The following is a 57,148-nucleotide window of genomic DNA, read 5'->3' on the forward strand; positions in this document are numbered from 1 at the left end:
GGTTGGGCCTGGCCGGGGGGTGGTGGGGGCGGGTGTGGGGGGTGAATTGGGGGGTGTCTGGTTTTCGTCGTTGGCGTGGGGTGTTTTTCGCCGTGTATTGACGAACTGGGCTGCCTGTTTTTTTATCGGAGGCTGCAGTAGAGCAACGGTTCCCGGCGATGCCGTGCTCGTGGGCTTCAGTCCGGTCTGACGCCTAACTCATGGGGGAAATAATATGGATATCGAAGTGCTTGGTGCGCTTGCCGTACGGGAGAACGGGGTCTCGATCGTGCCGACGGCGCCCAAGCCGCGGCATGTCCTGGCGTTGTTGGCGTTGCACGCTGATCAGGTGGTTCCGGTTGGCGCGTTGGTGGAGGAGTTGTGGGGCGCGAAGGTTCCGCGTAGTGCGCGTACGACGTTGCAGACCTACATCCTGCAGTTGCGGGAGTTGATCGAGCAGGCGTTGGCGGCAGGTGGTGCGGCCGGGTGTGGGTCGCGGGCGCCTGGTGGCGGCGGGGCCAAGGAAGTGCTGGCGACGGTGCCGGGCGGGTACCGGTTGAACACCACGGGCGGGACGGTGGACTACCGGCGGTTCGAGGTGCTGGCGGCGGCCGGGTACCGGGCGATGGACGGCGAGGACTTCAGCGAGGCGGCCGGGGCGCTGGCGCAGGCGCTGGCGTTGTGGAGCGGTCCGGCCCTGACCGACATCCAGGTGGGCCTGCGCATCGGGATGGAGGCCCGGCGGCTGGAGGAGGCGCGGTTGTGCGCGCTGGACCAGCGGATCGAGGCGGACCTGCGGCTGGGCCGGCACCGGGAGTTGCTGCCGGAGTTGACGGTGCTGGTCAACCAGCACCGGATGCACGAGTCGCTGCACGGGCAGTTCATGCTGGCCCTGCACCGCTCGGGGCGGCGTGGCGAGGCACTGGACGTCTACCAGCGGCTGCGCTCCACACTGGTCGCGGAGCTGGGCCTGGAGCCGTCGCCGGCGCTGGCCCGGTTGCAGCGCTCGATCCTGATGGCCCGCCCCGAGCCGCCGCTGGGCGGTTCCGCCGCGCGCCGCCTGGTCGCCCGCACCGGCTGACCACCCAGCCCGCCCCCCGCACCCTGTCACCCGATGCCGCCGGCCCCCTGACCCCGGGGCGCCGGCGGCACCAGCACACCGGCGGCACCAGCACACCCCCGTCACAAGCCCCTCACGGCCCCGCCACGGCCCTGCCCGGCCCGCGCCCTGCCCCCGCCTCCCACGCCCCCCTGCGCGTCCGCCCTGTGCCCGCGCACGCATCCGCCCCCGCACCGCCATCCCGGCCCCCTTCCGCAACCCCCCGGCTCGCCTGCGCACCTGATGCCGGGGACGGCCCCGCGCCCGCCCGGGCCTGACACCGGCGGCCCTCTTGGGTCCGATGCCGTGGCTGATGCCCGGGGGTGACGGCTTGTCGGCCCCGGCGTTCCCGTTGCCTGCCGCGTTCGTCGCCGTCTCCGCTCGTGCCCGCCGGCAGCTGGGGCGGGTGCGGTAGCGCGCCCCCGGGCGTGTTCCGGCCCGTGCGGGCGGGGGTGCCCGTGACAGCGCGACACCCCCGGACGGCCCCTGCCCCCTGGTGCCTGCACCGTGTGCTGGTGACCGCGGCGCGCCCCGACTGCCCGGCCTGCCTCTGCGGTGACTGCGGCGCGGCGCCGACTGCCCGGCCGGCCTCTGCGGCGTCTGCGGTGTCTTCGGCGTCCGCGAGGTGCGTGACCGTGTCCTGCCCCCCTGCCCCCCTGCCGTCGGGCCCTTGCTCGGGGGATCGACCGGTGGGGTTCGGCGTCCGCCACCGGGGCGGTGGCCGCGGTGGCGCAAGGGTCTGTGACCGCGGGCGTCGGCCCTGGCGTTTTGCGTCCCGCGAGTTCGGCGACTGCGCTCGGGGGCTGGTGGCCGTGCCGGCGGGACATCCCTGGCGCCGGGGGTCCCGGCACGGGGCCGGGGCCGGGGCTGGTGGCGGTGTGCCGCTGGTGGGTGTCTGTTCGGCGCTGCCCCTGCGGTGTCTGCCGGGACCCGGTGACCGCGGGTGGGGGCGGTGCCCGCCCGGACGCCCGCGCCTGCGTCTGACGTCCGCGTCTGACGTCCGCGTCTGACGTCCGCGCCTGACGTCCGCGCCTGACGTCGCGCCCGCGCCTGGGTCTGTGCCCGTCTGCGGTTGCGCCTGTGGGGAGGGGGAGTTGACGGCCCTGGACGCGGGTGGCGGGTGTCCGCGTGCGGGGTGTCGGGCCCGGGCTCGTCGCTGCCCGGCCTGCGTCCCGGGCTGTGTTCAGCTCCCGGCGATGAGGGCGGTGATCGTCGGCGGTGGTGACTTCGCGGTGTCGGCCCTGGGGGCCTGCGCCCTGCGCCCTGCGCCCTGTGCCCTGTGCGGGGTGCGCGCGGGTGCCGGCGCGTGGCCGAGGTTCGTGGCCTGTGGCGGTTCGGCGTCCGTGCGGGGCCGGGGTGCGGCCTGCGGCGGTTCGGCGTCCGTGCGGGGCCGGGGTGCGGCCTGCGGCGGTTCGGCGTCCGTGCGGGGCCGGGGTCGGTGACCCGGTGACCCGGTGGCCCGGTGCTCCCGAGGTCGGTGCTCGCGGTGTCGGGTGTCTGTGGTGGGTGGGTTTGTGTCGGGGTGGGGGGTGTGGGCCGGCCGCCCCTGCGCCGGCCGGCCCTGTTGCCCCTCCCTGGGGGGTGGTTTCCACTGCGTGAACCGCACGCCGGGTTGTGTGCCCGTGGTTTGCGGGTGGGGTCCGGAGTGCCCCGAGTCGGTGGTTCGGCGGTGGTGGCTCGTCCCCGTGGTGTGGTGGTGCGTTCCCGCGGTGCCGGTGGTGTGCCGGTTCCGGGCCGGTCCCGTTGCGGCCGGTGGCGGGAGGGTGGGGTGGGGGGTTAGGCGGCGTAGAGGTCGAAGGTGGAGGTGCGGCGTGGGCCGGCGGTGATGTCGAGTCGTGGGTCGACGGCGAGCATGGCTTGGTGCATGCGCTGGAGTTGGGGTGAGGGTTCGACGCCGAGCTCGTCGATGAGGCGTTGTCGCATGCGGCGGTAGACGTCGAGGGCGGCGGCCTGCCGGCCGGAGCGGTAGAGGGCGACCATGGCTTGGGAGTGGAGGCCTTCGTGTTGGGGGTGGCGGGCGATCAGGTCGGTGAGTTCGGCGATCATTTCGACGTGGCGGCCCAGGCGCAGTTCGGCGTCGATGCGGCGTTCCTGGGCGACCAGGCGGCTTTGGGCCAGGCGCAGGACTTCGATCTCCAGGACGGGGCCGGTGCGCACGTCGACCAGTGCGGGGCCCTGCCACAGGTTCAGTGCCTGGCGCAGGAGGTGGGCGGCGGTGGTGTCCTTGCCGTCCTCGAAGGCCTGCTGGCCTTCGGAGATCAGGCGTTCGTAGACGTAGACGTCGACGGCTTCGGCGGGTATTTGCAGCAGGTACCCGCCGTGCCGGGTGGCCAGGACGTCCTTGGCGGTGGCGGCGACCTTGGGGCCCATGGCAGCGCCGAGCATCCGGCGCAGTTGCAGGATGTAGGTCTGCAGGGTGGTCAGGGAGCTTTGGGGCAGTTCGGTGCCCCAGGCCTCTTCCATCAGGGTGGGCACGGGCACGACCCGGCCAGGGTGCAGGGCGAGCAGGGCGAGGATCTGACGTGGCTTGCCCGCGCTCGGGACGATCGAGATTCCGTTGACTTCGGCATCCAGTGAACCCAGCAGCTTGATGTTCATACTTCCTCCCGTTCATTTCCGTGGCCGTTGGGATGCGCAGCGTAGCGAGGCTTCAGATGGTGTCCCGGGTGTGACGCGGACGGTGCGGGCCGCAAGCAGCCTGAGACCAGACATGCAGCGGTCATGGACAGCGGCACCAGCGCTCCTCAAGCGTTCCTGGAGCGCGGCCGTCCCGAAGCGGGCGGTGGCACCGGCCGGTGCGGGGGCCCGCGGGGCGTGTGACCTGGTGGGGTGTGCGGGACGCGTGGTGCCGGGCGCCCGGGTGCGCCCTGATCGCCCGCCTGCCGCCGCCGTCCACGCGAGGTCCCTGCCCCGGGCCGCCGCCCACAACCCCTCGCCCCCGCCCGCCGCCCCCTCGCCGCCGCCGGTTGTTGCCCGCGGCCGTCCCCGGGCGCCGGCCCCTTCACGATCCCTGCCCCAGGGCCCGGCGCAGGCGCACGCGACCGCGCCGCGGGCCGTCCCGGACACGTGGACCGGCGTGGCGCCGCGGGGCGTTGAGAGGACTACGAGGCGAGGTCCAGCCTCCCCTGACCGCCCCTGGCATCGATCCCGGCCGCGGCGTCGAACCACCCGCCCGCCCCCACCATCCCCACCGCGCCCACAGTCCACACCGGCCCCACCCGCAATCGCCCCCGCGAACGGCCCACCCGCACGCGGCGACCCCACCGCCCCCCCGCGAACGGCCGTCCCGCGCGCACCCGTTCGCCCCGCCTTCCGCGAACGGCCGTCCCGCGCGCACCCGTTCGCCCCACCGCCCCGCCGGCCCGCGGCCGGCCCGCGCGCGCCGCGGTGGCGCCGTGTGCCGCGCGAGGGCCCGCGCCCGCGGGCCTTGCCGGGGTCGGCGTCGGGTCAGGGCCTGGCGCCCGCGGGCGTGTTGCCGTCCGCGTCCCGCCAAGCCCCGCCATCCTCGGTTGCGTTGACCCGGTGCTCGCGCGAAGGCCGGCCGCCTGAACCGGCCTCCGGCCCCCGGCTCCGGGCCGTCCCGTGTGCGGGCCGGCCCGGGGCCCGGCTGTCCGTGGCTGCCCGACGGCCCGGCTGTCCGTGGCTGCGCGGGTGTTGGCCGGGGCCGGGGCCGGGGCCGGGGCCGGGGCCGGGGCCGGGAGTGGGGCCGGGGCCGGGAGGGCGGGGCCGGGTGGGGGCTGGGGGGTGTGGGTGGGGTGTGGGCTGGTGAACGGTTGTGTGACCTACGTCACTTAGTGGTGGTCTTGGCGTGGGAGTGCTGTCAGTGTCACGATTTCCGCACGCCTTCCCTGCCCGAAAACATGTGCGGTGGCAGTGGGTTGACGCGGCGGAGGGTTCGCCGGTCGGTCGCAGGCGTGAACGCGAGGGCGCTCCCCTCGGTCGACTGATCCCGTTGATCATCCCGTTCGGGGCGCCATCCCGCTGGGTTTTGATGGTTGTTGCCGGTGCGGTTGATGGTGCCGTCCGGTGTGGTTGCGGTTGCGGCCGTGGTTGCGGGGGTCTTTGTCCGTCGGCCTGATCCGCCGTTCCTGGTGCCTGTCACCGCCCGTCGTCTTCCCTTCCTTTCTTCCTTCCTTTCTTTCCTGTGGTGTCTTCGGTTTTCCCGGTTGGTTGTCCGTGTGCCCGTGTTCCGGGTGCCCTGCTGTCGCCTGCTTGTCTGTCGGGCGGGGTGGTGGGGTCCTGGGCGGGCGGGCGGGCGGGCGGGATGCCGGGGTGCCGGGGTGCCCGGGGGTGCCGGGGGGTGGGTGGGGGTGGGGGTGTGCGGGGGGTGGGGGTGGCTGGTTGGTGGTTCCACTGCCCGTGCTGTCGAGAAGAAGTGGATTCCGGATAATGGCGAGGCTATGCAAGCCGGCTATGCATGCGCCGGAACATGTCATCACGGTGGAAGAGACGCTGGAGTTTGCCGAGAAGGCGCATGCCGGCAAGCCGCAGCTTCCGCTGGCGCTTCGGCTGATTCGAAACACGGGGGTGAAGAAGCGGCATCTTGTGCAGCCGATCGAGGAGACGCTGCGGCATCCGGGTTTCGAGGAGCGCAACCGGATCTACGAGGTGGAGTCGAAGAAGCGCACTCCCGCGGTGATCGAGGAGGCGTTGGCGAACGCGGAGCTGACGGCACGTGACATCGATGTGATCATCTATGTGTCGTGCACGGGGTTCATGATGCCGTCGCTGACGGCGTGGCTGATCAACAAGATGGGTTTCCGGTCCGACACGCGGCAGATCCCGATCGCGCAGCTGGGTTGCGCGGCCGGTGGTGCGGCGATCAACCGGGCGCACGACTTCTGCATGGCGCATCCGGGCAGCAATGTGCTGATCGTCAGCTGCGAGTTGTGCTCGCTGTGCTACCAGCCGACCGCTGACGACATCGGTTCGCTGCTGTCGGACGGGCTGTTCGGCGACGCGGTCGCGGCCGCGTGCGTGCGGGGCAGCGGTGGTACGGGGATCGAGTTGGAACGCAATGCCTCGTACCTGATCCCGGACACCGAGGACTGGATCTCCTACGCGGTGCGGGACACCGGTTTCCACTTCCAGCTGGACCGGCGGGTGCCGGGCACGATGGAGCCGCTGGCGCCGGTGCTGCGGGAGCTGGCCAAGGACCACAGCTGGGAGGCCGGCAACCTCGACTTCTACATCGTGCACGCCGGCGGGCCGCGGATCCTGGACGACCTGGCGAAGTTCCTGGAGGTCGACCGGAGCGTGTTCCGGCACTCGTGGGCGACGCTGACGTCCTACGGCAACATCGCCTCGGCGGTGGTGCTGGAGGCCGCGCGGCGGTTGTTCGAGGAGGACACCCCGCAGGCGGGTGCCACGGGTCTGATCGCCGGGTTCGGTCCGGGTATCACCGCCGAGATGGCGTTGGGCACCTGGGCCTGACCTGCCCTGCCGCCCCCAACCCCCCCTTTTTTTCGGCCCCGCGCGGTGTTGAGCCGGCGCGGTACGGCCCCCCCGGGGGGTGGGGGGCTGTGTTGTCGGCGGTGTCGGTTGATGAAGGGGTGAGGTGGGTGACGGGTCTGGTGCTGCCCGCGGGTGCGGGGCGCAGGTTGGTGACGCCGGCGCAGGAGGTGACGTTCAAGGCGACGGGGGAGCAGGGCTCGTCGGTGTCGGTGTTCGAGGTGGTGGTGCCGGCGGGTTTCGATGTGGGTGCGCATGTGCATGCGCGGTCGCAGGAGTTCTTCTACGTCCTCGAGGGTGAGCTGGAGTTGCTGGCGTTCGAGCCGGCGCAGCGCACGGACAGCGACTGGCACCGGTGGCGTGCCGCGGACGCCGATGAGGGTGTGGTGCGGGCGGGGGCGGGGGCGTGCATGTTCGTGCCGTCGCACACGCCGCACGCGTTCCGTAATGCCGGGGATGTGCCGGCGCGGATGTTGTTCACGTGTTTTCCCTCGCCTGATCACGAGCGGTACTTCGAGGAGATCGCGGAGATCTGGGGGCGGGGCGGGGCGGTGGATCCGGAGGCGGTGGCCGCGATGCGGCGCCGTTATGACGTGGAGCAGATCACGCCGTTGCGGTTCGCGCCGCCGACGCCGGCGGCCGCCGGCGCGGGGGCGGCGGGCACCGGCGGGACGGGAGGGATGTGACCGATGGAATCGATTCCCCTGGTGCATGCGAGTTTGGGTGAGCGGGAGCTGGCGGCGGTCGCGGAGGTGTTCGCCGGTGGCTGGCCGGCCGGGCAGGGTCCGGCGGGCAAGGCGCTGGAGGCGCAGCTGGCGGCGCGTTACCGGGTCTCGGACGCGGTGGCGGTCTCCAACTGCGGTGCCGCGCTGCATCTGGCGTTGATGGCGCTGGGTGTCACGCCCGGTGACGAGGTGATCGTCGCGGACTACACCTTCCCCGCGCCGGCGCAGGCGGTGCGGTATCTGGACGCGGTGCCGGTGTTCGCCGATGTGCGGCCCGAGACCGGCACGATCGATCCGCAGGCGGTCGCGGACCTGGTCACCGACAAGACCGTCGGGGTGATCGCGGTCGACACCCTGGGGCTGCCCGCGGACTACGCGCCGCTGCAGGAGATCGCCGACCGGCACGGCCTGTTCGTCGTGGAGGACGCCGCGTGCGCGGTGGGCGCGACGTATCAGGGCGCGGACGCGGGCGCGCTGGCCGAGGTGGGCTGCCTGTCCTTCCACGGCCGCAAGGGCGCCACGTGCGGTGAGGGCGGTGCGCTGCTGGCCGCCGACGCGCGGATCGGCCAGGACGCGCGGCTGCGGTCCTCGTTCGGGATCGGCAGCATCTTCGAGATGGGCAAGGTCGTGGGCCTGCCGGTGCCGCAGTTCACCGAGATCGGCTACAACTTCAAGCTCTCCGACATCGCCGCGGCGATCTTGTCGGTGCAGCTGGACCGGATCGGTGAGCTGCTGGAGCGCCGCAACAAGGTCGCGGCCGCCTACGGGCGGCTGCTGGGCGGGCAGGACCTGCTGTCGCTGCCGCACGTGCCCGGCGACCGCACGCACGCCTGGCAGTCCTACCTGGTCACGCTGGACCCGGCGGTCGACCGTGCGGCGGTCGCCGCGGAACTGCGGGGCAAGGGCATCGGCTGCGGGCACGGCGCGTGGGCCAGCCATCTGCAGCCGGTCTTCGACGCGAAGCAGTCCTGCCCGGTCTCGGCGGACCTGTTCGCCCGCAACCTGGCCATCCCCATGCACGCCGAGCTGACCGACGAGCAGGTCGAGCAGGTCGCCGGCGCCCTGATCAGCGCCGTGCACGCACACGCCGGCACCACCACCCACGCCCTGGGAGGGGCAGCATGACCACCCACCCCGCCACCACCCACCCCGCCTCCGCCCACCAGACCGCCGTCACCGATGAGGGCACGGCTGTGCCGGCCGGCGGCGCTTTGTTCGACGCGGCGCCGGGCGGGGGTGTGCCGGACCCGGACCGGGTGCTGCGGCTGATCAACGGCTACTGGGCGACCGGGGTCTTGGGGGCGGCCGCCAGCCACCGGGTGTTCACGCATCTTGCGCAAGGCGCGCGGGACGCGGCGCAGGTCGCCGGCCGTGCGGGGATCTCCGAGCGTGGTGCGCAGACCCTGCTGGACGGGCTGGTCAGTGTGGGCCTGGTGAGGGTCGAGGCGGGCGTGTACCGCAACACCGCGGAGGCGGCGACCTATCTGGTGGAGGACAGCGCGGTCAGCCTGAGCGCGTTCGCGAAGCTGAAGCTGGCGCACATGGGTGCGCTGACCGATCTGCCGCAGGTGGTCGCGGCCGGCGGCCCGATCACCGACGCGGTGGTGGAGGTCGCGGACAATCCGCACTGGCAGGAACTGGTCAAGGCGATCGCCCCGCAGTCGGTGCCGGCCGCACGGCTGGCCACCACGGTGCTGGGCATCGAGCAGGCCGGGCCGATCACGATCCTGGACGTCGGCGGCGGCTCGGGCATCTACTCCGCGGTGTGGCTGGCGGCCAACGCGCAGGCCCGGGCGGTGCAGCTGGACTGGCAGCCGATCAACGCGATCGCGCGGCGGCTGATGGACGAACGCGGCCTGGGCGACCGGTTCACCTGCATCGACGGCGACTTCCACACCACCGACTTCGGCAGCGGCGGCTACGACCTGGCGGTCTACTCCCACATCGCGCACCAGGAGGGCCCGCAGGCCAACACCGAGGTCTTCACCCGCCTGCGCCGCGCCCTCAAGCCCGGCGGCGCGCTGCTGGTGTGCGACTACGTCGTCGACGACGACCGCACCGGCCCCGGCTTCCCGCTGATCTTCGCCTCCGAGATGCTCCTGAAGAGCCATCAGGGCAGCACCTGGCGCGCCCAGGACTACCGCGACTGGCTGACCAAGGCCGGCTTCACGGACATCACCTTGCACAGCGCACCGCCCGCGACCCTCGTCGTCGCCCGCTGACCCACCCACCCCGCCCGCCCCGCCGCCCCGCCCGCCCCGCCGGCCTGCTGCCGGCCCGCGCCCGCCGGCCCACGCAGCCCACGCAGCCCACGGGCCTGTTCGCCGGTGGGTGGTCGGTGCCGGCCGGGGGTGTGCCGGCGCAGGCCGGGCGGGGCGGGCCTGCCCGTGTGTTTCGTTGGCTTGTTACCCATGAAAGGGATGTCGCTGATGACTGCCGTGAACGTCGCGATTGTCTACTACAGCTCCACCGGGACGGTCCACACGCTGGCCCAGGCCGCCGCCGAGGGTGCGGAGAAGGCCGGTGCGGTGGTGCGGTTGCGCAAGGTGCGGGAGCTGGCGCCGCCGGAGGCGGTCAACTCCAACCCGGCCTGGGCGCAGCACCTGAAGGACACCGCCGGGGTCCAGGAGGCGTCGCTGGACGACCTGAGCTGGGCGGACGCGGTGCTGTTCGGGACGCCGACGCGGTTCGGGAACGTCGCCAGCCAGCTGAAGGCGTTCATGGACACCGCCGGCGGCCTGTGGCAGCAAGGCGGCCTGGCCGGGCGGGTGTTCTCGGCGTTCTGCGCCTCCGGGACCGCGCACGGCGGCCAGGAGTCGACGATCCTGGCGCTGAGCAACACCTTCTACCACTGGGGCGGGATCATCGTGCCGCCCGGCTACACCGACCCGATCCAGTTCCAGACCGGCAACCCCTACGGCACCTCGCACATCGCGGGGACCGGTGCGCCCACCGAGGAGATCCTGACCGCGGCCCGCCACCAGGCCCGCCGCGTGGTGGACACCGCCGCCGCGCTGAAGGCCGGCCGCCAGGCCTGAACCCCTTCCCGGCCCGCCACCGGGCGGTGCACACCCCCCCGCCCGGTGGCCGCGGCCACCAGCTGGTGACCGCTGTGAGTGACCTGGCGCGTGACCTGGTGCGTGACCTTGTGCCCCCCCTTTTTTCGGCCCGGCCGTGTGTCACCGGGCCGAAAAAAAGGGGGGGTTGTTCGTCGAGTCGTAAAGGAGACTGTGCGATGAAGAGCGCCACGGCTTACCGATCGATACAGCAGCGCGGTCTTCATATCGGCCTGCTGCCGGCGATGGCGGCGGCGGTCGATCCGTCGACGCCGATCACGCTGGACCATGATCTGGACGTGTTGCCGGACGCGGGCCGGGAGTTGACGGCGGCCGCGCTGGCGAAGATCGTCGAGGACCTGTCGGCGCGGCTGGCGGCGGCCGGGGTACGGGCCGACGACCATGTGGTGGTCCACAAGCGGGCGAACGCCGACATGTGGGTGCTGGCGTGCGCGCTGTCGCGGATCGGCGCGGTGCCGGTGATGCTCTCGCCGGGGCTGAACGCGGCCACGGTCGCGGCGCTGATGCGGCGGCTGGGACAGCCGAACCTGCTGACCGACGAGCACAAGCTGCACGGCGGCCTGGCCGAGGCCGGCGCGCCGGGCCTGGCCCGGCGGGTGATCGTGGTGGCCGGGTCGTATCCGGGCGCGGTCTCGCTGGCGGACCTGGCCGGCTCCGCGCCGGTGGCGCCGGTGCAGCGGCCCATCGACGAGGCGGCGGTGATCACCCACACCTCCGGCACGACCGGCATCCCCAAGCTGGTCGTGCACACCCCCCGCACGCAGGGCCTGCGCCTGAAGCCGCAGTGGCGGCTGCTGGGCCTGATCCGCAAGCGGGAGACCGTCGCGATCCACATCTCCTTCGTCCACTCGCGGATGGTCGCGGCGATGGCGCTGGCGCTGGTCAAGGGCTGGCCGGTGCTGCTGATGAACGACGGTGAACCGGCCGCGGCCGCCGACTTCTTCCTCGCGCACCGGCCGGGCCTGATCGAGGCGCTGCCGAACTCGCTGATGGACTGGCAGCACCTGGCCGACGACCCGCGGCGCCCGTTCGCGTCGGTGAAGTACTTCTCCTCGACGTTCGACGCGATCCACCCGGGCACGATGAGCCGGCTGCTGAAGTCCTCCCAGCGGCGCGGCGCCCTGTTCTTCCAGATCTACGGGCAGAGCGAGGTCGGCCCCGCGGTCGGCCGCGCCTACTTCCGCTCCTCCGCGCACAAGGCCAACGGCCGCTGCGTGGGCTGGCGGATGCCGCTGGGCGCGGCCAAGGTGCGGGTGGTGGCCCGCGACGGCAAGCGCCCCTCACCGGCCAACCCCGGCTTCATCGAGGTGGCCTGGCCGGCCCTGGCCAAGACCTACTACGCCGAGCAGGACCGCTACGACGCCAACCGCGACGGCGCGTGGTGGCGCACCGGCGACGTCGGCTACTTCACCCGCGTGGGCTGCCTGCACATGCTCGACCGGGAGGTCGACATGATCCCCGGGGTGCGCAGCTCCCTGGAGATCGAGGACCTGGTCCTGGCGCGGCTGCCCGAACTCAGCGAACTGGCCGTGGTCCAGGGCCCCGACGGCCAGGCCATCCCGGTGATCTGCACCCGCGACGACGCACCCCTGGACGTGGAGCGCTGGCGCGCCGCGGTCACCGCGTTCCCGCAACTGGCCGACCCCGTGCAGATCCCGCAGGCCGAACTGCCCCGCACCGCCACCCTCAAGGTCCAGCGCCTGGCCCTGGCCGACCGCCTCAAGCAGCAACTCACCGGCGACGACGCCTGACCCCCGCAACCCCCCCTGCATCCTGCTGCACCCCACTGCATCGCCCCGGCCCCCTGGTGGCGCCCCGCCCGCCGATGCGCGGGCCGGACCCCACACGGGGGGCGGGGGCGATGCAGTCCCACGCACGTGCCGTTCCGTCCGTTTCGTGTTTCGGTTTGGAGAGGGCCATGTCCCGCAGCCTGTTCACTTCGGAGTCCGTGACCGAGGGCCACCCCGACAAGATCGCCGATCAGATCAGCGATGCCATCGTGGACGCGCTGCTGGCCGCCGACCCGGCCTCGCGGGTGGCGGTGGAGACGCTGATCACCACCGGGCAGGTCCACATCGCCGGCGAGGTGACCACCACCGCCTACGCCGACATCGCCTCGCTGGTGCGCCAGACCATCCTGGGGATCGGCTACGACTCCTCGGCCAAGGGCTTCGACGGCGCCTCGTGCGGGGTGTCGGTCTCGATCGGGTCGCAGTCCCCGGACATCGCGCAGGGCGTGGACGCCGCCTACGAGACGCGGGTGGGCGGCGCCGGCGACGAGCTGGACCGCCAGGGCGCCGGCGACCAGGGCCTGATGTTCGGGTACGCCTGCGACGAGACGCCCGCGCTGATGCCGCTGCCGATCGAGCTGGCACACCGCCTCTCACGCCGCCTGACGCAGGTCCGCAAGGACGGCACCGTGCCCTACCTGCGCCCCGACGGCAAGACGCAGGTGACCATCGAGTACCACCAGGGCCGGCCGGTGCGCCTGGAGACCGTGGTGGTCTCCTCCCAGCACGCCGCCGACATCGACCTGGACGCCCTGCTGGTGCCCGACGTGCGCGAGCACGTCGTGGAACACGTCCTGCACCAGCTGGCCGAGGACGGCATCAAGCTGGACACCGACGGCTACACGCTGCTGGTCAACCCCACCGGCCGGTTCGAGATCGGCGGCCCGATGGGCGACGCGGGCCTGACCGGCCGCAAGATCATCATCGACACCTACGGCGGCATGGCCCGCCACGGCGGCGGCGCGTTCTCCGGCAAGGACCCCTCCAAGGTCGACCGCTCGGCCGCCTACGCGATGCGCTGGGTCGCCAAGAACGTCGTCGCCGCGGGCCTGGCGGCGCGCTGCGAGGTCCAGGTCGCCTACGCGATCGGCAAGGCCGAACCGGTCGGCCTGTTCGTGGAGACCTTCGGCACCGCGACCGTGCCGGTGGAGCGCATCGAGCACGCCATCGGCGAGGTCTTCGACCTGCGGCCGGCCGCGATCATCCGCGACCTGGACCTGCTGCGCCCCATCTACGCCGCGACCGCCGCCTACGGCCACTTCGGCCGGGACCTGCCGGACTTCACCTGGGAGCGCACCGACCGCGTGGACGCGCTCAAGGCCGCCGCCGGCGCCGCATGACCCCCGGCCGGCCCGCCGGCCCGCCCGTGCGGTGTGCGGCGCACGTGTGCGCCCTGTCCTGTCCTGTCGTGTTGTGTGGTGCGGTCGAGGGAGTTGCTGGCGTTGCGTATCGCGGTGACCGGATCGATCGCCTCGGACCATCTGATGGTCTTCCCGGGGCGGTTCTCCGAGCAGCTGATCGAGGGGCAGTTGGAGCGGGTGTCGTTGTCGTTCCTGGCCGACGACCTGGTGGTGCGGCGCGGCGGGGTGGGGGCGAACATCGCGTTCGCGCTGGCCCGTCTCGGGGTGGACGCGCCGCTGCTGGTGGGCGCGGCCGGGGTCGACTTCGGCGAGTACGGGCAGTGGCTGGCCGCGGCGGGGGTGGACACCTGCGCGGTACGGGTCAGCGCGAGCCTGCACACGGCGCGGTTCGTGTGCACCACCGACCGCGACCAGAACCAGATCGCCACGTTCTACGCCGGGGCGATGGCCGAGGCCTCCCGCATCGACCTGGAACAGGTCGCGGCCGGCGCCGGGGGAGTGGACGTGGTGCTGGTCGGCGCGGACGACCCGCAGGCGATGCTCGCGCACACCGCGGCCGCCCGCCGGCTGGGTGCGCAGCTGGCCGCCGATCCCTCGCAGCAACTGGCCCGCCTGGACCGCGGCCAGGTCCGTGACCTGGTCGACGGCGCGCGGTGGCTGTTCACCAACGCCTACGAGGCGGCGCTGCTGGTCGAGCGCAGCGGCTGGAGCGCCGGCGAGATCCTCCAGCGGGTCGGGACGTGGATCACCACGCTCGGCCCGGACGGGGTGCGCCTGGCCGCCCACGGCGAGCCCGACACCCACCTGCCGGCCGTGCCGTGCGCGGCGGTCGCCGACCCCACCGGCGCCGGCGACGCCTTCCGCGCCGGGTTCCTGGCCGCTGTCGCGGCCGGCCTGCGGCAGCCGCACGCGGCGATGCTGGGCTGCGCGATGGCCACCACGGTCCTGGAGTCGGTGGGCACCCAGGAGTACAAGCTGGCGGCCGGGGACCTGAGCCAGAAGCTGGCCGCCGCCTACGGGCCGGCGGCCGCGCGGGCGATCGAGCCGGCGCTGGGCGGCGCGCCGTGAGGCCCACGTTCTCCTTCGAGTTCTTCCCGCCCAAGACCGACGCCGGCACCGCCCGGCTGTGGGAGACGATCCGCCGGATCGAGTGCCTGCGCCCGGACTTCGTGTCCGTCACCTACGGCGCGGGCGGCTCCTCACGGGTGCGGACCCTGGCACTGACCGAGGCGATCGCCGCGCACACCACGCTGCGGCCGGTCGCGCACCTGACCGCCGTCGGCCACTCGGTCGCCGAACTGCGGCACATCGCCGGGCAGTTGGCCGCCGGCGGCATCCGCGACGTGCTGGCCCTGCGCGGTGATCCGCCCGGCGATCCCGCCGGGCCCTGGCATCCCCACCCGCAGGGCCTGACCTACGCCTACCAGCTGGTGGAACTGCTGCGGGACCTGGGCGACTTCCGCATCGGGGTCGCCGCCTTCCCCGAGAAGCACCCGCGTTCGCCGTCCTTCGAGCAGGACGTGGCGCACTTCGTGGCCAAGTGCCGGGCCGGCGCCGACTACGCGATCACGCAGATGTTCTTCCGCGTCGAGGACTACCTGCGGCTGCGGGACGCGGTGACCGCGGCCGGCTGCCACACCCCGATCATCCCGGAGATCATGCCGGCCACCGACTACCGGCAGATCGCCCGCTTCGCCCAGCTGTCCAGCGCCGTCTTCCCGCCCGGCCTGGCCGCGCAACTGCACGCGGCGGCCGGCGACCCGGCCGCCGGCCGGGCCGTCGGCGTGCGCCACGCCACCGCGATGGCCACCCGCCTGCTCGACGAAGGCGTGCCGGGCCTGCACTACATCACCTTGAACACCGCCCCCACCGCGGTGGACATCCACCGCAACGTCCTTTCCGCCCGCCCCGCCCTTGCCGCACTGCCCGCCGCCTGACCCCCCTTCCCCTGACGGGTCCGGCCGGGTCCGGCCGGCGCGGTGCGGGGGCGGATGTTCCCGTTCGCTTCGCGACCCGATGGAGGAGAAGGTGCACGACGGTGACGACGACCAGCCCAGGCGCAACCCCGACAGCACCGACCTCGCCCCGCCCCTGCACCTGGCCGGGATCGACGACGACGAGCTGGCCGAACCCCACCTGGTGCGCGGCATCGACTGACCCCCCCACCCCCGTGCGGGGCGGTCGTGGGGGGCGGCGGTGAGGCGGGCCGGGCACCGGCGGTGCCCGTGGCCGGTGGCGGTGCTGCGGGCGGTGGGCCGGGCGCTGCAGGCGTTCGGGGCGATGCACCTGGGCCTGCCCGACCCGACCGCGCCCGGCACCGTGGTGACCGCCTCGCCGGCCGATCCGTCGGCCGCCCTGGGCGCGGGATCGGAGTTCAGCGGGCCGCCGCCGGCGCATCCGGAGCAGCTGCTGGAGCCGGGCGTGCTCAGCGAGACCGAACTGCGGCTGGCCCGCGAACTGTGGCCCTCCCGCTACCGCTAGAGGCCCCACCCCCGGCGCCACCCCCAAGCGTGCCGCCGCCCCACCCGCCCGGGCCCGCCCGCCACTGCGCGCGCCGGTTGCGCCCGCCACCGCGCGTGTCGGTTGCGCGTGCTGTCGGGTGTGCCGGCTGTGCCGGCCGGTTCCTGCCTGCTGCCTTTTTTGCCTGTTGGTCCTGCCTGTTGGTCACGGTGTTGTCGAGTACAAGGAGAGGGCTCATGACGCCTGATGCCGCGCTGCAGCGGTTGCGCGAGTACCTGGTCGGCCCGTCGCGGTTCATGACGCTGCTCAGCTGCGTGGAGTTGGGCGTCATCGACGCGCTGCGGGAGCAGCCGGGGCTGTCCGCGGGGCAGTTGGCGAAGGTCACCGGTGCCCGGCCGGCGGCGGTGGAGCAGTTGCTGCTGCTGCCGGTCAAGGAGGGCTTCGTCGCGCAGGACGCGGACGGCGGGTACCGCCTGGCGGGTCTGGCGCAGGTGCCCGGTGAGCAGTGGGACAGCGTCCTGGCGGACTTCGGGATGATCAAGGCGGTCACGCTGCGGCAGCTGTACTACCTGACGGAGTCGGTGCGTTCGAGTTCGGTGGTCGGGCTCAAGGAGCTCTTCGGTGTGGACGGCGACCTGTATCAGGCGCTGGCCGGGCTGCCGCAGCTGCGTGAGCCGTGGGCGAAGCTGATGGACACCGTCACCGGGCACGTCGATCCGTGGTTCCTGTCGACGTTCGAGATCCCCGACGGGGCGCGGGTGCTGGACCTGGCCGGGAACACCGGCATGGGAGCGATCCACACCTACAAGGCGCACGCGGGCAAGGGCCTTCACGTCACCACGTTCGACCTGCCCGACAAGGAGCAGCAGACGCTGGCCAACTTCCGGGCCCACGACGTGGGCGAGCACTGCTCGTTCATCGGCGGTGACGTGTTCGCGCACGTGCCCACCGGATACGACGTGGTGCTGATCAAGCACTTCCTGCCGATGTTCGACCGGCAGGACGTGCTGCGGATCCTGACCGGGGTGTACGACGCGCTGGAGCCCGGCGCGCAGGTCCACGCGCTGGTGCCGGTCTTCCCCGAGGACGTCGGCGACCGCGAGAACTACACCGTCGACTTCTATCCGAGTTTCTTCATCGGCTGCGCGATGGGCCAAGGCGGCCCGCAGAAGCTGTCGACGTGGGCGTCGTGGTTCACCGAGTGCGGCTTCACCGTCACCCAGGCCGCCACCGACGACCCGGCCGACCTGCCGCCGCACGCCCTGACCGTCGAGGCGGTCGTCTCGGCGGTCAAGCCCGCCTGAACCCCCGCCCGCCGCGGCTGCCGCGGGCCGCCGCGTCACCTCGCACCTGTCGCGCCGCGCCGCGCCCTCTGGTGCCGCCCGCGACGGCACCACTGATCGTTCGACCACCCTGGGACCTTGGAGGATCAATGCCTGGAGCATCGAAAACGGAAGCGGTCTACGCGGCCATCGAGGAGGCGTCCGGGCTGCTGGGGGTCCCCTGTTCGCGGGAGAAGGTCCAGCAGGTGCTGGGCGCGTTCGGCGAGGGGGTCTCGGAGGAGTCGGTGGTGGTGCTGGCGATGGCCGGCGGTGAGCGCTACCGCGGCGACATCGACTACAACTTCACCGTGCCGACCGAGATCGGCGACCCGTACAAGATCGCGGTGGCCAACGGGCTGCTGGAGGCCGACGACCACCCGGCGGGCCGGCTGGGCGCCGACATCGCCGAGCACTGCCGGGTCAGCTTCTTCGGTGTCGAGGCCGGCGTGGTCGGCGGGTTCAAGAAGACGTACGTGTTCTTCCCGCTGGACGAGCTGGGGTCGCTGTCCAAGCTCGCCGAGATCGACTCGATGCCGCCGTCGGTGGCCGAGCACGCCGCCGCGTTCGCCCGCAACGGCATGGACGACCGGATCTCGATCGTGGGGATCGACTACCTGAGCCAGACGATGAACGTGTACTTCATGGCCGCGCCGGTCGACCAGAAGCTGGCGCTGGACCTGCTGGAGGACCTGGAACTGCCGGCGCCCAGCCCGGATCTGCTGGAGTTCATCCCCAACTCGTTCTCGATCTACCCCACCTACAGCTGGGACTCCAGCCAGATCAAGCGGATCTGCTTCTCGGCGGTCTCCCCGGACCAGAGCGCCTACCCGACCACGCTGCACCCCGAGATCGCCACGTTCGCGCGCAACGCGCCCTACGAGTACGGCGGCGCGCGGGTCCTGGTCTACGGCGCGACGATCACCCGCGGTGAGGAGTACCACAAGCTCGGGGCGTACTTCCGCCGGCCGGCGGCGTTCTGGAACTCCCTGCCGCTGGCCGCCACGTTCGAGCGGCTGGCGGCCGAGCAGGCGGCCGCGGGCAAGTGACCACGGCGTCGCGGCCCGCCCCCTGACCGGGCGGGCCGCGGCGACCGGGGTGTTGGTGTCGGTGACATATGTGTGTGTTGTGTGTTCGAGGAGGAGACATGTCAGAAGCCGTCGACGCCCAGCAGCGCTCGCAGGCGCTGGACCACCTGGGCGGGGTGCTGGGAGAGGCCGCCGAGGCGGCGCTGGCCGGGCCGCGTGAGCAGCTGGCCGAGGGCCTGCTGCGGGCGGCGTTCACGCTGTGGGAGAACCCCGAGGTCCGGCCGAAGCTGCTGGGCATCCTGCACCAGGCCGTCAACAGCCCCGAAGGCGCCGAGCAGATGCGGCTGTTCCTGGCCAACCAGCTGTTCGCCGAGGCCGGCAAGGCCATCGGCCTGGCGGGGATGGACATCTACCAGGCCGCCGAGACGCTGAAGGTTCCCGCGATCAACGTCAACGCCGCGGCCGGGCAGGTGTGGGGCGTGGTGCTGCTGCGCTACATCGTGCGCCTGGAGCCGATCGCGTCGGCCGGCGCCGAGGAGGTCATCGACCTGCTCAACCCGACGATCCAGCGCTACCTGGCCGGCTGAGGCGCCCGCACGGCCGCCCCCGCCCCGCCCCCGGCAAAGGGGGGCGGGGCAGGGGGTGTGTCACAGGACGGGGGGCTGTCTCGTCCCCAGTACCGAGACGGAATGCACCCGCGCGCCCCGGTCCGCGGATGACTCGGAGGATCTGGTTTAGGTATGAGTAAGCTGGACAACGAAGCGTACGGCGACCGGGCGGCGGAACCCGCGCCCGATCCGCAGCGGTGGATGGCTCTGGGCGTCCTGACGGCGATGCAGTTCATGCTGATGATGGACGTCACCGTGGTGAACATCGCCCTTCCCCACATCCAGGACAACCTGCACTTCTCCGTCGAGGGCCTGGCCTGGGTCGTCAACGGCTATGTGCTGACCGCCGGCGGCTTCCTGCTGCTGGGCGGGCGGCTGGCCGACCTGTACGGGCGGCGGCTGGGATTCGTCGCCGGTGTGCTGGTCTTCGGCGCGGCCTCCGCGGTGTGCGGGGCGGCCGCCAACTCCTCGATGCTGGTCAGCGGCCGGTTCGTGCAGGGCCTGGGTGAGGCGCTGGCCGGTCCCGCGGCGCTGGGCCTGATCCCGGTGCTGTTCCGCGACGCGAAGGAGCGCACCAAGGCGCTGGGTATCTGGGGCGGCATGGCCGCGCTGGGCAGCGCGGTCGGCTCGGTGGTCGGCGGGTCGCTGACCGACCTGGTCAGCTGGCGGTGGATCTTCTTCATCAACATCCCCGTGGCCCTGTTCGCGCTGATCATGGTGCCGCGGGTGATCCCGGAGAGCCGCATGGCCCGCAAGGGCCAGAGCATCGACGTGGTCGGCGCGGTCGCGGCCACCGGTTCGCTGGTCGCGATCGTCTACGGGCTGCTGAAGGCCGCCGACGACCCGTGGGGTTCGGGCAAGGTCTTGACCCCGCTGCTGGGCGGCGTGGTCCTGCTGGCGTTCACGGCCGTGTGGGAGTCGCGGGTGTCCGACCCGATGATCCCGATGCGGTTCTTCAACAACCGCACCCGCGTGACGTCCAACGGTGTGAGCATCCTGTCGCTAGCCGCGTTCTACACCTACGCGTTCCTGCTGACGCTGTACCTGCAGAACGTGCTGCACTACTCGCCGCTCAAGACGGGCCTGTCCTACATTCCCTTCACGCTGGCCATCGGTGTGGGCATGGGCGTGTCGACCGCGCTGATGCCCCGTATCGGGGTGAAGGCGACGCTGGCGATCGCGTTCCTGGGCAGTGCCGGCGGGCTGGTGCTGGCCGCCGGCGGTCTTGCCACCCATGCCTCGTTCGTCGGCGGGATCATGCCCGGGCTGCTGGTCTACGGGTTCTTCAACGCCGTGGGCTACCCGGCGTTGACCAACGGCGCCCTGCACCAGGTCACCGGGCAGGACGCGGGACTGGGCTCGGGCGTGCAGACCGCGATGCAGCAGGTCGGCGCGTCGCTGGGCCTGGCGACGCTGGTGCCGCTGGCGCTGCGCTACGTCAAGCACCACGTCGCCGGCGGCACCGTGCCGGCCCTGGCCGAGACCCACGGCTACGCGCTGGCGCTGCGGGCGGCGGCCGGTGTGCTGGTGGTCGCCGCGATCCTGGCGCTGCTGCTGCTGGAGAAGGTCGAGGCCAAGCCGCGTGACGCGGTCGCCGAGGCGACCGCCGGGGCCGACAGCCAGAGCGCCTCGCCGACCACCCCCACCAGCCCCGCCGCCGCCTGACACCACCGGGTGCCGGGGGCCGGCCACCGGCCCCCGCACCCCCCGGTGGTTGTCGTCCCTCCTGCCTTCGGCTTCCTGTTCCTGCCACGACACACCCCAAGGCCGCCCCCCTGAGCCGGGAGCCGGCGGCCTGACACCTTCCCCCGCGGCCCCCGCCGGCGATGTCCTCGCCGGCGGGGGCCGCCGCGTTGCGCGCTTGACGTCGACCGCGAGGAGATGAGTTGCGTTGACTCGACCGAGCCCGGCCGAAGAGGCGGGGCCGGCCCGCCGCGTGCGCGCGGTGGGTGTCGGCCGCGCGCACGCCAAGGCGATCGTGCTCGGAGAGCACGCGGTGGTCTACGGGGCGCCCGCGCTGGCGGTCCCGGTGCCGCAACTGGCGGTGACCGCCAGCGCCGGCTGGTCGGCCGGCGAGCCGGGCGACAGCGACGGGGACCAGGTCACGTTCACCATGACCGGCTCCCCGTCCCGGCCGATCGTCACCCAGGCCTTCGCCGGACTGGGCCTGCTGACCGGCCACTTCACCCGGGCGTTCGGCGCCGGGGCGCTGCGGCACCTGGACGTGATCATCGACGGCGGGATCCCGCACGGCCGCGGCCTGGGATCCTCGGCCGCCTACGCGCGGGCGGTGGTGCTGGCCCTGGCCGACCTGTACGACCGTCAGCTCAGCGACCGCGAGGTCTTCGCACTGGTGCAGCGCGCCGAGGACGTGGCGCACGGCCGCTCCAGCGGCGTGGACGCCACCGCGGTCGGCGCCCGCGGCCCGATCTGGTTCCAGGCCGGCACCGCGCAGCCGGTGCGGGTGGGCTGCGAGGCACTGTTCGTGATCGCCGACAGCGGCACCGCGGGCCGCACCAAGGACGCCGTCCAGCAGCTGCGGGAACGCCTGGCCGCCCGGCCCGGCGCCGAGCACGACTTCGTCACCGCCGCCACCGACCTCACCCACGCCGGCCGTGACGCGCTGGCCCGGGGCGAGACCGACCGCCTGGGCGGCTACCTGACGCACTACCACCGGCTGCTGAGCGGCGCGGGACTGAGCACCACCGGCATCGACGCGCTGGTGGCCGCGGCCCTGGACGCCGGCAGCCTCGGCGCGAAGATCACCGGCGGCGGCCTGGGCGGCTGCATGCTCGCCCTGGTCCCCCCGGTCAAGGCCGGACAGGTCACCCGGCGCCTGCACCAGGCCGGCGCCGTGCAGACATGGGTCGTTCCGCTGAGGGAGATCGCCGACCATGGCCACTGACCACACCACCGCACCCCCCACCGCGACCGTCCCCCAACCCACCCCCACCCCCACCCCCACCCCCATCCCGACCGCGGCTGCGGCTGCGGCTGCTGCGGGGGCTGCCGGGTCGGCGACGGCGGTGGCGCATCCGAACATCGCGCTGGTGAAGTACTGGGGCAAACGCGACGAGGCGCTGGTGCTGCCGCGGGTGGGCAGCTTGTCGATGACGCTGGACGTGTTCGCCACCACCACCCGGGTCACGCTGGCGCCCGGGGCCGGCCGTGACGAGGTGCTGCTGGACGGGGCGTCGGCCGCCGGCTCGCAGCGGCAGCGGGTGGTGGCGTTCCTGGACCTGGTGCGGGCCGGCGCCGGCAGCACGCTCAAGGCGGTGGTCGACTCCCGCAACACCGTGCCCACCGGCGCGGGACTGGCCTCCTCGGCCAGCGGGTTCGCGGCGCTGGCGGTGGCGGCCGCGGCCGCCTACGGACTGGACCTGGACGTGCGGGGCCTGTCGCGGCTGGCGCGCCGCGGTTCGGGCTCGGCGTGCCGGTCGCTGATCGCCGCCTTCGCGCAGTGGCACGCCGGCACCGGCGACCTGCGCCAGGCCGACCTGACCTCCTACGCCGAGCCGGTGCCGGCGGGCGCGGGCCTGGATCCGGCGCTGGTCGTGGCGGTCCTGAACGCCGGGCCCAAGGCGGTCTCCAGCCGTGAGGCGATGCGCCGCACGGTGGCCACCTCCCCGCTGTACGGGCCGTGGGCCGACTCCAGCGCCGAGGATTTGGACCAGATGCGTGCCGCGCTGGCCGCCGGCGACCTGGAGGAGGTCGGGCGGATCGCCGAACGCAACGCGCTGGGCATGCACGCCACGATGCTGGCCGCGCGGCCGGCCGTGCGCTACCTGGCACCGGACTCCCTGACCGTCCTGGACACCGTCCAGGGCCTGCGCGCGCGAGGTGTGTGCGCCTACGCCACGATGGACGCCGGCCCGAACGTGAAGGTGCTGTGCCCGCGCGGGCAGGCCCCGCAGGTGGCCGCCGCGATCGTGGGCGCCGTGCCGGGCGCCCGCGTGATCACCGCCGGTCCCGGTCCCGCCGCGTACCTGAGCGCGCCGGCCTCGGCGGTCCGGTGACCGCCGCCGATCCGGCCACCGCCGTGGCGCGCGGCGCGGGCGCGGGCGCGGGTGTGGGTGTGGGTGTTCCTGACGCGGGTGCGGCGCCGTCGCCGGCGCTGCTGGCGTCGGCGGGCACGGCGAGCGCGGGCGAGGGCGGGCTGGTGGTGGCGCGGGCGCCGGGCAAGCTGTTCGTGGCCGGGGAGTACGCGGTCCTCGACGCCGGGCGCCCGGCGGTGCTGGTGGCCGTGGACCGGTACGTCAGCGTCGCGGTGACGCCCGCGCCGTCCGGGGTGGAGATCGTCTCGGACCTGGGCGCGCGGGCGCGGTTGGCGCTGTCCGCGGGTGTGCTGGGCCCCTACGCGCCGGCGCAGGTGGCGTCGCTGACGCATGTGGCCGCCGCGGTCGGGCAGGTCGCGGCGCTGGCGCTGGAGCACGGGCGGCGGCTGCCGCCGTGCCGGGTGCGGGTGGCAAGCGGCCTGCACGAGGAGGGCCGCAAGTACGGGCTGGGTTCCAGCGGTGCGGTGACGGTCGCGGCGGTGCAGGCGCTCGCGGCGTTCGCGGGCCTGGACCTGGGCGCGTGGCAGCGGTTGAAGCTGGCGCTGGTGGTCACCGCGGGCCTGGACCGGCGGGCCTCGGGCGGGGACGTGGCGGCCGCCACGTTCGGCGGGTGGATCGGGTACCGGTCCCCGGACCGGGCGTGGCTGGCCGAGCGGACGGCGGGCGGATCGCCGGCGCGGGTGCTGGGCCAGCGGTGGCCGCACCTTGCGGTGGGCCGGCTGCCGGCGCCGCGGCAGGCGCTGTTGAAGGTGGGCTGGACCGGGTCGCCGGCGGCCAGTTCGGCGATGGTGGCCGGCCTGGACGCCAGCGGCTGGCGCGACAGCGCGGAGTACCGGCTGTTCGTGGCGCGGACCGGCGAGTGTGTGAGCGCGCTGGCGGCCGCGCTGGCCGGCGGGGACGGCGCGGCCGCGGTGGAGCAGGTCGCCGAGGCCGGGCGGGCCCTGGAACGGCTGGATCGCCGGGTGGGCCTGGGAGTGTTCACGCCGCGTCTGCGGGCCCTGGTGCGTGCCGCGCGCCGGGCCGGCGGCGCGGGCAAGCCGTCGGGTGCCGGCGGCGGGGACTGCGGGATCGCGCTGCTTCCGGCGGCGTTCAAGGACCGTGCGGAGCAACTGGCCGAGCAGTGGACGGCCGCCGGCGTGCTGCCGTTGCCGCTGGGTACTGCCGCGGAAGGGAACCGGGAATGCCAGAGTTGATCGCACAACGCAAGGACGACCACGTCCGGCTCGCGGTGGAACAGCAGCGGGCGGCCGCGGGCGTCAACCAGTTCGACGAGGTGGCCTTCGTCCACCAGGCGCTGGCCGGCCTGGACCGCTCCCAGGTCTCGCTGGCGACGCGGTTCGCCGGCATCGCCTGGCCGGTCCCGCTGTACATCAACGCGATGACCGGCGGCAGCCCGAACACCGGCCGGATCAACGCCGATCTGGCGCTGGCCGCGGCCGCCACCGGGGTGCCGATCGCCTCGGGGTCGATGAGCGCCTACTTCAAGGACCCCGGGTGCGCGGGCACGTTCGCGGTGCTGCGGGAGAACAACCCCGACGGGTTCGTGATGGCGAACGTGAACGCGACCGCGTCGGTGGCCAACGCCCGCAAGGCGGTGGAGCTGCTGGCCGCGGACGCGCTGCAGATCCACGTCAACACCGTGCAGGAGACGGTGATGCCCGAAGGGGACCGGTCGTTCGCCTCGTGGGTGCCGCAGATCGCGGCGATCGCGCGGGGCGTGCCGGTCCCGGTGATCGTCAAGGAGGTCGGGTTCGGGCTCAGCCGCGCCAGCGTGGACGTGCTGGCCGGCCTCGGGGTGGCGGTCGCCGACCTCGGCGGCCGCGGCGGCACCGACTTCGCGGCGATCGAGAACGGCCGCCGCCGGCTGGGCGACTACGCCTACCTGCACGGGTTCGGGCTGTCCACGGCCGCGTGCCTGCTGGACGCGGCCGGCGCGCGGCTGCCGGTGCTGGCCTCGGGCGGGGTGCGGCACCCGCTGGACGTGGCGCGGGCGCTGGCGCTGGGCGCCGGCGCGGTCGGCGCCTCGGGGGTGTTCCTGAAGACGGTGCTGGACGGCGGGGTGCCCGCCTTGGTGGAGCAGATCTCCGCGTGGCTGGAGCAGCTGGCGGCCCTGCAGACGATGCTGGGCGCCCCCACACCGGCCGCGCTGCAGGACTGCGACCTGCTCATCGGCGGGTCCCTGCGGGAGTTCTGCGCCGACCGGGGCATCGACACCGCCGCCTACGCCCGCCGCTCGCGCACCACGGCAACCAGCCCTCGGCAGACGGGAAGCACACGATGAGCCAGACGTCCGCGATCAGCCAACCGCCCGCCGGCCGCCCGCCGGCCGACGGCCCGTCCGGCAGCGGGCACGCCGTCGCCTCGGTCCCGATGCGGTGGGTGGGCCCGGTGAAGATCTCCGGGAACGTGGCGACGACGTGCACGCAGGTGCCGCTGGCCACCTACGAGTCGCCGCTGTGGCCGTCGGTGGGCCGCGGCGCGAAGGTCTCCATGCTCACCGCCGACGGCATCGTGGCGACGCTCGTCGACGAGCGGATGACCCGCTCGGTGCTGGTGGAGGCCACCGACGCGGCCACCGCGCTGGCCGCCGCCCGCCGCATCCAGGACTCGCTGCCGCAACTGCGGGACCTGGTGCGCTCCCACAGCCGCTTCACCGAACTGGTCGCCGTCCGCCACGAGATCAACGCGAACCTGCTGTTCGTGCGGTTCGAGTTCACCACCGGCGACGCCTCGGGCCACAACATGGCCACGCTGGCCGCCGACACGCTGCTGGCGCACCTGTTGCAGACCGTGCCCGGCATCGGCTACGGGTCGATCTCGGCGAACTACTGCACCGACAAGAAGGCCACCGCGATCAACGGGATCCTGGGCCGCGGCAAGAACGTGGTCACCGAACTGCTGGTGCCCCGCCAGGTCGTCGAGCAGGTCCTGCACACCACCGCCGCCAAGGTCGCCACGCTGAACCTGCGCAAGAACATGCTGGGCACCCTGCTGGCCGGCGGCATCCGCTCGGCCAACGCGCACTTCGCGAACATGCTGCTGGGCTTCTACCTGGCCACCGGGCAGGACGCGGCGAACATCGTCGAGGGCTCGCAGGGCGTGGTCGTGGCCGAGGACCGCGACGGCGACCTGTACTTCGCGTGCACCCTGCCCAACCTGATCGTGGGAACCGTCGGCAACGGCAAGGGCCTGGGCTTCGTCGACACCAACCTGGCCCGCCTGGGCTGCCGCGAGCAGCGCCCGCCCGGCGACAACGCCCGGCGCCTGGCCGTGATCGCGGCCGCGACCGTGCTGTGCGGCGAACTGTCGCTGCTGGCCGCCCAGACCAACCCCGGCGAGCTGATGCGCGCCCACGTGCAGTTCGAACGAAGCGACGACGCCGCGAAGGCCGGTGCCCGATGACGACCCTGCCCACACCCCCCGCCCCCGGCCCGACGCCCGCCATCGGCATCCACGACCTGTCGCTGGCCACCGGCCACTTCGTGCTGCCGCACGCCACGCTGGCCGCGCACAACGGCACCGACGTCGGCAAGTACCACATCGGGATCGGGCAGCGCTCGATGAGCGTGGCCGCCGCCGACGAGGACATCGTCACCCTGGGCGCGGCCGCCGCCGCCCCGCTGATCGCCACCCACGGCAGCGACAACATCCGCACCGTCGTCTTCGCCACCGAGTCCTCCATCGACCAGGCCAAGTCCGCCGGGGTGTACGTGCACTCGCTGCTGGGCCTGCCCTCGGCCAGCCGCGTGGTGGAGCTCAAACAGGCCTGCTACGCGGCCACCGCCGGCCTGCAGTTCGCGATCGGCCTGATCCGCCGCGACCCCACCCAGCGGGTCCTGGTGATCGCCAGCGACGTCTCCCGGTACGACCTGGACAGCCCCGGCGAGGCCACCCAGGGCGCGGCCGCCGTCGCACTGCTGGTCAGCGCCGACCCCGCGCTGCTGGCCGTCGAGGACCCCTCGGGGGTGTTCACCGCCGACGTGATGGACTTCTGGCGGCCCAACTACCGCACCGCGGCCCTGGTCGACGGCCAGGAGTCGATCACCGCCTACCTGCAGGCCGTCGAGGGCTGCTGGAAGGACTACACCGAGCAGGGCGGCCGCGACCTGGAGGACTTCGCCGCGTTCTGCTACCACCAGCCCTTCACCAAGATGGCCTACAAGGCGCACCGGCACCTGCTGAACTACACCGGCCACGCCACCGACGAGGACCGCGCCTACGCCGCGATCGCCCGCACCACCGCCTACAACGCGGTGATCGGCAACAGCTACACCGCCTCGGTGTACCTGGCGCTGGCCGCCCTGCTGGAAGGCGAACAGGACCTGGACGGGCGGCCGGTGGGATTCCTCAGCTACGGCTCGGGCAGCGTCGCGGAGTTCTTCGCCGCCACCGTGGTGCCCGGCTACCGCGACGCCTTGCGCACCCAAGCGCACCGCGCGGCCGTGGACGGCCGCACCGAACTGGACTACCCCGCCTACCGGGCCCTGCACACCGCGGTGCTGCCCACCGACGGCGGCGACCACCGGATCGCCGCGCAGACAACCGGCCCGTTCCGGCTGGCGGCGCTGCGCGGCCACAAGCGCATCTACGAAACCCGCTGACGCTCCGCGGCACCCGCCCCCCACCCCACCCCCATGTTACGTTTCGCCCGCTTTCTCCCCTTTGTGTGGGGTGTGGGTGGTACGGGTGACCGCGGGTGGTGCCGGGGGCGGGGCCGCCGTTTCGCGTCCTCGCCGTTGACGACCGCCGTCGACGACTGCCGTTGAGGGAAGGGACCAGGCGCATGACCGAACTGGGGATCCTGGGCACGGGGTCCTATGTGCCCGACCGCGTGGTGTCCAACGACGAGGCCGGGGCCGGGGCCGGGGTCGATCACGCGTGGGTGGTGGGCAAGACCGCCATCGGCGCGCGGCGATGGGCCGCCCCGGGTCAGGCCACCTCGGACCTGGCCGCGCACGCGGCGGCCGCCGCGCTGGAGTCGGCGGGCATCAGCGCCGCGCAGCTGTCGGTGATCGTGGTGGCGACCTCGACCCCGGACCGGCCGCAGCCGCCGACCGCCGCCTACGTGCAGCACCTGCTGGGGGCGGCCGACGCGGCGGCCTTCGACGTCAACGCGGTGTGCTCCAGCGAGGTGTTCGCGCTGGCGGCGGCCGAGGGTGTGCTGGCCCGCCGCGGCGGGCACGCGCTGGTGATCGGCGCGGACCTGTACTCGCGGATCCTGAACCCCGCCGACCGGCGCACCGTGGTGCTCTTCGGCGACGGGGCCGGCGCGATGGTGCTGGGCCCGGGCGGGCCCGGCGGCCGGATCCGGCACCTGGCGCTGCACACCTTCGGGGAACTGGCCGACATGATCCGGGTGCCGGCCGGCGGCAGCCGCCTGCCGGTGGACGCGCAGGTCCTGGAGCGCGGCGAGCAGTACTTCACCATGGACGGCCGCGCCGTGCGCCGCTTCGTGCAGGACCGGCTGCCGCCGCTGACCAAGCAGTTCCTGCACGAGGCCGGGGTGGTGCCCGACGACATCGCGCACTTCATCCCGCACCAGGCCAACGGCGTGATGCTGCAGGCCGTCTTCGAGGAACTGGCGCTGCCGAACGCGGCGATGCACCTGACGCTGGCCGACTACGGCAACACCGGGGCCGCCTCGATCCCGATCACCTTGGACCACGCCGCCCGCGCGGGGCTGCTGCGCCGCGGCGAGTTGATCCTGCTCGCCGGCTTCGGCGGCGGCATGGCGGCGGGATTCGCGCTCGTGCAGTGGTGAACGTGTGCCAGCCCGACATCGGCGGAGACAGGAACATGACGACGACACATCGCACTGTGTGCGTGATAGGCGCCGGTCCGCGCGGGTTGTCGGTGGTCGAGCGGCTGTGCGCCAACGCCCGCGAACTGCCCACCGGCAGCACCGTGACCGTCCACGTGGTCGATCCCTACCCGCCCGGCGCCGGCCGGGTCTGGCGGGTGGACCAGTCCCGGCAGCTGCTGATGAACACCGTCGCCGGGCAGATCTCGGTGTTCACCGACGCCAGCGTGGACCTGCGCGGCCCGCTGGAGCCCGGCCCCAGCCTCCACCAGTGGGCCGCCGCACTGGCCGCCGACCCGGCCGGCGGCGGGCAACCGGAGCACGTGCGCGCCGAGGCCGCGGCCCTGGGCCCGGACACCTACCCCACCCGCGCCTTCTACGGCCGCTACCTGCGCTGGGCCTTCACCCGGATCGGCCAGGCCGCACCGGCCGGCCTGACCCTGCACTGGCACCCGCGCACCGCCGTCGCCCTCGACGACGAGACCACCCCCGCCGCCGGCCCCGGTGCACTGCCGGGCGCGGACGGGCAGGGACCGCGCCAGCAGGTGCGGCTGGAGGACGGCACGGTGATCGGCGGCCTGGACGCGGTCGTGCTGTGCCAGGGACACCTGGGCGCCCGCGACGACGCCGGCGAGCAGGCCTTCGCCGAGACCGCCCGCAACCTCGGACTGGTCCACATCGGCCCGGCCAACCCCGCCGACGTGGACCTGTCGGTGCTGCCGGCCGGCGGCAGCGTGCTGCTGCGCGGCCTGGGCCTGAACTTCTTCGACTACATGGCGCAGCTGACCGCCGGCCGCGGCGGGGTCTTCACCCGGCTGCGCGGCGCCCTGGTCTACCGGCCCTCGGGCAGCGAACCGGTGATCTACGCCGCGTCCCGGCGCGGGGTGCCCTACACCGCGCGCGGCGAGAACGAGAAGGGCCCGCACGGCCGGCACGAGCCGCTGGTCTTCACCGCCGCGCGCATCGCCCGGCTGCGCGCGGCCAACGCCCGCGGCCTGGACTTCCGTTCCCAGCTGTGGCCGCTGATCGCGCGGGAGGTGGAGACGGTCTACTACCGCACGCTGCTGTCCTCACGCGGCCACGTCACCCGCGCCCGGGAGTTCGAACGCGACTACCTGGCCGCCGGCCTGAGCGCCACCGAGGCCCAGGCGGTGCTGGCGTCCTACGGCATCGGCGAGAAGTACCGCCTGGACTGGCAGCTGATCGCCCGCCCCTACCGGGACCGGCGCTTCAGCGGCCCCCGCGACTTCACCGACTGGCTGCTGGACCACCTGCGCGAGGACGTCGCCGAGGCGGCCGCCGGCAACGTCAGCGGCCCGCTGAAGGCCGCCCTGGACGTGCTGCGCGACCTGCGCAACGAGATCCGCCTGGCCGTCGACCACGGCGGCCTGCACGGCGACTCCTACCGCAGCGACCTGGACCGCTGGTACACGCCCCTGAACGCATACCTGTCCATCGGGCCGCCGGCCCGCCGCGTGGAGGAGATGATCGCGCTGATCGAGGCCGGGGTGCTGCACGTGGTCGGCCCCCAGGTCCAGGTCAGCGCCGGCCCCGGCGGCTACACCGTCACCTCCCCGCTGGTGCCCGCCTCCACCGTGCGCGTGCGGGCCCTGGTCGAGGCACGCCTGCCCGCGATCACCTTGTCCCGCACCCGCGACCGGCTGCTGCAGCACCTGCTGGCCGGCGGCCAGGCCGGCGTCTACCGCATCCCCGGCCGCGTCTTCGGCTCCTACCAGACCGACGGACTGGCCGTCACCGCCCGCCCGTTCCACCTGCTGGACGCCGCCGGCCGCGCCCACCCCCGCCGCTACGCCTTCGGCGTGCCCACCGAGGCCGTCCACTGGGTGACCGCCGCCGGCATCCGGCCCGGAGTGAACTCGGTGACCCTCACCGACTCCGACGCCATCGCCCGCGCCGCCCTGGCCCACCCCGCGACCGAGGCGGCCACCGGCACGGCGGCCGAGGCGGCCGCGGGCACCGTTGCCGCACACACCGCCGCGCCGGCCGCCGCACCCGGGCAGAGCGGCCTGGACGCGCCCGCCGCGCCGGCCCTGCCCAGGCAAGGACTCACCCATGTCCACTGACACCCCGCCCACCCCGGCAACCGCCGCTTCCGTATCGCCGCACTCCGCCCCCGCCCCGGCCGAACCGCCGGGCGGGGCCGGGGCGTTCGCCCCCGACACCGTGCTGGAGGTGGGGCTGCTGGCCCCGGTGTGGGCGGGCACCCCGGTGGCCGCGGCGACCTCGGACGGGGCATGGCTGGCCGCCATGCTGCAGGCCGAGGCGGCGCTGGCACGGGCCCAGGCACAGCTGGGCACCATCCCGCAGGCCGCGGCGCAGGCCATCACCGCCGCGGCCGCCCCGCCGCGGCTGGACCTGCCCGCGCTGGGCCGCGCCTGCCGGGAGTCGGCCAACCCGGTGGTGGCGCTGGTGCGGCACTTCACCGCACAGGTCGCGGCCCTCGACCCGCAGGCGGCCGCCTACGTGCACCGCGGCTCCACCAGCCAGGACATCCTGGACACCGCGACGGTGCTGGTCGCCGGGCACGCGCTGGCCGCCATCCGCCAGGACCTGGCGGACGTGGAGCAGGCGCTGGCCGCCCTGGCCCGCACGCACCGCGCATCGGTGATGGCCGGCCGCACCCTGGCCCTGCACGCGGTGCCCACCACCTTCGGCCTCAAAGCGGCCGGCTGGCGGCACCTGGTGCTCGACGCCGTGGAGCGCCTGGACGCGGCCGCCGCCTCGGCGCTGCTGGTACAGCTCGGCGGCGCGGCCGGCACGATGGCCGGCTACCTGCAGCACGCCCCGGGCACCGACGCCGCCACCTACGCCGTGCAGCTGCCGGCCGCCTTCGCGCGGCAACTGGGCCTGCGGGCACCGCTGCTGCCCTGGCACGTGCTGCGCACCCCGATCGCGGACCTGGCCGCCGCCGCGGCCTTCACCTGCGGGGCACTGGGCAAGATCGCGGCCGACGTGCTGTCGATGGCCCGCACCGAGGTCGGCGAGGTCGCCGAGCCGGCACCGGCCGGCCGCGGCGCGTCCTCGGCGATGCCCCACAAACGCAACCCCGTGCTGGCCACCGCGATCCGCTCGGCGGCACTGCAGGCACCCCAGCTGGCGGCGACGGTGTGGGGGTGCCTGCCCAGCGAGGACGAACGCTCGGCCGGAGCCTGGCACGCGGAGTGGGAACCGCTGCGCGGCCTGCTGCGGCTGGCCGGGGGAGCGGCCCGCCAGGCGGTGGAACTGACCGGGCAGCTGCACGTGGACGCCACGCGGATGGCCGCCAACGCGGAACTGACGGCCGGACAGATCGTCTCGGAGAAGGTCGCCGCCCACCTGGCCGCCCGCATCGGCAAGGACACCGCCCGCGCCCTGCTGGACGCCGCCTCCCGCGCCTCGGCGGGCGGCGGCCGGCACCTGCAACAGGCCCTGGACAAGGCCCTGGACACGCTGCCGGCCGGCGACCAGGACGCCGCACGCACCGCCCTGGCCACCGCGCCCGGCGACCTGTTCGCACCGGCCGCCTACCTGGGAGCGGCGCCGGCCCTCACCGACGCCGCCCTGAGCCGGCCGCTGCCGCCCCTACCGGGGGAACTCACACGGATCCGCGGCGCCGCAACGCGATCCGCGTGACCTCGTCGATGTCGAACTCGCTGCGGCCCGGCGTGCCGTAGCGGGTGATCTTCCCGCGGCTGACCCACTTGCGGATGGTCGCCTCCGACACGCTCGCCGCCATCGCGGCCACCCGCGTGGGCACCAGCCGGTGACGCGGCGGTCTGGTCATGCGTCGGCCGCCTTCCGCTTGCGCTGCAGCAGCGGCCGCAGGGTGATCCACTCGCGCATTTCCCACTCGTGCCCGGAACTGCACCCGATCGTGTTCGGCCCGTCGCCGCCCACACCGCGCGGCGACGTGCTGATCACCCCCGAGCACCCCTCCACCACACACTCCCTGATCCACGCGTCGAGCTCACCGGGACCGGGATCGATGGTGCGCAGCAGCTCCGCCTTCAACTCCTCGATCTCGTCGGCGAAATCCTTCGCCGGCGGCTGCGCGGTCAGCCACTGCACGTTCAGCAGCAGCAGCCGCGCCAACTGCGGCACCGAACGGCTCGGCGCGGCTTTCCCGAGTTCCTCCACCACCAGGTCCGACCACGACTCCAAAATGGCCACGATGTCGCGGCGGGCGTCCAGCGCCGACCAGTTCAGATGGTCCCGGGCCCGGCTGCCCGACACCCGGGTGGTGCTCATCCGCCGCGCCACCGGCGCGATGTGGTGCAAGCTCTCCTGGTACAGGCCGGGCAACGTGCGCAAAGTGCCCTCCACCTGCCGGATGCACGGGTCGCACAGCACGGACCCGCTCGCCGCGCGGAGCTTCCTGGGATGGTTCCTGGGGCAGGCGTGAAACTCCATGGATCTCCTTTCCGAGGCCCACTCGTCCGGATGTCGTTCGCGCGCCTGGAGCCGCCGAACCCCCCGTGTCGTGGGCCGCGGTCCGCTTTCCCGAGTCGATGATCCACCGAACCGCGAAAAACACCGAAACCACCGAAACCCAACCCGGAACCATCGGGGGACACGTAAATCCCGTGCCCGCGGCCGCAATTCCGGGGACCCGGAACAATCGACCGCCAATAGTGCCGGAATACACCGCGGAACAGGCCCTGTTCTACGGCGGGTATTTCATCGAAAGGCCAGGTCGGCCCGGCCCCGAGGTGTTCGGCGGATATCGCGGATGGTGCGTATTCATGCCCCCAGACGCTGCCATGACGTAACCACGGGTGCACTGGGAGAATTCCATGGCCTCGTTGAAGGTGTCAACGCTCACCATTCGCAGTCGATCGTCTCTACAGTAGGACTCCAGATCCGCCCCATGGCGCCCCGCGGCCCCCTCCGGCCGCCGTCTGGCCGACCCCCTGACGGGCGGCCGCGCCGCGGCCCCGCCCGCCCGCCGGCCGCCGCCTGCCCCCACCCCCCTGCACGCCCCTCTTCCCTGCGCCATGCCCGTTTTGTGCACGTTTCGGGCTGTGTTGCCGTGTTGCTGAGTGTCGCTGTGTGTCGTTGTGCGAGGAAGTCGTCCAGTCGAGTTCGAGGAGCCAGCGGTGTCGAACCAGAAGTCGAACCAGAACGCCGACCAGAACGCCGACCAGAACGCGGACCTGACGGCGGGCCAGGGGCCCGGCGGGGTGCCGGGCCAGGGGCGGGCCGGTGCCGGCGGGCCGTGGCCGGCGCAGCGGGTGCTGGAGCGGGTGGAGGAGCGGCTGGTGTCGTTCCTGGCCGCCGAGCGCGAGCAGTGGACGGGGATCGAGGAGCGGGCGGTGGTGCCCATCGACGCGCTGGCGGAGCTGATCGCCGCGGGCGGCAAGCGGATCCGGCCGGCGTTCCTGGTCGCGGGATACCTGGCGGCCGGCGGTGACCCGCAGGATCCCGCGGTGGTCTCGGCGGCGGCCGCCGCCGAGATGCTCCACATCTCCGCGCTGGTCCACGACGACGTGCTGGACGACTCCGGGGTGCGGCGCGGGCGGCCGACGGTGCACGCGGCGCAGATGGCACTGCACCGGGAGCGGGGCTGGCAGGGCGAGGCCCGCCGGTTCGGCGAGGGCGTGGCGATCCTGGTCGGGGACCTGGCGCTGGTCTACAGCGGGCAGTTGATGGCGCAGGCCCAGGCGCCGGCGGCGGCGGTCGCCGCGTTCGACACGCTGCGCTCGGAAGTGATGATCGGCCAGTACATGGACGTGGCGGCCGCCGCGGAGTTCAGCGTCGATCCGCGGCTGTCGCGGCTGATCGCGGTGATCAAGTCCGGCCGCTACAGCATCCACCGGCCGCTGGTGGTCGGTGCCGCGGCGGCCGGCCGCGGTGATCTGGCGGCGGCGTTCGAGGAGTACGGGGAGGCGGTCGGCGAGGCGTTCCAGCTGCGCGACGACCTGCTGGACGCCTTCGGCGACGGCGCCGACACCGGCAAGCCGGCCGGACTGGACTTCACCCAGCACAAGATGACGCTGCTGCTGGGCTGGGCGATGCAGCGCGACGAGCACATCGCGGCGCTGGTCACCCAGCCCGGCCACAGCCCGCAGCAGGTGCGGCGCCGCCTGCTGGACACCGGCGTGCCCGCCGACGTCGAAGCGCACATCGCGGCCCTGGTGGAGCGCGGCACCAAGGCGATCGCCGACGCCCCGATCAGCGAGCAGTGGCGGCAGGAACTGGCCCGCATGGCCCACAAGGTCGCCTACCGCAGCGCCTGACCCCACTCCGTCAGGCACCGCCCGCCGGGCCCCCACTCCGTCAGGCCTCCAACCGCCGGGCCCCGCCCGCCCCTTGTGGTGCGCGCCCGCGCGGGGTGACCCGTGCGCCGGGTCCGTCCGCGGGGCGGGGGCCGGTCCCCGCCTCCCGAGCCGGTCGCGTCGGCCGGGGCCGGGGCGGGGGTGGGGCGTCCGAAAAGTGCCCTCGAACGGGACCCGAGCCGGTTGCGAGAGGCGGGGAGCAGGATGTGCGGCGTTCGAGATCCATTCGCACGGTGTCCCGCGCCGCGGGGTGCCTGAGGTGTCCCGGCGATCCCCCCACGCCGTGTGCCGTCCTGTCCTGCCCGCCGTGGCCCGCCCGGGCCCGATGCGGGTCCGCCGTCCTCGCCCGGTGCCCTCTCGTGCCTGGTCGTGGCGGGCGTGTTCGGGCAGTGCCCGTACGGGTGCGGCGGCACGGCGGCGGTGCGGCGGTGCGGTGGTGGCCGTGCGTCGCCTGCCGGGACGGGCGGGCGGTGCGGCACGGGGCCGTGGCCGCGGCGCCTGTGTTCCAGCGGCCCCGCGTTCGTGCCGGCGGCACGGCCGGGCCCGTTCCGCGGGTATCGGTTTGCGCCACTGACGCTGTTCAGGAGGTTTTTCGTGTCCGAGGATCAGTCCGGGATCGTCGCGCGTGCCAGGGGCGGGGACGTGACGGGCGTGTGGTTGGTGGGGGCCCGCGGTTCGGTGGCCACGACGGTGGTGGCCGGGTGCGCGGCGGTGGCGGCCGGGCTGCGGCCGGGCGTGGGGATGGTCACCGAGACGCAGGTGTGCGCGCAGGCGGGTCTGCCGCCGCTGGGCTCGTTGGTCTTCGGCGGCCACGACACCGTGGAGGGATCGCTGCCCAAGCGGGCGGAGGAACTGGCCGGGCAGGGCGTGCTGCCGCACGGGCTGGCGCGGTCGGTGCACGGTGAACTGGCCGCGGCCGACCGGGAGATCCGCGTCGGCGGGCCGCTGCCGGGCGAGCGGCGCGGGGACGGGGAGCTGATCGCGGCGTTCGCCGCGGACATCGAGGACTTCACCGCGCGCACCGGCGCCGCCCGCACCGTGGTGGTCAACGTCGCCTCGACCGAGCCGGTGCCGCCGCCCGGCCAGGTGCGGCTGCCGGCCAGTTCGCTGTATGCGGCGGCGGCACTGCGCGCGGGCTGCTCCTACGTCAACTTCACCCCCTCGACCGGGATCCGGCATCCGGAGCTGGCCGCGCAGGCGGCCGCCGCGGGCGTGCCGTGGGCGGGCCGGGACGGCAAGACCGGGCAGACGCTGCTGCGCGCGGTGCTGGCGCCGATGTTCGCGCAGCGGGCCCTCGCGGTGCGGGCCTGGTCGGGCGCGAACCTGCTGGGCGGCGGCGACGGCGCGGCGCTGGCCGACGAGGCGGCCGCGGCGGCCAAGAACGCGGGCAAGGCGCGGGTGCTGCACGACACGCTCGCAACGGTGCCCGAGGGCGAGGTCCACATCGACGACGTGCCGGCGATGGGGGAGTGGAAGACCGCTTGGGACCACGTGGCCTTCGACGGGTTCCTGGGCACCCGGATGGTGCTGCAGACGATCTGGCAGGGCTGCGACTCCGCGCTGGCCGCACCGCTGGTGCTGGACCTGGCGCGGCTGGTGGCCCGCGCCCACGAGCGGGGACTGAGCGGGCCGCTGGACGAGCTGGGCTTCTACTTCAAGGACCCCGACGGCCCCACCTCGGCGCTGTCCGAGCAGTACCGGCACCTGGTCGCGTTCGCGGACCGGCTGGGCGGGCCGGCGTGAGCCGGCCCCGTGACTGGGCCGAACTGCTGCGCGTGTCCGCGCTGTTCACCGTGCCCGGCGACGTCCTGGCCGGGACCGCGGCCACCGGGCGGCGGCCCGGCGCGCGCACCGCGTGCGCGGCGGCGGCCTCGCTGTGCCTGTACCAGGCGGGCATGGCCCTCAACGACTGGGCGGACCGCGAGGAGGACGCCCGCGAGCGCCCCCAGCGGGTGCTGCCCTCGGGCCGGATCACCCCCGGCCAGGCCCTGGCGGCCGGGATCGGGCTGACCGCGGCCGGGCTGGGCCTGGCCGCCGTCGCCGGCCGCACCACCGCGCTGTGCGCGGCCGCGCTGGCCGGCACCGTGTGGGCCTACGACCTGCGCCTGAAGCACACCCCGGCCGGGCCCGCGGCGATGGCCGCCGCCCGCGGCCTGGACCTGCTGATGGGCGCCGCGGCCACCGCCGGCCGCCCGCCCACCGCCACCGGCGCGGGTGGCGCGGGTGGTGCGGGGCGGGCGCTGGTGCCCGCGGCGCTGCTGGGCGCGCACACCTACGCGGTGACCGCGGTCTCCCGCAGTGAGACGCGCGGCGGCGCGCCGGGCACCGCGGCCGCGGCGCTGGGCACCACCGCCGTCCTCGGCGCGCTGACCGCCGGCCTCCTGCCCACCCCCACCCCCCTGCGCCCCCGGACCGCACCCGCGCCCGCGCCTGTTCCGGTGCGTGGCGCGTCGGGCGGTGCGCGGTGGCTGCGGGCCGCGCTGGCGGGGGTGTACGTGGCGACGGCGGGCCGGCCGCTGCTGCACGCCGCGCTGAACGCGTCGCCGCCGCTGACGCAGAAGGCCGTCGGCGGCGGGATCAAGGCGGTGATCCCGCTGCAGGCGGGGCTGGCAGCCCGCTCCGGGGCGGTGGCCCTGGCCGGCGCGCTGGCCGCCCTGGCGCCGGTGGCCGGGCGGGTCGCGCGGAAGGTGAGCGTGACATGAGCCTGAAGCTGGGCTACGGCACGAACGGGCTGACGGACCTGCGGCTGGACGACGCGCTGGGGCTGCTGGCCGATCTGGGCTACGACGGTGTGGGTCTGACGCTGGACCACATGCACCTGGACCCGCTGGCACCCGATCTGGGCGCGCGGGCCGCGACGGTGGCCCGGCGCCTGGACGCGCTGGGACTGTCGGTGGCGGTGGAGACCGGCGCGCGCTACGTGCTGGACCCGCGGGCCAAGCACGGCCCGTCCCTGCTGGATGCGGACCCGCAGGCCCGGGCGCAGCGGGCCGGCCTGCTGGTCACCGCGGTGCGGGTGGCGGCCGACCTCGGCGCCGTGGTGGTGCACGGCTTCAGCGGGCCGCTGCCCGCGGGCATGGCACCCGCCCGCGGATGGCACCTGCTGCAGGACGCGCTGGAACCGGTGCTCCACGCGGCGCACCAGGCCGGCGTGGTGCTGGCGATCGAGCCCGAACCGGGCCACCTGGTCGGCACGTTGGCCGACTTCCACCAGCTGCGCGACCGGCTGGGCGATCCGCCGGGCCTGCGGCTGACCCTGGACATCGGGCACTGCCAGTGCCTGGAACCGGACCCGCCGCAGCGCTGCGTGGCCGCGGCCGCGCCGTGGCTGGCACACGTGCAGATCGAGGACATGCGCCGCGGCGTCCACGAGCACCTGCCCTTCGGCGACGGCGAGATCGACTTCCCGCCGGTGCTGGACGCCCTGGACGCCTGCGGCTACCAGGGCCTGGTCGTCGTCGAGCTGCCCCGGCACAGCCACGCCGGTCCCGCGCTGGCCGCCGCGTCGCTGGAGTTCCTGCGCACGGCACGGCCCGCACACACGGCCCGCACCACAGCAGGAGCAGCAGCAGGGGCAGGCGCCGGCGTCGCGCCGGCGGGACGGAGCGAGGAAGGCGGCAGGCGATGGTGACGGGCGCGGCACAGGTACGGGCGGGACTGCCGGCCGCGGGCGCGGCATGGCTGGACGCGGCGCTGACCGCGGCGGCCGAGGAAACCACGGCCCCCGGACCCGCCGCGATGCCCGCCTGGCAGGTCGCGTTCGCCTCCGCGGGCCGCGCCCTGGACGGCGAGCAGGCCGCCGACGCGGCGCGGGTGCTGCTGCTGGAGGCGGCCGGCGCCGGCGGGCCGGTGCTGGCGCGCCTGTACCGGCGCGGAAGCGCCGGCGAGCGGCGCGCGGTGCTGGCGGCGCTGCCCGTCCTGGACGTCGACCCCGGCGACGGGCTGCCGCTGGTGGAGGACGCGCTGCGGACCAACGACACCCGGCTGGTGGCCGCGGCCCTGGGCCCCTACGCCGCCGCCCACCTGCCGGCCCACGCCTGGCGGCACGCGGTCCTCAAATGCCTGTTCACCGGCGTGCCGGTGACGGTGATCGCCGGCCTTGAACGGCGGGCGGCAGGCGACGGCGAACTGGCCCGGATGCTGCGGGACTTCGCCGCCGAACGCGTCGCGGCCGCCCGCGCGGTCCCGGCGGACCTGACACAGGTGCTGGCGTTGACCGAGCAGGAAGGCTGAGGTTGGCGATGCGAATCTTCGACCCGCACATCCACATGACGTCCCGGACCACCGACGACTACGCGGCGATGCACGCGGCCGGCGTGCGGGCCCTGGTCGAACCGTCGTTCTGGCTGGGGCAGCCCCGCACCTCCCCGCAGACGTTCTTCGACTACTTCGACGCGCTGCTGGGCTGGGAGCCGTTCCGCGCCGCGCAGTACGGCATCGCCCATCACTGCACGCTGGCGCTCAACCCCAAGGAGGCCAACGACCCGCGGCTGGCGGAGGTCCTGGACGAACTGCCCGCCTACCTGCTCAAGGACCAGGTCGTGGCCGTCGGGGAGATCGGCTACGACGCGATGACCCCGGCCGAGGACCAGGCACTGGCCGTGCAGCTGGAACTGGCCGCGGCCGCCGGCCTGCCCGCGCTGGTCCACACCCCGCACCGCGACAAACTCGCCGGAGTGCACCGCACCCTGCAGATGGTCGCCGACTCCCCGCTGCCCGTCGAACGGGTCCTGCTGGACCACCTCAACGAGACGACGGTCGCCGCCGCCCGCGAGTCCGGCGCGTGGATGGGCTTCTCGGTCTACCCCGACACCAAGATGGACGAACAGCGCATGGTCGCCGTCCTGCGGCAGTACGGCTGCGAGCGGGTCCTGGTCAACTCCGCCGCCGACTGGGGCCACAGCGACCCGCTGAAGACCCGCAAGGTCGCCGACGCGATGCTCGCCGCCGGCTTCGACCACGACGCGGTCGACCTCGTGCTGTGGCGCAACCCGGTGGCCTTCTACGGGCAAAGCGGCCGCCTGCGCCTGGACATCGACCAGGCCCGCACCCACGAGCAGGCACTGTTCGCCGGCAACTCCGTTGCGCGCGGAGGCGAGTGAGGCGTGCGGTTCACCCACCCCGACGGCTCGACCCTCCACCTGGCCTACTGCACCAACGTCCACGGCGCGGAGACCCTGGACGCGGTGATCGCCCAACTGGGCGCCTACTGCGAACCGGTACGCCGCCACCTGGACACCCCCCGCCTGGGCGTGGGCCTGTGGCTGGCCCGCGACGCGGCCACCGCCCTGGCCGCCTCACCGGCCGCCCTGGCCCACCTGCGCGGCGAACTGGAACGCCGCTCACTGGAAGTGGTCACCCTCAACGGCTTCCCCTACCAGGGCTTCGGCGCCGCCAGCGTGAAGTACCGCGTCTACCGGCCCGACTGGACCGAGCCCGCCCGCCTGGACTACACCCTGGACCTGGCGCGGATCCTGGCCGCACTGCTGCCCGACGACGTCGGCGAAGGCACCATCTCCACCCTGCCACTGGGCTGGCACACCGCCGTCGACGCCACCGCCCGGCACACCTGCCGGACCGCCCTGACCACCCTGGCCGGCTCCCTGGACCAACTGCAGCAGGACACCGGCCGCTCGGTGCGCATCGCGGTGGAACCCGAACCGGGCTGCGCGGTGGAGACCACCGCCGACGCCGTCGACGCCCTCGCGGACCTGCCCGCGCACCGCATCGGCGTGTGCCTGGACACCTGCCACCTGGCCACCGCCTTCGAGGAACCGGCCGCCGCACTGGCCCGGTTGCACACCGCCGGCATCGACGTGGTCAAGGCGCAGCTGTCCGCGGCCCTGCACGCCCCCACCCCGGCCGACCCGGCCGTCCGCACGGCCCTGGCCGCCTTCGACGAACCGCGGTTCCTGCACCAGACCCGCGCCCGCCACGGCACCCTCCTGCACGCCAGCGACGACCTGGGACCGGCCCTGAACGGCACCGCACTGCCCGACGACGTGCCCTGGCGCTCCCACTTCCACGTGCCGCTGCACGCCCCGCCCGCGCCACCGCTGACCTCCACCACCGCCGTACTCAAGGACGCACTGGCCGAACTGGCCGGCGGCCGCCACCCCCGCTGCCACCACCTGGAGGTGGAGACCTACACCTGGCAGGCCCTGCCGCCGGCGCTGCGCCCCGCCGACGACGCCGCCCTGGCCGCCGGGATCGCCGCCGAACTGGCCCTGGCCCGCGACTGGCTGACCGACCTGGGATGCAAGGAGCAGCAGCCGTGACACCCACCCCCCTGATGGTCCTCGACGTCGTCGGACTGACCCCCGCCCTGCTGGAGCACATGCCGCACCTGCAGTCCCTGGGCCGCACCGGATCACGGGCCGAACTGGGCACCGTCCTGCCCGCGGTGACCTGCAGCGCCCAGTCCACGTTCCTGACCGGCACCCTGCCGGCCGACCACGGCATCGTCGGCAACGGCTGGTACTTCCGCGACCTGGGCGAGGTCCTGCTGTGGCGGCAGCACAACGGCCTGGTCGGCGGCGACAAACTCTGGGACGCCGCCCGCCGCCGCCACCCCGGCTACCGCGTGGCGAACATCTGCTGGTGGTACGCGATGGGCGCCGACGTCGACATCACCGTCACCCCCCGCCCCGTCTACCACGCCGACGGCCGCAAGGAACCCGACTGCTACACCCAGCCGCCCGCCCTGCACGACGAACTGACCACCGCCCTGGGCACGTTCCCGCTGTTCAGCTACTGGGGCCCGGGCGCGGGCATCGCCTCCAGCCAGTGGATCATCGACGCCGCCGCCCACGTCAACCGCACCCACCACCCCGACCTGACCCTGGTCTACGTCCCCCACCTGGACTACGACCTGCAGCGCTACGGACCCCACGACCCGCGCGCCCACGCCGCCGCCACCGCACTCGACGACGCCCTGGCACCGCTGCTGGCCCAGGCCCGCGCCCAGGGCCGCACCGTGGTGGCCCTGTCCGAGTACGGCATCACCACCGTCGACCACCCCGTCGACATCAACCGGGCACTGCGCCGCGCCGGCTACCTCGCCGTCCACACCCAGGCCGGCATGGAGTACCTGGACCCGGCCGCCTCACGGGCCTTCGCCGTCGCCGACCACCAGGTCGCGCACGTCTACGTCCGCGACGACACCGACATCCCCGCCGTGCGGCAGGTCCTGCAGGACCTGCCCGGCATCGCCCACGTCCTGGACGAGGCCGGCAAGAAGGACAACGGCCTGGACCACCCCCGCTCCGGGGAACTCCTGGCGATCGCCGACGCCGACGCCTGGTTCACCTACTACTACTGGCTCGACGACGCCGCCGCCCCGGACTTCGCCCGCCTGGTGGAGATCCACCGCAAACCCGGCTACGACCCCGCGGAACTGTTCCTCGACCCCCACGACCCCTACGTGAAGGTCAAGGCGGCCACCGCGCTGGCCCGCAAGAAACTCGGGATGCGCTACCGGATGGCCGTCGTCCCGCTGGACGGCGACGCGGTCCGCGGCAGCCACGGCCGGCTGCCCGACCACGCCCAGGACGCCCCGGTCCTGCTGTGCTCCACCCCCGGCGCCCTGCCCGGCCAGGTCGCCGCCACCGACGTCAAAGCGCTGCTGCTGCGCCTGGCAGGCCTCCACTGACCACCCCGCCGCCACGGCCACCGGCCACCCCACCCCACCCCACCCCCACCCCTGTTTTTCGACACCCAGTCTTGCGGCGCGCTCACCGGCGCGCCGCACCGACGCCCCCGCACCGTGCGGGGCGCGCCAAGTTGAGGAGAGAGATGTCTGTTTCCCGCAACTCCTGGGCGGGCGCCGTCGTCGTGGCGGCAGCCGTGGGCAGCCTGGCTGCCGCCACGATCCCCGGCCAGGCCGCCACGCCGGCCGCCCACCCGCACCCGGCCACCGCGCCGGTCGTCGTGGCCTCCGGCCTGCACAACCCGCGGGCGGTGCGGCTGCAGCCCGACGGGTCGCTGCTGGTCACCGAGGCCGGATCCGGGCCGGCCACGGCCTGCACGACCCCCAACACCCAGTGCGTGGGCGACACCGCCTCGCTGTACAAGATCAAGGGCTCCTGGCAGGGCCGGGTCGTCACCGGCCTGACCTCGCAGCTGATCGTGCGGGCCGACGGCTCCGGCGTGGTCAGCGGCCCCATCGAGGCCGACGCCGGCCCGACCGGCAGCACCTACCGCATCCTGTACGGCCTGTCGGGCACCCCCGACACCCGCGCCGCACTGGGCCCGGCCGCCGCCCCGCTGGGCACGCTGAGCACCAGCACCGGCAAGGTGCTGGGCGACCTGGGCGTCCACGAGGAGCTCAACGACCCCGACTCGGTGCTGGGCAACAACGACGTGTACTCCAACCCCTGGCACTTCGCCCGCGACGGCCAGGACTTCCTGGCCACCGACGCCGGCGCCAACGACCTGATCCGCATCCACCCCGACGGCACCACCCAGACCGCCGCGCTGTTCCCGAACAACATCGTCCCGCCCGCCGCTTCGGCCGGCACCGTCCACCCCGACGCGCCGGCCGGGCAGGCCGAAGCGGTGCCCACCGGCATCGTCCGCGGCGTCGACGGCGCCTTCTACATCACCGACATGAGCGGCATCCGCACCGGACTGGGCCGCATCTGGCGGTACGTCTCCGGCGGCCAGCCCACCGTCTTCGCCACCGGCCTGACCGGCTCCATCGACGTGGACCTGGCCCCCAACGGCGACCTGATCGTCCTGTCCTACACCCAGGGCGGCACCTCGCCCACCCAGACCTCGCCCGGCGCGCTGATCCGCGTCAACCACCGCACCGGCGCGTGGAGCGTCATCGACACCGGCGACGTCCTCAACCAGCCCACCGGCCTGGCCGTCACCGCCCGCGGCGACGTCTACGTCACCAACAACACCCAGGGCACCAGCGGCGAGCTGCTGAAGTTCACCGGCGCCGCGTCCTGACCCGCAACACCCCGCATTCTCCCCACCGTTCACCGCGCCACCGCGAGCTCCAGGCGCCACCGGCGCCGGTGGGGCCGGCCCGAACCGGCCGTCCCCACCGGCACCACCACCGTCACCACCGCCGTCACCACCGTCACCACCTCCCACCAGTCCACGTGGTCCCAGGAGTTGCACCCGCCCCAGGCGATGCGTCCCGTTACCGCGCAGTCGGCTGGGCAGTGTTCACGCCCCCGCCCCCCGCGCGTGGCCGGGGCGTGGGCCGCGAGGGCTTGCCTGGTGGACGGGCCCTGGCCGAACGGCGGCCGCAGGGTGAACTGCACGGCAGGAGGGGCGAGATGGCGCGAGAGATCGGACGGCGTGCTTTCCTGACGGGGGCGGGAGCCGCCGTGACCATGACGGCGGTGGGCACACCGGCGTATGCCGGCGCGGCCGCGCGGGACGCGGCGACGGCACACGACCTGGTGGACGTGCAACTGCTGAACATCACCGACCTGCACGGATACCTGCAGGCAGCGCCCGGCGGCAACGCGACGGTGCTGGGCGCCGGCGGCGCCGCCTACACCGTCGGCGGTGTCGCCTATATGGCCGCGCACCTGGAGCGGTTGCGGGCCGGACGGCGCAACTCGATCTTCTTCGCGCCCGGAGACCTCTTCTCCGGCTGGGAGTTCGACGCCATGAGCCTGGCCGACGAGCCGACCATCGAGGCGCTGAACCGGATGGGCCTGGACTTCGCGACCGCGGGCAACCACGAGTTCGACAAGTCCCCCTCGTTCCTGGTCCGGCACATGGAACACGGCGTGCCGTTCCCCGACATCGGGCAGGACGACGCGTTCCCCGACGCCTCCGGCCGCCGCTTCAAGGGCGCCGACTTCCGCTACTACAGCGCCAACATGGTCTGGTCCCGCGACCAGGACACGGTGCTGGCGCCCTACAACATCGAATGGGTCGACGCCGGCGGCGGCCGCCGCCTGCCGATCGGCTTCATCCACCTGACCGCGGCCGGCACCGAGACCGGCTCCACCTCCTACCAGCCGGCGCTCGGCTCGCTGGACGAGGTGGCCACCGCCAACGCCTGCGCCGCCGAACTCAAGCGCCGCGGCGTCCACGCGATCGTGCTGTCCATGCACGACGGAGCGGTGGCCGGCGCCGACTTCACCACCGGCACCAACCCCTCGGGCCCCGCCTACGACCTGGCGCTGCGCGTCTCCCCGGACATCGACGCCATCGTCACCGGGCACTGGCACTGCCGCTTCACCATGATGGTGCCCGACCCCAACGGTGTGCCCCGCCCGTTCGTGGAGGCCGGCTGCTACGGCCAGCTCATCAACGAGATCAACCTGCGGCTGGACCCGCGCACCGGCCGCGTGGTGCGGGAACTGACCACCTCGGTCAACCACCCCAACACCCGCGACATCACCCCCGACAAGGACCTGCAGGAGGTCGCCGACTACTGGAGCGGCTACGCCGCCACCCGCGGCAGGACCGTCATCGGCCGGCAGAGCGCCTCCTTCACCCGCACCCGCACCACCGCCGGGCAGAGCACGATGGGCGACCTCGTCGCGGACTGGGCGTACTGGGCCGGCCGGCAGCCGCTGGGCCCGATGAACGACGGCAACGACCACCCCAACGTGCCCGCCGACCTGGCGCTGGTGGCCACCGCACCACTGACCGGCTCGGTCGTGATCGCCCGCGACCTGACCATGGACACCGCCTCCGGCGGCCAGGTCACCCTCGCCCAGGCCTGGAACGCCGTCGGCTACGGCGACCCGATCCTGACCGTCACCGTCACCGGCGGCCAACTGCTGACCGCCCTGGAACAGCAGTGGAGCACCGCCGCCGACGGCACACTGCGCTTCTCGCCGTTCGCGGTCTCCGCCGGCGTGCGCTACAGCTTCGACGCCACCGCCCCCGTCGGCGCCCGCGTCGTGGCCGGCACCGTCACCCTCGACGGCACACCGCTGGAGACCGCGGCCACCTACCGCCTGGCCGCCACCGCCTACACCCTGCTGGGCGCCGACGGGTTCACCGCGTTCACCGGATTCACCGAACCGGTCCGGCACGTACGCGACTACGAGAGCTTCGTGGCGTTCGTACGGTCCCGCGGCACCCTGACCCCGGCCCCGCCGGACCGCGTCACCGCCCTGAACACCACCGCCGCCACCGCCCGCGTCGGAGCCTTCCCCGCCCCGGCTCTGCCCTCCTCCGCGGCCCTGGCGGCCGGGCAGGACGCCGCCGCCCAGTCCCGCGCGGTGGCCGCCGCCCTGACCCGCGCCCGCCCGCACGGCGGCTTCGCCCTCCCCTGCTGACCCCTTGCACCGCCCGACCTCCCTTGCACCGCCCGCCCGCCCGGCCCGCCCGGCCGGAGCGGGTGGGCTCAGGCGTCCGGGCCCGGGCCCTGGTCCGCGGCACGCCGCCCGGTCGGCAGTCCCTCGCTGGTGGCGAAGTAGAACGCGGGCAGCACCGCGAACGCGGCCAGCGCGATGGGCGGGGTGACCAGCGCGCCCAGCACCCCGACCGTGCAGTAGACCGCGGCGCCCACAGCGGAGCGGATCAGGCCGTGCCGCACATAGGCGGGCTCCACCCCCTTCTCCAGCAGCCCCGGGCAGCGCAGCAGCCGCCAGTACAGGGCGACCCAGCTCAGGCACAGGGCCGCGGCGATCCCCGCGTACAGGGCCGTCGCCACCTTCGCGTCCCGCCCCCACACGTCGCTCTGGACGGCGTCGGCGACGACCTCGGTGGGGAAGGCCAGGGCGGCGGTCATGAACAGCACGAACAGGTTCGCGGCGTGCAGGCCGCGGTTCATGGTGCGGATCCGCACGAACGCCTGGTGGTGGTTGAGCCAGATCACCGCGATGTAGCTGAACGACGCCAGATAGCCCAGGTAGGCCGGCCACTGCCGGGCCAGCGCGTGCCCCAGCCCCCCGGCCGGGTGCGCCGGCACGGCCAGGCCCAGGACCAGGATGGTCGCCGCGATCGCGAACACGCCGTCGCTGAACGCCTCGGCACGGGCGGTCTCCGAGCGCTGGAACCGCGCCGAGGACACGGCGGGACGGCCGGCCACGACCGGCTAGCGGGCGACGCCGGCCGGCAGCCGGCCGCGCGCACCGGCCCCCCGGCGGGCGGCACCCGCCCGCGGCAGCGCCGTCCCCCGCCTCGGACGGGCGCGCCGGTCCTCGTCCTCACCCATGGCCTCACACAACCACGCACCCCGCCGCCCCGCCCCCCGGCCGCACCCACCCGCACCACCGGGACCCGGCCACGCCACCGGGACCCGGCCGCCGCCGCGGCCTCCCCGCCGCCGACACACCCCCGATCGATGAGCGATTCATGCGCGATCGGGTGTGCGATGGTTGATAGGGTGTCAGGCCGGAGGTGCGGTGATGCCGGGACAGGACGAGCTGTTCAGCGCGGTCGACGCGCTGCTGGACCAGGTGGCGGCCGCGGAGGCGCTGCCGGAGCCCGCGGAGCGCAGGCGGCTGCGGGAGGCCGCCGGGCTGAGCCAGGCGCAGGTCGCCCGGGCGGTCGACACCCGCCGGGAGGCCGTCGGCAACTGGGAGGCCGGCCGCACCGAGCCCCGGCCCCCGCAGCGCGCCGCCTACGCGCGGCTGCTGGAGGGCCTGGCCGCGCGTTTCCCCGCACCGGCGCCCCCCGCCGTGCCGCCGCCGGCCCCCGAACCCGCCCCCCGACCCGCCCCTGAATCCGCGCAGTCGGCCGCCGGCCCCCACCCCCCGGCCCCCGGCCCCGCGCCGGCCCCGCCGACGGCCCCGCCGTCCCGGCCGGAACCCGCCCCCGCCCCTGCGGTGGGTGCGGGCGGGGCGTCGTCGCGTCGCCGGGCCGGTGCCGGGCGGGCGCCGGCGCCGGTGGTGCGGGAGGGCCCGGGCGGGGGCGGCGATCCGCGGTTCGCGCACGGGCCGCTGGGGGTGCTGGACGGGGACGGTCAGCTGTACTGCGCGGGCGGTCTGGTGCTGCGCTGCCCGGCCCTGTCGGTGCCGGACCTGGTGGAATGGACGCTCGAGCACGCCCGGTTGGGCACGCCGCGGCTGCACCGGTCGGGCAAGGACGGTGATCCGCTGGTGGTGGTGACCGCGGCCGCCGCCGCCCGGCTGGGGCTGCCCCTGGAGCTGACCGACCGGCGGGCGATGCGGCTGGCGCCGGACCATCCGGTGCTGGCTCAGATCGCCGGTGCGAACTGGCAGTTGACGCAGCGCGGGTTCGGGCCGTGGGCCCGGGTCTACCGGCCCGCGGCCGGCGGTGAACGCCGGTGCGTGCAGCTGGCGGTGCTGCCGTGGCAGGCGCTGGAGGCCCGTGCGTGGGGCGGCGCGGACCTGCTGCCGGCCGCCGAGCTGGCGCGGGTGCTGTCGGTGTACGCCGCGCGGGTGCTCACCCCGCGCGGCTCGACCGCGGTGACCGGACTGGAGCTGATGACCGCGCTGCGCCCGCCGACCCGCGCGGTGCGCGACGAGGCGAGCGGGAACTGGGTGCCGGGGCCGGTGCCCGGCTCGCTGACCCGGGCCTTCGATCCGGCGCCGCCCGAAGCCCCCGACGAGCACCCGGTGGTGGCCGCCGCGGTACCGCGCGGACATGTCCGCGGCGAGGCGGAGGTGCTGGACGAGGAGGCGTTCGACTGGATCCGGCCCACCGAGACGCTCACCGACCAGGAGTGCGCCCGGCCGTGGGCGGTGGGCATCGACGTGAACACCGCGTTCCTGGCCGCGGTCAGCCGGCTGCCGGTCGGGTTGTGCGGGCCGCGGCACGTGCGCGAGCCGCGGTTCGACAAGCAGGTGCCGGGGTCGTGGCTGGTGGACCTGTCGGCGCTGGCGGTCGACCCGCGGCTGCCGAACCCGTTCACCCCGCACGGCGGCCGCCCGCAGGGCCCGGCCTGGTACGCGACGCCGACGGTGGCCTACGCGCAGGAACTGATCGACACCCACCACCTGCCGGTCCAGCTGCGGCCGCTCGAGGGCTACCTGCGGCCGGAGGCCGGCCCCTACCTGGAGCCCTGGTACAAGGTCCTCTCGCAGGCATACAAGGCGACGATGGCCGATCTGGGCGTGGACGCGGGCCTGACGCCGCGGCAGTTCCTGGCGGCGATGGAAGGCCTGGGGGACACCGACCCGGGCATGGCCGCGGTGCTCTCGGCGATCAAGGCGACGGTCAAGGGCGGCATCGGCAAGCTGCGCGAGCGGCCCAAGGGCGCCGGCTACCGGCCCGGCCGGCCCTGGCCGGCGCTGGAGCGGCCGACGTGGCGGCCCGACATCCGCGCGGCGGTGATCTCCGCGGCCCGGGTGAACATGCACCGCAAACTGATGAACGTGGCGGCCGCCACCGGCGGCCGCCTGCCGCCGCGCTCCCACCAGGGCGCGTGGACGGCCCTGTTCGGGCCGCGGGCGCTGGCACCGGTGGCGGTGCTGTCGGACTGCGCGGTCTACCCCTCGCCGGGCCCCTCGCCGCTGGACGTCCTGCCCACCGACGCCGACGGCCGCCCGTCCCCGGGCACGTTCCGCCTGGGCGTGTCTCCGGGGATGGTCAAGCACGAGGGCAGCAAGCCGCTGTACTGGGCGGTGGAACTGCTGGAGCAGCAGTACAACCCCGCCCGGCACATCAAGGGCCGGTCCGGCACGGACGAGGGGGAGTAGGGCATGGGCGAGCTGCAGGACAGTCTGGAGCGGGCGGGCGCGGCCACCGCGACCCGCCCCATCCCCGCCTCCGCCGGCGCGCGGATGCGGTTCCTGGTCAGGAGCGAGCACGGCTCGACCCGGGCCGTCGCCCAGCGCCTGCAGGTCTCCCAGCGCACCGTGGAACGCTACGTCAAAGGCACCCTGCGCCACCCGCGCCCGGAGCTGGCCGCCCGCCTGGAGCGCGAGGTCCGCAAGGACTGGCAGCCGCGGGTGCGGGCCCGCGCCCGCAGACATGCCGCCACCAGCGGCGGCATCGTGGTCGAGACCCGCGCGCAGTTCGGCTACACCGGCGCGCCCGGCTCCAGCGACCAGGACCGCATGCGGCTGCTGACCCAGCACCTGCCGCCGCACCACGCCGAGCGGCTGTTCGCCGCGCAGGCCGCCGGCGCCGGCGAGGACGAACTGCGGCAGGTCGTCGCCGAGGCCCTGCGCGACGTCTACTTCCGCGACCGCGGCCGCCGGGCCCGCTCCCTGGAAGAGGTCCGCTTCACCACCATCGACTACATCGAACTCGACTTCTGACACACCCCGTTCCCAGCCCCCGCGCGCGCAATGCCCGGCCGTCCCCCGGGGCCCCGGCCGTGACCGCCGGCACCGGCCGCACGACCCGGTGGGGCCGCAAGGTCAGCGGGCGGCGGCCGCGCGCAGGTGCCGGCTGACGTCGCCGACCAGGCGGATGTCCACCTGCCGGCGGGTGAAGCGCCACCGGCCGTCGCGGCGGGTGAAGCGGTCGCGGTAGCGGCCGGCGGCGATGACCTGCAGGGGCAGGCCGTCGACGGCCTGCAGCACGGTCACGCAGGAGCGGGCCTCGGCCGTGCCGGCGTCCTCGTCGACGTCGACGGCCACGTTGCTCGTCACGTGCTGGGTGCGCGGCGTGCCGTCGGCGTAGACGATCAGCGTGTCGCGGAACATCCCCTCGATCGCCTCCCGGCCGGTGAACGTCGCCCCGCTGCCGGTGAACGAGGCGTCGGCCAGCAGTTCGCCCACTCCCGCGAAGTCGCCGTCGTCGACGAGTTCGGCGTAGCGGGCCAGCAGGTTCTCCACGGCCCGGTGCGCGGGCACCGCGTTCGCGGGCGCGGCCGGCGGCACGGTGGGCCGCGGCGGCGCGGGACAGATGCGGATCGTGGCGGCGCGGGCATCGGCGGAGGCGACCAGGCCGGCCGCGGCCGGCCCGTACTTGGCGGTGAACGCCTCGTCGACGGGCCCGGCCGGCCCGAGGCCGCCGGTGTCCAGGACGACGTCGTGCGTGGTCCCGGCGACGGTGACGCGTCCGCGGCCGTGCGCGAGTGCCGCCTGGTACCAGGCCGACCGCGGGCCACGGTAGGCGCGCACGTACAGCTGGCCGCCGGTGACGGCCATGCCGATCTCCACACCGTCCCCGCCGTCACCGGCGGTCAGGATCAGGGACTGCGTGCGGGAGAGCAGTTCGAGGTCGTGGGGTTCCCAGGTGGTGGTCATGCACCAAGTGTGACCGCCACGGCCGGCCCACGGCACACGTGTGAGGGGGAGAGTCCTGCACAGGCACACCGCACCCACCCGCACCCGCCACCCGCGCACACGTGTGGCCGCGGGCGCGCGGTGCGGGGCGCGGTGGGTGCGCGGGTCACTCCTCGCGTTCGAACTCGGCCTGGGCGCGCTGGTCGTCGAGTTCCTTCTGCGCCGACTGGTAGACCTCGCGGACGAGTTTCTCGGCTTCCTGCTGCGAGGGCTTGTCGGGCAGGTGCTGGACTCGTTCGACCCAGTTGCGTGCGGATGGCTCCATGCCGCCCTCCTTCACCGCCGCGGTCGTGGAGCGCGGGGCCGCGCGTCGGCCCGTGGGGCGGTGGCCAGGGGCCCCTCCCGGCCACCCTAACGCCGCCGCGCCGCGCGCGCCCCTCACGCCGGCCCACAACCCGGCCGCGTCCCACCGTCCCGATCATGGGGCGTGTTCGTGCAGGTGGCAGGGGTGCGGAGTGGTGTGGTCACAACGGCTGGTTGTGGCGTTCTAGGGTGGGGTCATGGATCTTGACGGTGTGGCGACGTTCGTGGCCGCCACGGACGCGGGCCGGTTCCAGGAGGCCGCGGTGGAGCTGGGGGTCACCCAGCAGGCGGTGTCCAAGCGGGTCGCGGCGCTGGAGCGCGCGCTGGGGGTGCGGCTGTTCACGCGGACCGCGCGCGGTGCGCGGCTGACGATCGACGGGCAGGCGTTCCTGCCGCACGCGCGGGAGCTGCTGCGGGTGGCGGAGCGGGCGGCGGCCTCGGTGCGGGCGGGACGCCGTCCGCTGCGGGTGGACGTGCTGTCCTCGCGGGGGGCGGGCTCGGGGCTGATGCGCGCCTTCCACCGCGCCCATCCGCAGGCCGATCTGGACGTGCTGACGCTCTTCGAGATGGACGCGGCGGTGGCCGCGCTGCGCTCCGGCGCGATCGACGCGACGTTCCGGGCGGTCGGGGCACCGGGCCGGCCGCTGCCGGAGGACATCGCGTATGTGCGGGTCCTGGACGAGCCGCTGCAGGTGCTGACCGGCCCCGCCCATGCACTGGCCGGCGCCCGGTCGGTGACGCTGCCGCAGCTGGCCGGGCACCGGATCTGGATGCCGGGCATCGTGGCGGGCACCGAGTGGGCGGCCTACTACGACGCCATGGTCGGCGAGTTCGGCCTGACGATCGAGGCGACCGGCCCGAACTTCGGCTCCGACGCGCTGCTGGACACCATCGCCGACACCCCGGCCCTGGCCACGTTCATGGGCGAGCACACCCGGCTGGTGTGGCCGGCCGACCACGGGCTGCGCCGCATCCCGGTGACAGGCCCGACGCCGGTCTACCCGCACTGCCTGCTGTGGCACCGCGACAACGGGCACCCGGCGCTGGCCGCGCTGCGCACCCACCTGGCCACCACCGCCCCGCCGCCGGCCGCGCCCGGCACCTGGACCCCGCCGTGGACCCCGCCGGCCGCCGGGGTGTGAACGGCGGCGACCGCAGACCCGGCCCGCTACGGAAGGCTGCCCATGCCCACGCCCACGCCCATGCCTGTGCCCGCCGCTGAGCCCGCGCCCGGGCCGGTCGCGGAGGTGACGGCGTTCATGGCCCGCTACGAGCAAGCGGCCAACCGCCGCGTCGTGGAGGACCTGGCGCCGCTGATCGCACCGGACGCCACCTACTGGTTCTCCGACGGCTCCCACCAGGGCCGTGGCGAGATCCTCGCGGCGATCGCGCGGACCTTCGCCACGATCAGCGACGAGGTGTACGAGATCACCGCCCTGGAATGGGTGGTGGTGTCCGCCAGGCACGCGGTGTGCCGCTACCGCTTCTCCTGGACCGGCCAGGTCGAGGGCCGCCCCCGCTCCGGCCGCGGCCGCGGCACCAGCGTCCTGACCCGCCACGGCGGCACCTGGCAGATCCAGCACGAACACCTCAGCCCCTGAGCCCGCCCGACCCCGCCCGGCCCCGGACGGCCGCGCCGGCCGGCGGGGTCAGGCGGTGTCGCGCAGGTCCGTGGCGGTCAGCAGCGCGGCCAGGCCGATGCCGTGCGCGGCCAGGCCCTGGGCGCCGCCCTGCTCGCGGTCGATCACGCACACCGCCGTGGTGATCCGGGCGCCCAGCGCACGCAACTCGGCGGTGGACGCCAGGATCTGCCCGCCGCTGGTGACGACGTCCTCGACCACCGCCACCCGGCGGCCGGCCACCTGCGCGCCCTCGGCCAGCCTGCAGGTCCCGTACGCCTTGGCGTGCTTGCGGACGAACGCGCAGGGCAGGCCGGTGTGCCGGCCCAGCGCGGTGACGACGGGGATGCCGCCCATCTCCAGTCCGGCCAGGACCTGGGTGCCGGCCGGCACCAGCGGTGCCATCGCGGCGGCGATCTCGTCCAGGAGGACGGGGTCGGACTCGAAGCGGTACTTGTCGAAGTACTCCGTCGCGGTGTTCCCCGAGCGCAGGGTGAACTGCCCGGTCAGGTGGGAGGCGGCGTGGATGCGGCGGGCCAGCTCACGATGCGTCACAACGCCAGTGTCCCGGATGCGGGCGCTGCGGCCCAGGGCGGTGGCGCGTTCCGGCGCCGCGCGCGCCGGCCGGTCCGGCGGGTTGCGGCGTCAGGGGCGCGGCGCCGCGTGTCAGGCTCCGGTGGTGGCGGGCGCGGTTCGGGGCAGACGGACCGGCAGGGGCTGTTCGGTGGTGGGAGGTGGGGCGTGTGGACGGGCGGGGTCGCCTGCTGGTCGGGCTCGTGGTGGTCCTGGTGCTCGCCATGCTGCTGGGCGCGATCGTGGTGCTGGTCAAGCTGGTGCGGGCGCGGCGGCTGCTGAAGGACGCGGGGCTGCCGCGGTCGGGGAAGGTGACGTTCTGGGCGGCGGTGGCCTATCTGGTGTGCCCCGTCGACCTGTTGCCCGATCCGATCTACCTCGACGACATCGGTGTGCTGATGCTGGCGCTGCGGTCCCTGCACAAGGCGGCGGCGGCCGCGGCCGAACGCCGCGAGAGCGACCTGTACCGCCCGCCGGGCCGGCAGCGCTGGTGACCCCCCGGCCCCCGCCACGGCCCCGGCCCGGGCCGCGGCGGCGGGCGCGGCGGGCGCGGGGTGGCCGCGCGGCGTCTACGGCCGTAGACGCCGCGCCGTATCCTCGAGGCCATGACGGGTGAACAGCCGGCGCGCCGGCGCGACGCCGCCGCGACACGCGAGGCGATCCTGGCGGCGGCGGTCGTGGAGTTCACCGCGCACGGCTACGACCGTGCGGGGGTCCGGCAGATCGCCGAGCGGGCGGGCGTCACGGCGATGATGATCAACCGTTACTTCGGTTCCAAGCAGGGCCTGTTCGCCGAGGCCGTCGACCGCTGCTTCGCCCCGCCGACCGTGGTGGGCACCTCCCGCCAGGGCCTGCCCGGGGAGATGGCCCGCTCGCTGGCCGGGCGCACCGCGCCCGGCGCCGAGCCCCTGGACCCGTTCCTGCTCATGCTGCGCTCGGCGGCCGACCCCGAGGCGGCCGGCATCGTCCGGCAGGGCATCGAGAGGCATGCCGGCGCCCGCCTGGCGGGGCTGATCGGCGGCCCGGAGGCCGAGCTGCGCGCGCAGCTGGGCCTGGCGCTGGCCGCCGGGACGTGGCTGCTGCGCACCGTCGTCGGTGTCGGCGCGCTCGCGGCGGCCGACGAGGAGCGCCTGGCGCGGCTGCTGGCCTCGATGCTCGAGCCGGTCACGGGCCCGGCGGCCGGGGCGGACCCGGACGGCCGCGCGTAGCGCGGGGCCCTCGCGCCGCCGGCCGTCCCGACCGGGCCGGGGGCGGTCTCAGAAGGCGGAGCGGATGAGGCCGCCGTCGACCCGGAGGGTCGCGCCGCTGACGTACTGCGCGTGGGGCCCGCACAGGTAGGCCACCGCCGCGGCGATCTCGTCGGGTTCGCCGAAGCGGTTCTGGTCGTTGGGGATGAGGGCTTCCACGGCGTGGGGGTGGATGTCCTGCCAGGTCCGGCCCCAGCCGCGGTCGGGTCCGATCTGCGTGACGAGGTCCTTGACGCTGTCCACGAGGATCGCGCCGGGGGAGACCACGTTGGAGGTGACGCCGGTGCCCTTGAGGTCGCGGGCCAGGGAGACGGCGAGGTTGTGGCGGGCGGCGAGCGTGGCGTTGTACTGCGGGTGGGTGTTCATCGGCTGGGAGGCCAGGCCGCCGCCGATGGTGACCACGCGGCCCCAGCCGCGCTCGCGCATCGCCGGGACCAGGTGCTGGATCATCCGCACGCCCGAGACGACGTTGACGTTGTAGGTGTCGTTCCACTCCTGGGCGGTGGCCTGCGTCCAGGACAGGTGCCGGTAGAAGCCGGCGTTGTTGACGAGGATGTCGACGGGCCCCTCGCCGGTGGCCGCCCGGGCGACGTCGGCGGCGCCCTCGTCGGTGGCCAGGTCGCCCAGTGCGGTGCTGGCCGTGCCGCCGGCCGCGCGGATCGCGGCGGCGACCGCCTCGGTCCGGTCCTTGTCACGCCCGTGGATCACCACGGCCGCGCCCTCGGCGGCCAGCATCCTGGCGGTCGCCTCGCCGAGCCCGGCACTGGAGCCGGTGATCAGCGCGCGCTTGCCGGTGAGATCGAGGTTCATCTCCTGCTTCCCTTTCCGCGGCCGGCCGCCCCCGCGCCCTGGTCGACGCGGGCGGCGGATGGCCACACCCACAAGTATACACTCGTAGACTTATCGGGGTCGGGGGTCCGGACCTGCGGCGACGGGCACCCGCCCGGCGGATGCCGGGGCGGGACTGGCGGGCGGGGCGGCGGGTGGGGTTCAGCCCTTGCAGGTGGGGTCGGCGAGGATGACGGGAGCGGCCTCGCGGGTGGTGACGAACGCGCGGAAGCCGGGGGCGCCGGCGACGCATTTGGTGGCGATGTTCGCGAAGTGGTCGGGGAAGTTGGTGACGTTCGCGGGGCTGTCGTCGCCGCGCCGGCCGGCGACGGGGGAGTCCCCGGTGCCGCGTCGGTCGCTGGCGCACCCGCACAGGGCGGCCATGGCGACGGCGATCGCCGCGAGGGCGGTGAGGTGCCTGGTCCGGCGGTGCTGCATGGCGTCCTCGTCTCGGGCCCGGGGGCCTTGGCATGGGGGTCGGATGACATCAAGGACATGGCGCCCGGTGCGTGCGGTTGCCTGCGCGGGCAGGGGAATGCGGTGGTGTCGCCGCTGGTTGTCAGGGGTGCGGGAACGTGAAGGGGACCGTGTCCCCGGGCCTCACCTCTGCCCGTGGGGAGGGTGGCCGCCGGCCACGCCCCACGGAGCCCCTCGCCGAGAGGCGACCGCCCCTTCGCGTCCCGCCCGGTGACCCCGGTCGGCTCCCCCCTTGGCCGGCCGGGGTCCTCGCGTGCCCGGCCCCGGGCGCGCCTCTGGAGGGCGTGCCCGGCGTGCGGCCGGCGGGGTTCGGTGCGAGCGTGGACCAAAGACTCCCGCACTCTTCCCTGAGGTGTTCGGCCATGGCACAAGATCCGGTGTACGACGAGCTGATGCGCCTGCGCGGCGACGACCTGGTCCGGCGGATCGACCGTATCGGGGACGAGGCGATCGCCACGCTGCTGAGCACCGTGACGGCCGAGGAGGCCTCGGCGCTGATCCATCGCGCCAGTGCGGCCGGGCGCACCATGGATGCTCGCCGCCAGCCGGACGGCGCCGCGGTCGGGGCCGACCGGTACCGGGCCGGGAACACCTGAACCTGCCGGGACGGCGGGACGGCGGGGCTGCGGGGGTGTCAACTCCTGGGCGGGCGCGGGTAATCGCGTCGACCCCGCGCGGCGGGGCGGCTAGGTTGGGGCGCGCACGCACGGCAGGCCCGAGGAGCTGAGAGATGCCCGGTTTCCCGAGCGCGCGTTGACGTCGTGGCCAATGAAGTGGCCTGTCATCGCGTGCTGCCCGTGACGTTGCGGCACAGCGAGCCGTCCCCTGCCCGAGCGCGCCGGGGGTGCACCCGGGTGGGGTGTGCCCGGTGCCGGGCCTCGCCGCCGGCCCTTTGAGGGAACCCCTGTGCCGTCCGCCGCATCCTCGTCGTCGTCCTCCGCGTC

52 protein-coding genes are annotated in these 57,148 nt (G+C 74.4%); 42 read left to right on the forward strand and 10 right to left on the reverse strand.

The features are described from left to right. Positions 1-214 precede the first annotated feature (214 nt). The gene (locus BMW99_RS28255) at positions 215-1,060 is read left to right on the forward strand and encodes an AfsR/SARP family transcriptional regulator (RefSeq protein ID WP_069463362.1); all 846 of its coding nucleotides are present in this window, start codon (positions 215-217) and stop codon (positions 1,058-1,060) included. Positions 1,061-2,854: 1,794 nt separating this feature from the next. On the opposite strand, the gene BMW99_RS28260 is transcribed toward BMW99_RS28255, so the two are convergent. Then, a complete protein-coding gene (locus BMW99_RS28260) occupies positions 2,855-3,676 on the reverse strand; it encodes an AfsR/SARP family transcriptional regulator (RefSeq protein ID WP_075017793.1) in 822 nt (273 codons plus the stop codon). A gap of 1,791 nt (positions 3,677-5,467) precedes the next feature. Between BMW99_RS28260 and BMW99_RS28265 the strand changes: the two genes are divergently transcribed. From BMW99_RS28265 to BMW99_RS28375, 24 genes are all read left to right on the forward strand, one after another. Further along, positions 5,468-6,511 (forward strand): type III polyketide synthase, encoded by a 1,044-nt coding sequence (locus BMW99_RS28265; RefSeq protein WP_176735674.1) that lies wholly within the window; start codon positions 5,468-5,470, stop codon positions 6,509-6,511. Positions 6,512-6,639: 128 nt separating this feature from the next. Beyond that, the gene (locus tag BMW99_RS28270) at positions 6,640-7,215 is read left to right on the forward strand and encodes a cupin domain-containing protein (RefSeq protein ID WP_075017820.1); all 576 of its coding nucleotides are present in this window, start codon (positions 6,640-6,642) and stop codon (positions 7,213-7,215) included. 3 nt (positions 7,216-7,218) lie between these two features. Next, on the forward strand, positions 7,219-8,379 hold the full coding sequence (locus BMW99_RS28275) for a DegT/DnrJ/EryC1/StrS family aminotransferase (RefSeq protein WP_075017794.1): 1,161 nt from the start codon (positions 7,219-7,221) through the stop codon (positions 8,377-8,379). Further along, positions 8,376-9,476 carry a class I SAM-dependent methyltransferase gene (locus BMW99_RS28280; RefSeq protein ID WP_079176209.1) on the forward strand — a complete coding sequence of 367 codons (1,101 nt, stop codon included), beginning with the start codon at positions 8,376-8,378 and terminating at the stop codon, positions 9,474-9,476. Before BMW99_RS28275 ends, BMW99_RS28280 begins: the two co-directional genes overlap by 4 nt. A 204-nt stretch (positions 9,477-9,680) precedes the next feature. Next, positions 9,681-10,292 carry an NAD(P)H:quinone oxidoreductase gene (gene wrbA, locus BMW99_RS28285; RefSeq protein ID WP_075017821.1) on the forward strand — a complete coding sequence of 204 codons (612 nt, stop codon included), beginning with the start codon at positions 9,681-9,683 and terminating at the stop codon, positions 10,290-10,292. A gap of 197 nt (positions 10,293-10,489) precedes the next feature. After that, positions 10,490-12,082 (forward strand): class I adenylate-forming enzyme family protein, encoded by a 1,593-nt coding sequence (locus tag BMW99_RS28290; protein WP_069465382.1) that lies wholly within the window; start codon positions 10,490-10,492, stop codon positions 12,080-12,082. Positions 12,083-12,249: 167 nt separating this feature from the next. Next, positions 12,250-13,461, forward strand: coding sequence for a methionine adenosyltransferase (metK, locus tag BMW99_RS28295; protein ID WP_069465381.1), 1,212 nt, complete (start codon positions 12,250-12,252; stop codon positions 13,459-13,461). A 102-nt stretch (positions 13,462-13,563) separates the two neighbouring features. After that, positions 13,564-14,550, forward strand: coding sequence for a carbohydrate kinase family protein (locus BMW99_RS28300; RefSeq protein WP_069465380.1), 987 nt, complete (start codon positions 13,564-13,566; stop codon positions 14,548-14,550). Then, a complete protein-coding gene (gene metF / locus BMW99_RS28305) occupies positions 14,547-15,419 on the forward strand; it encodes a methylenetetrahydrofolate reductase [NAD(P)H] (protein ID WP_075017795.1) in 873 nt (290 codons plus the stop codon). The genes BMW99_RS28300 and metF overlap by 4 nt, the downstream gene beginning before the upstream one ends. 91 nt (positions 15,420-15,510) lie before the next feature. Continuing rightward, the gene (locus tag BMW99_RS42725; protein WP_265737210.1) at positions 15,511-15,639 is read left to right on the forward strand and encodes a hypothetical protein; all 129 of its coding nucleotides are present in this window, start codon (positions 15,511-15,513) and stop codon (positions 15,637-15,639) included. Between the two features lie 75 nt (positions 15,640-15,714). Beyond that, complete coding sequence (locus BMW99_RS40875; protein WP_075017796.1) at positions 15,715-15,963, forward strand: DUF6059 family protein; 249 nt, start codon at positions 15,715-15,717, stop codon at positions 15,961-15,963. Between the two features lie 215 nt (positions 15,964-16,178). Beyond that, entirely contained in the window at positions 16,179-17,246 is a 1,068-nt protein-coding gene (locus BMW99_RS28315) for a methyltransferase (RefSeq protein WP_176735502.1), read from the forward strand. A 128-nt stretch (positions 17,247-17,374) separates the two neighbouring features. Continuing rightward, positions 17,375-18,310 (forward strand): aromatic prenyltransferase, encoded by a 936-nt coding sequence (locus BMW99_RS28320; protein WP_069463857.1) that lies wholly within the window; start codon positions 17,375-17,377, stop codon positions 18,308-18,310. Positions 18,311-18,408: 98 nt separating this feature from the next. Next, the gene (locus BMW99_RS28325) at positions 18,409-18,876 is read left to right on the forward strand and encodes a TetR/AcrR family transcriptional regulator (protein ID WP_069463858.1); all 468 of its coding nucleotides are present in this window, start codon (positions 18,409-18,411) and stop codon (positions 18,874-18,876) included. Positions 18,877-19,029: 153 nt separating this feature from the next. Continuing rightward, positions 19,030-20,562 carry an MFS transporter gene (locus BMW99_RS28330; protein WP_075017797.1) on the forward strand — a complete coding sequence of 511 codons (1,533 nt, stop codon included), beginning with the start codon at positions 19,030-19,032 and terminating at the stop codon, positions 20,560-20,562. A 226-nt stretch (positions 20,563-20,788) separates the two neighbouring features. After that, positions 20,789-21,802 (forward strand): mevalonate kinase, encoded by a 1,014-nt coding sequence (gene mvk / locus BMW99_RS28335; RefSeq protein WP_245791661.1) that lies wholly within the window; start codon positions 20,789-20,791, stop codon positions 21,800-21,802. Next, positions 21,792-22,913 (forward strand): diphosphomevalonate decarboxylase, encoded by a 1,122-nt coding sequence (gene mvaD / locus BMW99_RS28340; RefSeq protein WP_079176210.1) that lies wholly within the window; start codon positions 21,792-21,794, stop codon positions 22,911-22,913. The genes mvk and mvaD overlap by 11 nt, the downstream gene beginning before the upstream one ends. Before the next feature lie 59 nt (positions 22,914-22,972). Next, positions 22,973-24,145, forward strand: a complete 1,173-nt coding sequence (locus BMW99_RS28345) for a phosphomevalonate kinase (protein ID WP_245791662.1) — start codon at positions 22,973-22,975, stop codon at positions 24,143-24,145. Continuing rightward, positions 24,142-25,233, forward strand: coding sequence for a type 2 isopentenyl-diphosphate Delta-isomerase (gene fni / locus BMW99_RS28350; protein WP_069463532.1), 1,092 nt, complete (start codon positions 24,142-24,144; stop codon positions 25,231-25,233). The genes BMW99_RS28345 and fni overlap by 4 nt, the downstream gene beginning before the upstream one ends. Then, entirely contained in the window at positions 25,230-26,354 is a 1,125-nt protein-coding gene (locus BMW99_RS28355; protein WP_143080577.1) for a hydroxymethylglutaryl-CoA reductase, read from the forward strand. Before fni ends, BMW99_RS28355 begins: the two co-directional genes overlap by 4 nt. Beyond that, a complete protein-coding gene (locus tag BMW99_RS28360; RefSeq protein ID WP_075017798.1) occupies positions 26,351-27,553 on the forward strand; it encodes a hydroxymethylglutaryl-CoA synthase in 1,203 nt (400 codons plus the stop codon). The genes BMW99_RS28355 and BMW99_RS28360 overlap by 4 nt, the downstream gene beginning before the upstream one ends. Before the next feature lie 182 nt (positions 27,554-27,735). Continuing rightward, a complete protein-coding gene (locus BMW99_RS28365) occupies positions 27,736-28,713 on the forward strand; it encodes a 3-oxoacyl-ACP synthase III family protein (protein ID WP_075017799.1) in 978 nt (325 codons plus the stop codon). Between the two features lie 35 nt (positions 28,714-28,748). Further along, positions 28,749-30,836 (forward strand): FAD/NAD(P)-binding protein, encoded by a 2,088-nt coding sequence (locus BMW99_RS28370; RefSeq protein WP_075017826.1) that lies wholly within the window; start codon positions 28,749-28,751, stop codon positions 30,834-30,836. After that, positions 30,826-32,385, forward strand: coding sequence for a lyase family protein (locus tag BMW99_RS28375; protein WP_075017800.1), 1,560 nt, complete (start codon positions 30,826-30,828; stop codon positions 32,383-32,385). Before BMW99_RS28370 ends, BMW99_RS28375 begins: the two co-directional genes overlap by 11 nt. Here BMW99_RS28375 and BMW99_RS28380 read toward each other — a convergent pair. Both BMW99_RS28380 and BMW99_RS28385 read right to left on the reverse strand, forming a co-directional pair. Then, a complete protein-coding gene (locus BMW99_RS28380; protein WP_069467321.1) occupies positions 32,348-32,536 on the reverse strand; it encodes a hypothetical protein in 189 nt (62 codons plus the stop codon). The genes BMW99_RS28375 and BMW99_RS28380 overlap by 38 nt on opposite strands. Further along, on the reverse strand, positions 32,533-33,162 hold the full coding sequence (locus tag BMW99_RS28385; RefSeq protein WP_069467320.1) for a hypothetical protein: 630 nt from the start codon (positions 33,160-33,162) through the stop codon (positions 32,533-32,535). The genes BMW99_RS28380 and BMW99_RS28385 overlap by 4 nt, the downstream gene beginning before the upstream one ends. 686 nt (positions 33,163-33,848) lie before the next feature. Here BMW99_RS28385 and BMW99_RS28390 point away from each other — a divergent pair. The 9 genes from BMW99_RS28390 to BMW99_RS28430 all read left to right on the forward strand — a co-directional run bounded on the left by BMW99_RS28390 (position 33,849) and on the right by BMW99_RS28430 (position 43,982). Beyond that, complete coding sequence (locus tag BMW99_RS28390) at positions 33,849-34,988, forward strand: polyprenyl synthetase family protein (RefSeq protein WP_245791663.1); 1,140 nt, start codon at positions 33,849-33,851, stop codon at positions 34,986-34,988. 633 nt (positions 34,989-35,621) lie between these two features. Continuing rightward, positions 35,622-36,770: an inositol-3-phosphate synthase gene (locus BMW99_RS28395; protein ID WP_075017801.1), complete on the forward strand. Its 1,149-nt coding sequence runs from the start codon at positions 35,622-35,624 to the stop codon at positions 36,768-36,770. Beyond that, positions 36,767-37,729, forward strand: coding sequence for an SCO3242 family prenyltransferase (locus BMW99_RS28400; RefSeq protein ID WP_075017802.1), 963 nt, complete (start codon positions 36,767-36,769; stop codon positions 37,727-37,729). Before BMW99_RS28395 ends, BMW99_RS28400 begins: the two co-directional genes overlap by 4 nt. Beyond that, the gene (locus BMW99_RS28405) at positions 37,726-38,658 is read left to right on the forward strand and encodes a sugar phosphate isomerase/epimerase family protein (protein ID WP_069463365.1); all 933 of its coding nucleotides are present in this window, start codon (positions 37,726-37,728) and stop codon (positions 38,656-38,658) included. The genes BMW99_RS28400 and BMW99_RS28405 overlap by 4 nt, the downstream gene beginning before the upstream one ends. Next, positions 38,652-39,260, forward strand: coding sequence for an EboA domain-containing protein (locus tag BMW99_RS28410; protein ID WP_069463364.1), 609 nt, complete (start codon positions 38,652-38,654; stop codon positions 39,258-39,260). The genes BMW99_RS28405 and BMW99_RS28410 overlap by 7 nt, the downstream gene beginning before the upstream one ends. Before the next feature lie 8 nt (positions 39,261-39,268). Next, positions 39,269-40,129: a TatD family hydrolase gene (locus BMW99_RS28415; protein WP_069463367.1), complete on the forward strand. Its 861-nt coding sequence runs from the start codon at positions 39,269-39,271 to the stop codon at positions 40,127-40,129. A 3-nt stretch (positions 40,130-40,132) separates the two neighbouring features. Continuing rightward, positions 40,133-41,305, forward strand: a complete 1,173-nt coding sequence (gene eboE / locus BMW99_RS28420; protein WP_069463363.1) for a metabolite traffic protein EboE — start codon at positions 40,133-40,135, stop codon at positions 41,303-41,305. After that, positions 41,284-42,678, forward strand: a complete 1,395-nt coding sequence (locus BMW99_RS28425) for a nucleotide pyrophosphatase/phosphodiesterase family protein (protein ID WP_075017803.1) — start codon at positions 41,284-41,286, stop codon at positions 42,676-42,678. The genes eboE and BMW99_RS28425 overlap by 22 nt, the downstream gene beginning before the upstream one ends. Positions 42,679-42,821: 143 nt before the next feature. Further along, entirely contained in the window at positions 42,822-43,982 is a 1,161-nt protein-coding gene (locus BMW99_RS28430; RefSeq protein ID WP_075017804.1) for a ScyD/ScyE family protein, read from the forward strand. A 29-nt stretch (positions 43,983-44,011) separates the two neighbouring features. Here the strand turns inward: BMW99_RS28430 and BMW99_RS42730 are convergent, their stop codons facing one another. Then, on the reverse strand, positions 44,012-44,137 hold the full coding sequence (locus BMW99_RS42730; RefSeq protein WP_265737211.1) for a hypothetical protein: 126 nt from the start codon (positions 44,135-44,137) through the stop codon (positions 44,012-44,014). 180 nt (positions 44,138-44,317) lie between these two features. Between BMW99_RS42730 and BMW99_RS28435 the strand changes: the two genes are divergently transcribed. Beyond that, positions 44,318-46,288: a bifunctional metallophosphatase/5'-nucleotidase gene (locus BMW99_RS28435; protein WP_075017805.1), complete on the forward strand. Its 1,971-nt coding sequence runs from the start codon at positions 44,318-44,320 to the stop codon at positions 46,286-46,288. A 68-nt stretch (positions 46,289-46,356) separates the two neighbouring features. Here the strand turns inward: BMW99_RS28435 and BMW99_RS28440 are convergent, their stop codons facing one another. Further along, positions 46,357-47,043 (reverse strand): TMEM175 family protein, encoded by a 687-nt coding sequence (locus BMW99_RS28440; RefSeq protein ID WP_245791664.1) that lies wholly within the window; start codon positions 47,041-47,043, stop codon positions 46,357-46,359. Positions 47,044-47,362: 319 nt separating this feature from the next. Here BMW99_RS28440 and tap point away from each other — a divergent pair, with 319 nt between their 5' ends. Then, positions 47,363-49,618 carry a telomere-associated protein Tap gene (gene tap, locus BMW99_RS28445; protein ID WP_075017806.1) on the forward strand — a complete coding sequence of 752 codons (2,256 nt, stop codon included), beginning with the start codon at positions 47,363-47,365 and terminating at the stop codon, positions 49,616-49,618. Between the two features lie 3 nt (positions 49,619-49,621). Continuing rightward, positions 49,622-50,182 carry a telomere-protecting terminal protein Tpg gene (tpg, locus tag BMW99_RS28450; protein ID WP_069463270.1) on the forward strand — a complete coding sequence of 187 codons (561 nt, stop codon included), beginning with the start codon at positions 49,622-49,624 and terminating at the stop codon, positions 50,180-50,182. A 102-nt stretch (positions 50,183-50,284) separates the two neighbouring features. Here the strand turns inward: tpg and BMW99_RS42295 are convergent, their stop codons facing one another. Next, positions 50,285-51,118, reverse strand: coding sequence for a DUF2255 family protein (locus BMW99_RS42295; RefSeq protein WP_245791665.1), 834 nt, complete (start codon positions 51,116-51,118; stop codon positions 50,285-50,287). 145 nt (positions 51,119-51,263) lie between these two features. Then, positions 51,264-51,422 (reverse strand): hypothetical protein, encoded by a 159-nt coding sequence (locus BMW99_RS41485; RefSeq protein ID WP_176735463.1) that lies wholly within the window; start codon positions 51,420-51,422, stop codon positions 51,264-51,266. Positions 51,423-51,657: 235 nt separating this feature from the next. Between BMW99_RS41485 and BMW99_RS28465 the strand changes: the two genes are divergently transcribed. After that, positions 51,658-52,602: a LysR family transcriptional regulator gene (locus tag BMW99_RS28465; protein WP_075017807.1), complete on the forward strand. Its 945-nt coding sequence runs from the start codon at positions 51,658-51,660 to the stop codon at positions 52,600-52,602. A 42-nt stretch (positions 52,603-52,644) separates the two neighbouring features. After that, positions 52,645-53,061 (forward strand): YybH family protein, encoded by a 417-nt coding sequence (locus BMW99_RS28470; protein ID WP_245791666.1) that lies wholly within the window; start codon positions 52,645-52,647, stop codon positions 53,059-53,061. Between the two features lie 48 nt (positions 53,062-53,109). On the opposite strand, the gene pyrE is transcribed toward BMW99_RS28470, so the two are convergent. Then, complete coding sequence (gene pyrE, locus BMW99_RS28475; RefSeq protein WP_069465135.1) at positions 53,110-53,634, reverse strand: orotate phosphoribosyltransferase; 525 nt, start codon at positions 53,632-53,634, stop codon at positions 53,110-53,112. A 188-nt stretch (positions 53,635-53,822) separates the two neighbouring features. Here pyrE and BMW99_RS28480 point away from each other — a divergent pair, with 188 nt between their 5' ends. Together BMW99_RS28480 and BMW99_RS28485 are read left to right on the forward strand one after the other, a co-directional pair. Beyond that, positions 53,823-54,146, forward strand: coding sequence for a YkvA family protein (locus BMW99_RS28480; RefSeq protein WP_407640330.1), 324 nt, complete (start codon positions 53,823-53,825; stop codon positions 54,144-54,146). 111 nt (positions 54,147-54,257) lie between these two features. Then, the gene (locus BMW99_RS28485; RefSeq protein WP_069465134.1) at positions 54,258-54,860 is read left to right on the forward strand and encodes a TetR/AcrR family transcriptional regulator; all 603 of its coding nucleotides are present in this window, start codon (positions 54,258-54,260) and stop codon (positions 54,858-54,860) included. 48 nt (positions 54,861-54,908) lie between these two features. Here the strand turns inward: BMW99_RS28485 and BMW99_RS28490 are convergent, their stop codons facing one another. Together BMW99_RS28490 and BMW99_RS28495 are read right to left on the reverse strand one after the other, a co-directional pair. Further along, positions 54,909-55,709, reverse strand: a complete 801-nt coding sequence (locus BMW99_RS28490; protein ID WP_069465133.1) for an SDR family NAD(P)-dependent oxidoreductase — start codon at positions 55,707-55,709, stop codon at positions 54,909-54,911. A gap of 180 nt (positions 55,710-55,889) precedes the next feature. Continuing rightward, positions 55,890-56,165, reverse strand: coding sequence for a hypothetical protein (locus BMW99_RS28495; RefSeq protein ID WP_069466949.1), 276 nt, complete (start codon positions 56,163-56,165; stop codon positions 55,890-55,892). Positions 56,166-56,566: 401 nt separating this feature from the next. Between BMW99_RS28495 and BMW99_RS28500 the strand changes: the two genes are divergently transcribed. Continuing rightward, complete coding sequence (locus tag BMW99_RS28500; protein WP_141726488.1) at positions 56,567-56,800, forward strand: hypothetical protein; 234 nt, start codon at positions 56,567-56,569, stop codon at positions 56,798-56,800. Positions 56,801-57,148: the final 348 nt, after the last annotated feature.

Source organism: Actinacidiphila rubida, assembly GCF_900110255.1.
GTDB classification, from domain to species: domain Bacteria; phylum Actinomycetota; class Actinomycetes; order Streptomycetales; family Streptomycetaceae; genus Actinacidiphila; species Actinacidiphila rubida.

Excerpts from the sequence above, each read along its gene's own strand:
- BMW99_RS28255 (WP_069463362.1), top strand. The coding sequence starts at position 215 with ATGGATATCGAAGTGCTTGGTGCGCTTGCCGTACGGGAGAACGGGGTC.
- BMW99_RS28260 (WP_075017793.1), bottom strand. The coding sequence starts at position 3,676 with ATGAACATCAAGCTGCTGGGTTCACTGGATGCCGAAGTCAACGGAATC.
- BMW99_RS28265 (WP_176735674.1), top strand. The coding sequence starts at position 5,468 with ATGGCGAGGCTATGCAAGCCGGCTATGCATGCGCCGGAACATGTCATC.
- BMW99_RS28275 (WP_075017794.1), top strand. The coding sequence starts at position 7,219 with ATGGAATCGATTCCCCTGGTGCATGCGAGTTTGGGTGAGCGGGAGCTG.
- BMW99_RS28280 (WP_079176209.1), top strand. The coding sequence starts at position 8,376 with ATGACCACCCACCCCGCCACCACCCACCCCGCCTCCGCCCACCAGACC.
- BMW99_RS28290 (WP_069465382.1), top strand. The coding sequence starts at position 10,490 with ATGAAGAGCGCCACGGCTTACCGATCGATACAGCAGCGCGGTCTTCAT.
- metK (WP_069465381.1), top strand. The coding sequence starts at position 12,250 with ATGTCCCGCAGCCTGTTCACTTCGGAGTCCGTGACCGAGGGCCACCCC.
- BMW99_RS28315 (WP_176735502.1), top strand. The coding sequence starts at position 16,179 with ATGACGCCTGATGCCGCGCTGCAGCGGTTGCGCGAGTACCTGGTCGGC.
- BMW99_RS28320 (WP_069463857.1), top strand. The coding sequence starts at position 17,375 with ATGCCTGGAGCATCGAAAACGGAAGCGGTCTACGCGGCCATCGAGGAG.
- BMW99_RS28325 (WP_069463858.1), top strand. The coding sequence starts at position 18,409 with ATGTCAGAAGCCGTCGACGCCCAGCAGCGCTCGCAGGCGCTGGACCAC.
- BMW99_RS28330 (WP_075017797.1), top strand. The coding sequence starts at position 19,030 with ATGAGTAAGCTGGACAACGAAGCGTACGGCGACCGGGCGGCGGAACCC.
- mvaD (WP_079176210.1), top strand. The coding sequence starts at position 21,792 with ATGGCCACTGACCACACCACCGCACCCCCCACCGCGACCGTCCCCCAA.
- BMW99_RS28355 (WP_143080577.1), top strand. The coding sequence starts at position 25,230 with ATGAGCCAGACGTCCGCGATCAGCCAACCGCCCGCCGGCCGCCCGCCG.
- BMW99_RS28360 (WP_075017798.1), top strand. The coding sequence starts at position 26,351 with ATGACGACCCTGCCCACACCCCCCGCCCCCGGCCCGACGCCCGCCATC.
- BMW99_RS28365 (WP_075017799.1), top strand. The coding sequence starts at position 27,736 with ATGACCGAACTGGGGATCCTGGGCACGGGGTCCTATGTGCCCGACCGC.
- BMW99_RS28370 (WP_075017826.1), top strand. The coding sequence starts at position 28,749 with ATGACGACGACACATCGCACTGTGTGCGTGATAGGCGCCGGTCCGCGC.
- BMW99_RS28375 (WP_075017800.1), top strand. The coding sequence starts at position 30,826 with ATGTCCACTGACACCCCGCCCACCCCGGCAACCGCCGCTTCCGTATCG.
- BMW99_RS28380 (WP_069467321.1), bottom strand. The coding sequence starts at position 32,536 with ATGACCAGACCGCCGCGTCACCGGCTGGTGCCCACGCGGGTGGCCGCG.
- BMW99_RS28385 (WP_069467320.1), bottom strand. The coding sequence starts at position 33,162 with ATGGAGTTTCACGCCTGCCCCAGGAACCATCCCAGGAAGCTCCGCGCG.
- BMW99_RS28405 (WP_069463365.1), top strand. The coding sequence starts at position 37,726 with ATGAGCCTGAAGCTGGGCTACGGCACGAACGGGCTGACGGACCTGCGG.
- BMW99_RS28410 (WP_069463364.1), top strand. The coding sequence starts at position 38,652 with ATGGTGACGGGCGCGGCACAGGTACGGGCGGGACTGCCGGCCGCGGGC.
- BMW99_RS28415 (WP_069463367.1), top strand. The coding sequence starts at position 39,269 with ATGCGAATCTTCGACCCGCACATCCACATGACGTCCCGGACCACCGAC.
- BMW99_RS28425 (WP_075017803.1), top strand. The coding sequence starts at position 41,284 with ATGCAAGGAGCAGCAGCCGTGACACCCACCCCCCTGATGGTCCTCGAC.
- BMW99_RS28430 (WP_075017804.1), top strand. The coding sequence starts at position 42,822 with ATGTCTGTTTCCCGCAACTCCTGGGCGGGCGCCGTCGTCGTGGCGGCA.
- BMW99_RS28435 (WP_075017805.1), top strand. The coding sequence starts at position 44,318 with ATGGCGCGAGAGATCGGACGGCGTGCTTTCCTGACGGGGGCGGGAGCC.
- tap (WP_075017806.1), top strand. The coding sequence starts at position 47,363 with ATGCCGGGACAGGACGAGCTGTTCAGCGCGGTCGACGCGCTGCTGGAC.
- tpg (WP_069463270.1), top strand. The coding sequence starts at position 49,622 with ATGGGCGAGCTGCAGGACAGTCTGGAGCGGGCGGGCGCGGCCACCGCG.
- BMW99_RS42295 (WP_245791665.1), bottom strand. The coding sequence starts at position 51,118 with ATGACCACCACCTGGGAACCCCACGACCTCGAACTGCTCTCCCGCACG.
- BMW99_RS41485 (WP_176735463.1), bottom strand. The coding sequence starts at position 51,422 with ATGGAGCCATCCGCACGCAACTGGGTCGAACGAGTCCAGCACCTGCCC.
- BMW99_RS28465 (WP_075017807.1), top strand. The coding sequence starts at position 51,658 with ATGGATCTTGACGGTGTGGCGACGTTCGTGGCCGCCACGGACGCGGGC.
- BMW99_RS28470 (WP_245791666.1), top strand. The coding sequence starts at position 52,645 with ATGCCCACGCCCACGCCCATGCCTGTGCCCGCCGCTGAGCCCGCGCCC.
- BMW99_RS28485 (WP_069465134.1), top strand. The coding sequence starts at position 54,258 with ATGACGGGTGAACAGCCGGCGCGCCGGCGCGACGCCGCCGCGACACGC.
- BMW99_RS28490 (WP_069465133.1), bottom strand. The coding sequence starts at position 55,709 with ATGAACCTCGATCTCACCGGCAAGCGCGCGCTGATCACCGGCTCCAGT.
- BMW99_RS28495 (WP_069466949.1), bottom strand. The coding sequence starts at position 56,165 with ATGCAGCACCGCCGGACCAGGCACCTCACCGCCCTCGCGGCGATCGCC.
- BMW99_RS28500 (WP_141726488.1), top strand. The coding sequence starts at position 56,567 with ATGGCACAAGATCCGGTGTACGACGAGCTGATGCGCCTGCGCGGCGAC.